This is a genomic window from Thalassoroseus sp. (genome assembly GCF_984380535.1).
In genome coordinates this window covers 346,029-390,382 of the sequence record NZ_CFHRBF010000006.1, presented here as the reverse complement: position 1 = coordinate 390,382, position 44,354 = coordinate 346,029, and the positions used below count along the sequence as shown (strand labels likewise).

The following is a 44,354-nucleotide window of genomic DNA, read 5'->3' as shown; positions in this document are numbered from 1 at the left end:
CATGACCCAATCCCAAAAGTAATCACACGTGACCATGAACCGTCCAGGTTCATGGACGGTATCCCGAATCGATGATCAGAGAGACGATTTCCCGAAGAACGTCATCGGGCAGCGACGGCAACGCGTCGGCGATTAGTTTGAGCAGATCCCCGGGCGTTTGCTGCGCTTTTTGCTGCAACGGTTCACCCGTATCGTATAGCGATTGATCAGGTGTTTTGCCGTAAGTGCTTTCACAGTCTACGTCTGTCGGGGGCGGCGTTCCAGATGACACGCCGACTTTTAATCCGTAGGTCCAGGGTTCAAGTCCCTGCGCCTTCACTTATATTGAAGAACGGGTTGCGTCATTTTGACGTGACCCGTTTTTCTTTTTGGTATCGTGCATTCGCCGATCTCACGTAGGCTGGATTTCATCCGTACGATTCGCCACGATGGTGACATGTGTGGACGATTCAACCTTCGGACGAACCTTTCTACGGTCGCAGACGTCTTCGATGTTGCGCCGCGACAGGTGGAGTTGCCGTTCCGTTACAACATTGCCCCGACGCAGACGCTGGTGGCCATTCGCCAGGATGAGGACGAGCGTGAGCTTTTTGAGCCCCGCTGGGGTTTGATCCCGTCCTGGGCGAAGGACATGTCGATCGGCAATCGGATGATTAACGCCCGATGCGAAACTGTGGCCGAAAAGCCTGCGTTTCGAGCTGCGTTCAAACGCCGACGCTGCATCATCCCGGCCTCCGGTTTCTACGAATGGAAGGGCAAGAAATCGCCAAAGCAACCGGTTCACATTCACATGATGACCGATTCCGTCTTCGGTTTCGCCGGCTTATGGGAGACTTGGAAAGGCCCTGATGGACCGATCGAGTCGTGCACAATTATTACGACGGAACCGAACGAGTTGACCGCCGAGGTCCACGATCGAATGCCGGTCATCCTGCACTCGGAAGACTATCTTGCGTGGTTGGCGAGTGATGACTCAGAAGAACTTCGAGGCTTATTGATCCCATATCCTGCCGACGAAATGACGATGGAACCCGTGAGTCGCTACGTCTCTAACGCACGAAACGAGGGCCCCGAGTGTCTTAACCCTGTGTGACACAACCGCTTTCAGATGCGAACGTTGTCGACGAAAGACCGTTATTTTTCGTAGTCTGCACCCGTCACACTATTCAGAACGGATTCTTGCCAGTTGCGAAGTTCCTTAGACAACCTCTGCGTGAGTTCTGGCTGCTGGTCTGCGATGTTTTCGGTCTCGGCGGGATCTTTCACCAGGTCGTAAAGTTCGGGTGTTTCATTGCCCGTGGCATCACCATCGACGACGAGTTTGTATCGGTTGTGCACGAACGAGCGTGGTCCGGTGAAGTCTTTTGGTTCGATCGGTGGTTGGCGGAAGTTGCGAAAACTGCGTGTCAGCTTGCCTTCGAGGTATTTGACCAGCGGAGTGGTTCCCTCTTGGAGTGCCGCTTCGATATACGGCTCGGGCAGCGGTTTGCGGCCGGTTAGGTTGGTCGTGTCGTATTGCCAGAACCCGATTGGGTGCGGACGCTCGCTCAGTTGCCCATCCAGAACCGGCACCAGGGAAGTCCCATCAAGTGGACGATCCGGCAGATCGATGTCAAGCAACTCACAAAGTGTCGGCAGCAGATCACTCGTGACGGCGGGGACATCGGTCGTGCGAGGTTGTTTGATCCGGCTTGGCCACTCGATGATTCCGGGAACGCGAATGCCGCCTTCGTAGACAGACGCTTTGTCTTCCCGAAATGGCGTCGTCACGCGGTCGGTGCTCGGTGGACTCCCATTGTCGCCGCAATAGAACACCAACGTGTTTTTTTGTAAGCCGGACTTCTTCAAGTGCTCGCGCAGGGTGCCGATGGATCGGTCCATTGCGGTAATCTCGGCATACCGTTCCTGCAGGACCTCACGCAACGGGCGTGTGGTCGGCCGACCGGTTTTCATCGATGTGAGTGTTACCATCCGCTGTGAGTACGCTTCTGGTAAGTCGGCATACAGCTCCAAATCTTTGTCGAGACCGCTATACGGTTCGTGTGGCGATCCGAACCAAACGACCGCCATGAATGGTTTGTCGTTCGCCTCGGCCGCGTCGATGAATTTGATTGTTTCTTCAATCGTGACTTCCGATCCCTCGCCGGGAAACTCTTCGGGGGCATTTCCGTTCCGGGAAAAAATCGGATTCATTTCGTAGAAGTTGTCGTGCGACAGATATTCGTCCAACCCCATTTTGCGTGGGTTCGTGGGTGAGTCCGCTTTCACAGGGCCAAGATGCCATTTGCCGAAATGAGCACAGGTGTAGCCGGCCGATGAAAGCAGATGGGCGATCGTGATTTCTTCAGGACGGATGGAATACCCCGGCTCGAATGTGCCGTACCGATTGGGATGCCGACCGGTCAAAAAACTTCCTCGCGTCGGTGAACACGTCGGATGGCCAGCGTAAAACCGGTCAAACCGCAAACCGGTGCGAGCCATCTCATCAAGCACGGGGGTTTTGACATGCGGGTGCCCGTTGTAGCCGGTTTCACTCCAGCCGTGATCGTCCCCCATCAACAACACGAAGTTTGGCGTGTCAGCGGCCTCGATGGGCGAAACACTGCACAACCCGAAAGTCACGACGATGAGAGAATACGCGAAGACTCGCGGAGGAAGTTGCATGAGACGCCCGTTCTCAGAAGTGGATTTGGATGCGTTCGAAGAATCCCACGATACCGCAACTGGGGCTGATCGCAAGTCGAGGTCACTTTAGCGTTCAGATTCCGGGATATACACGGCCGAAAGCCCGCAAACATCCCAAGCACGAGTTCCGCGGCTCACATTCCAGGTCACAAATACGAGACTGCCATCCTCCGACAACGCGGTGCTATAGGTTCCCTTCGGAATGAAGCCGTACTTCTTCTCGTAAAACGGGTGCAAAAACGCGATGACTTTTTTTCGCCCGGTTTTAATGTCGAACTGCACGATGGGGGTGCCATCGCGGTAACCGCCACCGTGTGCACCGGGTGAGTAATAGAGAAATCGACCTGTGGGATCGACGTCGATCGAAGCCACGTACGCATTCTCACCGACGCGAGCCGTACCAATCTCCCGAGTTGATTCCGTTTTGACATTGAACTCCCAAACCGTTGCGTCTCCATTGCGCTGTCCGGTCGAAACGGTGTAAATCAACCCGTCCGCAGTTTCCGAAGTGGCGGCACGGTTCCCCATTGTGACCCCGACCTTGCGGGGTGGTTTGCCGGTTGCGGGATCGAAGCACATCAACTCGCCGTCTTGATTGCCAGGTACGTAGAAAAGTTTCCCGGTCGATTTCGAGAGCATCATCGACCGTGCGGGTCCGTCCGGGCCGGAATATAACAGCTTCTTGCCTAGCAAATCGTACGCAAAGAAGCGGATATCTTGATCTTTCGCATCGGGACCGGCAGCGGTTCCGCCGTAGAAAATCATCCGCTCTGGATCGAGCACACTATTCGGAATGCTGTGTTTCGGTACGGGAATCGCGATGATTTCGCTTTGCTTGGTTTTCGGATTGGTGCGGAAAATCCAATCGCCTTGGTAATGATTGGCATCGTTAGCAGCCCGTGGCGACCCACGATGAGTTGCGTAGTACAACCAACCGTCTTTCCCAAGATCCACGCGGCTATGAATTTTCCCAGGCGTATAATGCCCGTCGGGGAGATTCAAGAGTTGCGCGACATCAACCAACGAACGTAATGACTTCGTTTCCGGGTTGTACTCGTAGACATGAGCCGTCCCGGTGCCGTGCTTCATAATTCCACGACCAATGGCGTAGTGATCGCCAATCGCCGAATAGTATTTGCCATTCGCGACCGATCCGTTGCCCCAGTTCGACCATGGTTTGCCGGGGTAGTTTTGGTTGGGATAAAACAAGAAATCGATTGTCGGTACTTCGCTCGCAATCACCACATCATCATTCAGACTTGCGGGCGGTTTGAGAAAGTCCGCTGAGCGATCTGTCACGACTTCCTTCCCGTCCGGGAGCGTCGGCGGATAAGGCAGATCCTCGTCGCGTATCACTTTGGGTTTGGCCGACTTCTTGGCTTGAGCGGAAGCAAGCTTGGCTTCGCTCAACGAGAGTGTCAGAACAACGCAAATCGACAGAACAGTTCGGCTCGTCATGGAAGCGGCCTCGGTTGAACGCGGAGAACAAGCGGGCGGAATCGGACATCCTCAGGGAGCCGACGCTGATGGTGGCTCCTGTTTGATAGACGCTCGAAGTTTGATCGCCCTTTCACTGTTGGGATACCGTGAAATGATCTCCCGTTCAAGCGTGTCGGCGTCGGCGACTCGTCCGGTCGCCCGCAACGAATCCGCTGCATGGGTCATCGCGATTGCCGCTAAATGGACATTCTCGCCGTAGACCAACGGCACCCACAAATATGCGGCCGCCGCTTGCCCGTGTTGCTGTTTCAATCGGTAGGCGTCTCCCAGTGTGTACCACGGTCCGCCACGAAGTTCGTCCGGCAAAAAGCGAATATCCGCCGCCCATAGATCCAAATCGGCGGAACTCACTTGATTCCGTTGAATCTCCGTTCTCCAAAGTTGCATCTTCGCCAGTTGTCGCCAGGGTTGTTCCGCGAAATCGGCCAGACGGAGCATTTGATTTCGTGCGGCGGCCCCGTGTTCGGCGTCCATCAGCAACGCACTTGCCGACAACAACCCAGCGACTTCTTCGTTGCGAAGTTTCCAAGCGAGGGCTTCGTTGCGGTGTTCCTTCGTTGGCGTTGACTGTGTCCATAATAGTGGAGCGAGTGCCAAGTGACGGGAATTCGAATCACTCCGCAAGATCGCCAAAAAGTTGTTCCCGGCAGCTGCATAATCACCCCGATGAAACGCACAACGCACGAGCATTGCCAACAGGTCTCGCCGAACCCATGCGCGTGGTTCGGACGTAAGAGCCGCTCGAAATTGCTCGTTCGCTTCTTGGATCTTCTGTTCTGCGAACAGCCGTAAACCCTTGATATGCGATTCGGAAAGCGGTGTTTCGACCTCTGAGACTTGGTCGGCGGACTGCGTCAGGGTTGGCCCGTCGTCTTTCAATCGGTAGCGGATGACGGAAGCATTGTAATCGGAAATGAAGCAGCTCACGACAATCTCGCCACCGCTGTCTTGTCGCAAGCGAAACCGATCGGTCGGTTCGGCGGCGAAAAGTTGCTGTGCGATACCGGCAACGAGCAGTCCGCAAATCCCCATCGCGCGAAGACCGACCGGACGCTGAATGGATCGCGTCCGCTCTTTGAGCTGATTAGCGGAGTTGTTCGGTGTTCCGGTAGGTGTACGTTCCACGATTTTGGCTGGCGAGTATGCGGAGAAAGTTGGATTCTTCGGGTTGTAGATCAGGACCTTGCCCGAACTTGATGCAATGAATGGCAGCCCGACGGCCCCGATTGAGTTTGGTCCGAATGGTATAGAGTTCCGCCGGCTCGAGTTTCGGATCGTCGGCATCGGTGAGGAAGAATACCACGTCTGGATCAAGCGAAAATGCTCGTTCCATGGCCGGCATATGCTTGGTTCCGCCCTCGGCCAGAATCGTGCGAATGAACCGATTTGCCAAAACTTGGTTGTGCTCGCTCGCTCGATAAAGTTTTGCTCGGATGTCGTTGTGGAACTTCATCGGGAACACGACGTCATTGTAAGCGACGATTTGAAACTGCTGCGTGCGATCCAAACGATTGACGCTTTCAATGAGCTTGGCTTTCGCGTACTCGATTGCGTCATGCGTATTCATGCTGGCAGAGGTGTCGATGATGTAGACAATACGCTCCGCCGTCGAGGTTTGCCCCATGAAACTGACTTGCCCCACGCCTGCGCCACCCGAAGGTGGGGGAGCTTGTTCGTTGGGCGTGAGTTGCGACGGTTTGACCTCCGTTTCGGGTACTCCGCCGGAGGGGGCGGTCTTCGTTCCCATGCCGATCAAAGGCGTTGGTTTCGGCTCGGGCAGTTTCGTCAAATTGTTGAGAACTTGTTCATCGATTTTCTCGGCATCCGTGGTCGTTTCGAGCGGATCGACGGTCGGTTCCACGATCGTTTCCGGCTGTGGAACCTCTTCGGCAACAGGTTGCTCGATTGGTTTTTCTGGCTTGAGATAGATGCCGACTTCGCGGAGACCGTCGTCTTGCGCGGGACCGATGCCGGGTGAGCTATCGCCGCAACTTGGCAGCCCGGATGTGATCAAAACACCTAATACGATTCCGTGAATCAGCGCGGAAATGATCCACCCCGGACCTGCCGCCGAGTGCGTTGGTTGCTGGGGTGGTGAAGGAGCGGTCGATGGCATGGAGTCTCCCCATGTGCGGGAACGTTCACGGTTCGTCCACCGACCATTCTATCTACAATGACACGAAACCCGAAGACCGACTTCTAACGAGGCGGAACGGGCCCGGTTCGCAGGATGGGTTCTAGCTCCTCGACGAAGTCGTTGACGTCTTCATAGTCGCGATACACCGAGGCAAACCGCACAAATGCGACTTGATCCAGTTCGCGTAGCGACTCAATCACACGTTCGCCAATGAAGCGGGAATTCACTTCCCGTTCAAAGCTTTCGTGAATTTCTGACTCTACGCTAGCGATGATTGCATCGACCTGATCTTCTGAAACCGGGCGTTTCCAACACGCTTTCTCGATCCCAGCTCGCAACCGTTCGCGGCAGAATGGAACACGATTGCCATTTTTCTTGACGACTTTGATTGTCGATTGCTCAATCTTTTCGTACGTGGTAAACCGACGTCGACAGTCCGCGTGTAAACACTCACGACGACGACGGATGACGAAATCGTGACTCGACCGCGAATCGATGACTCGCGTTTCGCCTTGCCGACAAAATGGACAGTGCATTAGGTCAAGCTCTCCGCAACGTTGGGACAGGGGCACCATTCCCTGTGTGTTGGACTCACACTGTCACTCACTCGATAATAACCCACATGTAGAATACTCATGTCAACGCCCAATGACCAGTCATTCTCAAACAAATCCGTGGAAACGGAGAATACCGACGAACAGTCGCGAATTGAACTCTCGCAACTGACCCGACTGGTTGTGATCAATCAACTCTTGTGGAGTGCCGGCTACTCGCTGACTTCCGGCGGATTTCTCCTCTATTTCGCCAAAGGGTTGGGGGCGGATGATTGGTCGATTCGAATTCTTATTGTAATGCCTGAATTACTAGGGCTATCGGGACTGTTGAGTCGCAAGCTGTTGCAGCATTTCGGCAGTTCCAAACGGTTGTTTATGACGTTCTCGCTGCTTGCCCGTGTCACTATGCTGGCGGTACCGCTCTACGGGTTTCGACTATTCCGTGGCGAGGCCGATGTCACGTTCGCCTCGATGATTGCGGTTCTGGCGATTTCCTACATTCTGCAGGAAATTGCGTTCGTGGTTTATATCTCGTGGATTAGCGAACTCGCACCCAAGAATAACTGGGGCCGATTCTTCGCATGGCGGAACGTTGCGAAACTGTTGCCGTTGCTCATCATTGCTGTGCCTGCGGGATTTCTGCGGGACTGGTGGCGGCGAGCCGGTCCGCCGGAAGAGGCGTTGCTGGCGTATGAGGTGGCGTTCTCGTTGGGGATCTTTTTGTTGATCCTCTCACTTTGGCCGATGCTCAAGTTGCCCGATGTGAAACTGCCGCCGATCGCGGATGCCATCCCAAACCGACGAAGGATTCGCGAAGCATGGAAAGACCCGTCGACGCGGTATCTTCTTCTCTATGCGTGGTCTCTGGCGTTTGCGAACGGTTTGACTCAACAAGCCCTGTTTTCACTGGTCTACAGTTACTTGGGACTTCAGTTGGGCATGTTCTATGCGCTCAAAAGCTTGATGAACGTCGCCAAACTTCCTGTGAGCTGGTACACAGGGCATCACTGTGACCGGTCCGGAAACCTTCGCCCACTTGTTGTCGGTCTGCTGATTGCGACCAGCGGACTCGTCTTTTGGTTGTTCGCCACGAAAGAGCAGTGGTGGTGGGTGGTTCCGTCTTATATTTGCTGGGGGTTTTATGCGATGGCCAATATCGCGGGACGAAACCTCGCACTCGGTTTGGCACCCGACGAGGATCGGGCTGCGCACTTCGCGTTGTTTCGGCAAGTCAGCGGATTGATTGCGGGGCTTTCCGGTCTGCTTGGCGGTTGGTGGTTGGGTCAGATGTTTCAAGCGGGCGTGGAATGGAGTCTTCTCGGGCGTTCGTTGGGAGCCGCCCATGTGGTCATTGTGGTCTCGCTATTTGCTCGCTACGCGTCGATGCTGTGGCTGATCCCCGTTCGCGAACCCCGCTAGCCACAACGGACTTACCGACGTTTCCTCTTCGCCGTTTTGGTGCGTATGCGGGCGGTGGGTTTCCGACGGCGGATCCAGCGAATCCAACTCTGAAATTGCTCGGCGGCCAGCAGTTGTTCCATCGTGCCGAATTGTCGTTCCAGTTCCTTTTCCGTGAACACAGCATGGATTTGCCGATGACAGGTCGTGCACAATAGCACCGTCTCCCGGCCCTTACGGCTTTTGGGAACAATGTGATGTTTGTTCATCTGCCCGCGATCGTATTGGTGTTCGCAAATCGGGCAAGTCGTCGGTTCGGTAATTTTCATAACAGAAACCGATTTCTCGGACGGTGATACTCGTTGTGATGGGATTGGGTTCACGGTTTATCCTAGCGCATTTCGTGAAGTCGGCCAACGATTGAATTGCGTCTGCTTGCATCCGTCCGCCCAACTGTTTCTACTAAGAGCACGTTGAGTGATTGAGGTTCGCCGCCGGAAATCGCTCATCACCGTTGTGACTTCCAACCGTGAGCAACCTCCCGCCATGTCGGATGACCTCATCTTCGCGATGGGGAAATACGAAGCCCGTATTCCCACCGATCGACACTACTCGAAAAATCATATGTGGGTGCAGAAATCGTCCACAGGCGACACGCGAGTGGGGCTGACCGCTTATTCCGTGCGATTGTTGCAAGATGTGTACTTTTTGGAGTGGTCGATTGATCCCGATTCGACGGTGACGAATCGTCAGGAAATCGGTGAAATCGAAAGTTCCAAGGCCGTGTCCTCGTTACACACACCCTGCGATGGAAGAATCCTCGAGTTCAACGAGGATTTGCTAAACGATCCATCGCATATCAACGCGGACACTTACGGAGCCGGTTGGCTTTACACAATGCAAACCGATGCCGATTTGCTCTCAGCACAGGAGTATCTTGAGCATCTGGAGCAGGGCTGGGAGAAGGACCAACGATTGATTAAGGGGCAGGTCAACTAAACCAGTTGACCGCTCTCCAAGACGTTCTTCGACTTTGAATCGAAAGAAACCACTATGGCCGCGAAGAAACTGACCGTCGTCATTTCGCAGCATCAAGGCAAACACCCCGTTAAGCGAAACATGGAGGAGGAAATCGCGGCGGCCTTGATTATGGATTCCGACATTGACGTGTCGCTGGTGCCCCACGTCTACGACATGTCTGCCGACCATACGGGGATGCTGTTCCTGCGAGGCATTCCCGGTCCTGTCGTGGTGTTGTCGTGGATGTACCCGCGAGCGTGTCGCTGGATTCTCGATCGACAAGGCGTTCGTGGCCAAGAGGGCATGACGCTACTCAAGGCAGAGGGTGAAGACGAAGACGATCTTCCCGACGCTGAGGATGAAGATCGCAACGGCATCGGCTCACTTGATGTCCCCAAACGGAAACTTTGGTGCTTGGACTTACGAGCCTACGACGATCCGGAAGTCTATCTCGAGGAGATTCGCCGGATCGCCAAGGACTGCACGATGCAAACCGTCGATTTGCTCGGCTGGATTGGCGGGCAGCCCAAGGCCGATCAGATGCAGCGGTATCTCGCATCACCGGCCACTAACGGAACCGCCCCGACCAACGGAAGCACACCGGCGAAACCCACACCGTTACCCACGTCCGCGGATCAAGAACCGACGAAACGCCGGTGGTATCCGGTGATCGATTACAGCCTGTGCACCAACTGTATGGAGTGCATCGACTTCTGCCTATTCGGTGTGTACGGCGTGGATCAACTCGACCGCATTCTGGTCGAAGAACAAGATAACTGCAAAAAAGGCTGTCCCGCGTGTAGTCGGGTCTGTCCTGAAAATGCGATCATCTTCCCGCAACACAAAACGCCCGCGATCGCTGGGGCCGAAGGTGAAGTGGCCGGGCTAAAAATCGATCTCTCGAAACTCTTTGGTGGCGACGACACCGGGAAAACGCCACTTGAAATGGCCGTCTTGGAACGCGATCAAGAACTAGTCGCCGACGGACGCGACGCGGTCGGCATGAACGTCGGCATCCCCAAACGTCAACCCGCCAACGCAACCGCCCCCCGCGACGAACTTGACGACCTCATGGACGGCTTGGACGACCTCGATTTGTAACACGACCATACTCGGAAGCATCGTCTTGAATACCGACCGTCTTCATCTCAATTACGAAGTCGCTCGCGATCATTTGCTTGCCCAACGCAATTCGTCCGGGCATTGGGTGGGGGAGTTGTCAACGTCGGCATTGTCGACCGCGACGGCGGTGATGGCACTCGAAATGGTCTCACGGCATCGCAGCGGTGAATGGGAGCAAGATCGCTTACGCTCGTTTATCACGCGCGGTCTCGCATGGTTGGCAAGCTATCAAAACGAAGACGGCGGCTGGGGCGACACAACGAAAAGCCTCAGCAACATCTCCACATCCATGCTCGCGCGAGCGGTGTTTCGAGCGACGAACACGGAGGAACAATATTCCGATGTTGTCGAAAACGCTCAGTCATACATTGATCGCGTGGGCGGTGTGCCAGCGGTGATAGCTCGGTATGGGAAGGACAAAACGTTCTCTGTGCCGATTCTCACGCATTGCGCCCTTGCGGGGATGGTCGAATGGTCCACGATTCCCGCGTTGCCGTTCGAGTTGGCGTGCCTGCCGGCTCGGTTTTACAAGACGGTGCGATTGCCGGTCGTGAGTTATGCGTTGCCAGCGCTCATCGCCATCGGGCAGGTGCGGCATCACTTCGTGAAGTCGTGGAATCCCTATTTGTGGACGGTTCGCAACGCCGCCCGCAAACGCAGTCTCAAAGTCCTCGAACGCATCCAACCAACCAACGGCGGATTCCTCGAAGCGACGCCGCTGACGAGTTTCGTCACGATGAGTCTCGCCGGCATGGGGTTGGTCGATCATCCGGTGGTCGAAAAGGGTGTGCAATTCATTCTCGATTCGGTCCGTGAAGATGGCAGTTGGCCGATCGATACCAATCTCGCGACTTGGGTGACGACGCTGTCGGTCAACGCGCTCGGTGACGATCTTCCGGAAGCCGCCCGCGAACCGATTCGGCAATTTCTGCTCGATCAGCAATACAAAACCGTCCACCCCTACACCAACGCCGCCCCCGGCGGTTGGGCGTGGACCGATTTGCCCGGCGGCGTGCCGGATGCGGATGACACACCGGGAGCGATGTTCGCGTTGAGTGGAGAGTTGAGGGTTGAGAGTGGAGAGTCAGGGGATGCAATCGAACGCGGCGTGAATTGGTTGCTTGGTTTGCAGAATCGTGATGGTGGTTTTCCGACGTTCTGCCGAGGTTGGGGGACGTTGCCATTCGATCGCAGTTCCGCGGACATTACGGCTCATGCTTGGCGGGCCTTGCATCGGTATTCGATCAAAGTTGAATTAGAGTCTTTTTCGGACATCAATCTCGCTGATTCTGTAGAGAACATGACGATGCCACCTGGAGACGGTGTTGAACGTCATGTAATCATTCCTCGAATGATACAACATGCAGTCAAACAGGCGGAACGATTCTTAAAACGCGTTCAAAACTCCGACGGTTCTTGGTTCCCCCTCTGGTTCGGCAATCAACACCATCCGAACGAGGAAAACCCGACTTACGGCACCGCTCGGGTGTTGGCGGCTTATCGGGATGCGGAAAAACTGCAGTCCGAACCGGCGGTACGCGGTGTTCAATGGTTGGTCGACAATCAGAACGACGATGGCGGTTGGGGGGCGGCGAAGGGAATTGTTTCGAGTACCGAAGAGACGGCCCTGGCAACGGAAATTCTGCTTTCGGTGCCGAACGCTCGCGAATCGGCGGCACGGGGCGTAGAATGGTTGTTGGAAAAAATCGAGGACGGAAGTTGGACCGAACCGACGCCGATCGGTTTCTATTTCGCCAAGTTATGGTATTTTGAAGAGTTGTACCCGCAGATCTTCACGGTCGCCGCCCTGCGGAGAGCCTGCCAAGTGTTCCTACCCAAAACCGAGGCCAGCGAAACTTCCGCTTAGAAGTCCGTTGGCACCGACTATACATTGCAAGGAGATGTCCCGTGTCGATCGATGCGACGCCGTACTACGACGCCGACGGACCCACCGGCACGGCTACCACTTCCTCAACACCTCGGATGGACGACGATCCGAAACCCGTCAAACGCCAACGCCGCAAAAGCACCAGCCATCTCAAAGCCGTCCCGGAAACGCTGACGGAACGCGAGGAGATTAAATCCGCCGCGGAGCAGTTCGCCAAACGGCTGGACGCGTCCAACCCCTTCGCCAAAAAGACCTTGGAACAATGGGGACGGGAACTACTCGAAGAAACGGGCAAGCCCGAAAAATTCCTGGGCTTCGCGATGGTGCTCATTGGCAACTTCTTCTGGAAGCGACAATTCCTGGCGATTCCGTTCGAACGACGGATGCTGTTGTTGCCACACTGTCTGAAACACGCGGAAGGTTGCCCGGCTGATTACGACGAGTTCGGTCTCGACTGTGAGAAATGCGGTGCCTGCTCGATCGCCGACTACAAAGTGAAAGCCGAGAAACTCGGTTACAAGGTGCTCGTCGCTGAAGGTTCGCCGGTCGTTTTGAAGATCATCGTGTCCGGGCATATCGACGGCATCCTGGGCGTTGCCTGTCTCAATGTGCTGGAAAAGGCGATCGACAAGGTCCTGATTGCAGGCGTGCCAAGTTACGCGATTCCGCTGCATTCGGGCGACTGCAAGAACACCACGCTTGACGAAAGCTGGGTGTGGGACGTGCTCGAAGAATACCAACCGCTGCCAGAACCGCAGACGAATAGTTACGTTCCGCTACTGCGTTCCGCGAATCGACTGTTCGACACTGAACGGTTTGAAACGCTTCTTCCACGGGTGCGAACCAAAACCACCGAGGCAGCAAATAGTCCAATCGGCCAGACCGAACGCATTGCTTACGACTGGTTGGCGAATGGCGGAAAACGGTTCCGGCCGTTCATGACGCTTGCGGCTTACGACGCCCTCACCGGCGCGAAAACACTTAAGACAATGGGTGAGGAACCGATCGACTTCTCGGATGGCGTCGGTCGGGTTGCGATGGCTATTGAAGCATTCCATAAGGCATCGCTCGTCCATGACGACATCGAAGACGACGACCAATACCGTTACGGCCAACAAACGCTGCACCGGCAATTCGACACCGGTACCGCGATTAATGTCGGAGACTATTTGATTGGCGTTGGATATCGTCTAGTGACTTCGGCGTGTGCAGACATCGGGCCCGAGGCAGCGGCGGATATTCTCGACCGCATGGCGGCTGCTCACATCAAGTTGTGTGACGGGCAGGGGGCCGAAATGGCTTGGCAGAATTCCGATCTGTCACTCACGCCTCTCGACGCACTCCAGATCTACGCCCTGAAGACATCGCCGGCGTTCGAAGCTGCTTTGTATGCGGGTGTGCGAATGGCAGGCTCGGTCGAAGCGTATGAGGAGACAATCACGCAGTTTGCTCGGCAGGTGGGGATTGGTTTCCAGATTCTCAACGACTTGAAAGATTGGCGAGGCGACGTCGATAATAAACTCGTAGCTGGTCAGGATGCGTTGGCACTCAGACCGACGGTGCTGCTCGCGTTGGCATTGCAGTCCGCGAGTGAAGACGAGCAAGCCGAGATTCGCCGACTCCTGCGAAGTGAAGAACCGCCGGCGATGCGGATGGGACGTCTGCGTCGCATCTTTGAACGCTACGATGTCTTCACGAAAGCGGAATCGCTTGTGGAGAAATCACGGGCCCGAGCCGAGGCACTCGCGGATGCAGTAGAGCCTGACGAGTTTCGTCAGTTGCTTTACTTCCTGACCGATACCGTATTGGCGGACGAGGACACATCCGACTTGCCGCCGCAAGCCAGCGACATCCTTGTTCCGTTACCAATCGCATCCGGCGTGTAGTTTTCCGCTTGTTGCGAACTGTTTCAGTCGGAAATCGCAGCGATCACAGTGCTGGTCGGCAGCACTCGCGATGCGTCAGCGGTAGGCGAACAGTTTAGCTTAGCCAGTGATCAATTGGGGGGTGCGGCTGCCGGTGTGTCGTCGAACTCCTCACAGCGTTTTTCCCAATCGATTTGTTCTTGATGCTTCGCATGCAGAACACGTTCGGGTCGTAGCCCGATTTGAAAGAAGCCGTAGCCTAGTCGGGTGCAGTGTTCAACTTCGCATCGCAGGAACGTCGGCCCGTTGGTACCTGGCAGGATAGCAATCACATGATCCGAAGTGAGCGGCCGGTTGTGCACCAGCGACAAACCACCGACGGAAATGTCCTTGCTGACAGCCGGCAACGCTTTTGAGTAGTCACCGCGTTTGTTGAGTTCCGTCGGCACCAGCCAAACGACTTCCGAGAATGGCGACCGTTGGTTTTTCCGGTCCGCGTGACGAATCCCATCCATGCATACCGTATTGACGCGGTTGGTCAACGCGGTTTGAACTTCCTTACGACGGTTGAAATACTCGAAATCCAACATGTCAGTCTCCAGCGACGGAAGAAACCGGATCGCGGTGTTCTGCTTGGCGGCCGTAGCGTTCACCCCGTGATGAACAAGATTCCGCACGATAGCGAATGCTTCGGCGAAAGGTGACCTGCGGTCGCAGTATCAATATCAAAAACCTTAGTTCACAGAACGGCCGCTGCGGTGGAATCTTGGGTCAATTCGTTTCGCATTGCCGAAAAAACGTTCTTGGCCACAAGGTCGTCGACGTCCACACTGTGCAGAAACTTGCCACCACTCTCGTAAATCCCACGCTGTAAAAATCGACACCAAGTCAATTTCAACGCTCGATGGATCTTGGTCGTCGTCTCCATCGGGAAGGAAATTACGACATACCGCTCAATAATCGGCTCAAGATGCCGAAACGAGAACCCGCCGACAGAGATGTCGCGGCCATCGACAACAATCGAGGAGCCAGTTTGCGTGGTGAATGCTTCGTCGAATGGCGTCAGTAGGACCGAATGAGGATACTGCACCCGTTGCCAACGTCTTTGCGGAAGCGTCTGCCCGTGCGGCTGCCAACACAAATGAGAAGATTGGGGCAATACCGAAATCGTCGTCGCAAAGTAATAGGACGGATCGGTAACGTCGGGCATCACAAGGTTTTGCACGGAATCCCTACGCTTTTCTGAACGTATTGCTATCGCATGAAACGACCAACGACCGTGGAGAGAACAGGTCGTCACATCGGAGAATTGAATTGCCAGCTCATTCCGGCCGGCAAGCGTAGCTTACGTACGTAGGAAGTCAAAACCTTGTGTACATCACTGTAGCAGAAGAGGCGAGAACCTTGCGATTCTCGCCTCGATTCCGGTTATTTCGTGATGATGTCTTGCACGGTGTGATTGCTCGGAATCATCGGCAGAACGTGTTCTTGATAGCTACAAAGAACATCGAGCAGATAAGGACCATCGTGATCGATCATCTCACGGACGGCGGCTTCGTAATCCGCGCGACGCCGGACTTGCTTCGCCTTAACTCCATATCCTTCAGCAATTTGCACAAAGTTCGGGTAGGTAGCATTCGCATATGCCGAACCGTCGCCGTCACCAAGCCACTCGGGGTGATCGATCGGTCCGAGATACGTATGTGCCCGCCGACCTTCCATGAACCGATCTTCCCACTGCACAACCATACCCAAGTGCTGGTTGTTCAACAGCAAAATCTTGACAGGAAGTTTTTCACAATACAGCGTCGCCAGTTCTTGAATGTTCATTTGGAATGAACCGTCGCCATCGATGTCGACCACTAAATCATTCGGATAGGCGGCTTGAACGCCCATCGCAGCCGGCAAACCGAAGCCCATTGTTCCCAAACCGGAACTACTCAGCCAATGTCGTGGCTCATCGAACTTATAGAATTGAGCCGCCCACATTTGGTGTTGGCCGACACCCACAGCGATATACGGGTTTCGCTCGTGAGCAATTCGCCAGAACTCTTCGATCGCGTATTGCTGAATGAGTCCTTCACCCGGATCGTTGTAGGACAGCGGATGCTCTTTTTTCCAACGAGCAATTTTCGTCTTCCACTCTTCGATTTCCGGAAGATCGTCGTCGGTCAGGTGCTTGTTCAAGTCTTGAAGCACCAACTTCAGATCGGCAACGATCGGAATATGGGCTTCTTTGTTCTTATGGATTTCCGAGGCGTCGATGTCGACGTGAATAATCTTTCCGTGTCGGGCGAATTCATCGAGTTTCCCGGTCACGCGGTCATCGAAACGCACACCGAACGCCAGCAACAGATCCGCTTCGTTGACGGCATAATTGGAATAAACCGTGCCATGCATCCCAAGCATGTGCAGGCTTTGCTCGTGAGTGCCGGGAAATGCCCCAAGCCCCATCACGGTCATGGTGACCGGGATTCCCGTCTTGAGAGCGAATTCCTTCAACTCCTCGGCGGCTCCCGATGTGATCGCTCCACCACCGACATACAGAACCGGGCGTTTCGAGCGTTTCACGGCAGCGATGATTTGCTTAATTTGCTCCGGACGGGCGGCATTTTGGACCGGCCGATAACCTGGCAAGTGCATTGGCGGGTCGTAATCGACTTCGTCGAGCGATGCCAACTGCACGTCTTTCGGGAAGTCGATCAAAACCGGTCCCGGTCGTCCCGTACTGGCAACATGGAACGCTTCTTTGACCACGCGGGCAACATCGTTGATGTCGGTGATCATGTAGTGATGCTTGGTAATGGCCCGACAAACTTCGACCATCGGAGTTTCTTGGAAGGCATCGCTACCAATGACGGCTTGCGGAACTTGGCCGGTAATGCACACCATCGGCACGCTATCAAGTTTGGCATCCGCAATAGCCGTGACGAGATTCGTGGCACCAGGACCGCTGGTGGCCATACACACACCGACTTTCCCAGTCGTGCGGGCAACCCCTTGAGCTGCAAACGCCCCACCTTGTTCATGACGAGGAAGAATCGTGCGAATTCGATCGCGGTGCTTCCGCAATGCCTGGTGCAGTGGCATGCTCGCTCCACCCGGGTAGGCGAACACGTGCTCTACACCTTGCCGAATCAGTGCTTCCACAAGAATTTCCGCACCGACTACGGGCGTGGTAATAGGAAGATCGGTTTCGGTGGTAGCGGTCGCTGTGCGAGTGTCTTCGGCAGATGCCACGGCTGGTTTCCTCATGTGTTCCGGGTTTGTGGGACCCAATTTCGACAGTTTTTCCAGGCTCATATCTTAGTCAACCACCCCCTTCGTTGGCGAGCAGGGATGGCAAAACGCTTCAAAATTTTGCGTAAATTCCTCCACGGACGTCACCATACGAACTTTTTCTCGATTCGACGGGCTTTTTTGAACGTGGAATAACCCCAGTTCTGCCCATCAGCCATCAATCGCCAAGGCGAAGCGGCCTCGCAGTTCGCCCGGGACGGACAATTCCCACCCGAAAAGGTTCGCGAATCCACCGAGGAGAACGCAATTTCCGCGGCCGAATCCGCGAGTCTCGACCGTTACGCGTTCTTTACTCAGTGCATGCGATCCGGCAGAATACCGCAGTCACTGCTCCTCACGAAAGGATTCTGTACGGATGCCACGCAACGCAAAGCGACGGTTCCTCGAAAGCGTCACGGACTCTGCCGACGAGTTCCGCAATCTCGAGTGGAGAATGTGGGCCTTCGTGGCGTTGCTCACGATCGCAGGGTTCGCGGTGGCTTGGCATTTTGTCGAGCCGGCACCCCCGTCGCAATTTGTAATCGCAGCCGGTCCCAAGGACGGTGCCTACTATCAAGTGGCTCAGAAGTATGCAGCGATCTTCGCTCAGAGTGGAATCGAGTTGACCGTCCGCGAGACGGCCGGTTCGATCGAGAACTACGAGCTATTGCTGGCGGAAAATGACGTCAATCTTGCCTTTGCTCAAGGCGGCACCAGTCCTCCTGCCGAGCCGGACCAACGGCGATTGGAAGGTTTGGCGAGTATCTATCTGGAACCGTTTTGGGTCTTTACGTTGGGCAATGAGGTTCAGACCGATTTGCGAAGTCTTGCAGGGAAACGAATCGCGATTGGCCCGGAAGGTAGTGGCACGGCACCACTTGCACGGTTGATGCTTCGTGAGAATGGGATCTCTGAGGAAAAGCCCACCGAGTTCGTTCCGATTGGCGGTAGCGAAGCTGCGGAAGAACTGCGAAATGGGCAGATCGATGCCGCGATTTTCGTGGGATCGCCTCAGTCCGCGGTGATCAGCGATTTGTTGGCGGACCCGGAGGTCCGCTTATTGAGTCTGGCGCGACATGAGGCGTATGCCTTTCGATATCCGTTTCTGGCGAACGTGAAGATTTCGCGGGGCGTGATCGACTTGGCACATGATATCCCCGACCGAGACGCACACCTCGTCGCACCGGCGGCCATGCTGGTGTGTACCGAGGAATTTCACGATGCGTTCGTGCCATTACTGTTGCAAGCCGCTCGCAAGGTGAATGCGTCAGCCGGTGTGACCGTCTCGCGTGAGGAGTTCCCATCGCGATTGTATCTCGAACACGAACTCAACGATTCCGCCAGGCAATTCTTAGACACGGGCCCACCGTTTCTCCAGCGTTTTTTGCCGTTCTGGGTCGCATCCGCTGTCGAACGTGGAAAGTTGTTTCTGCTACCGTTCGTCGCGTTGTTTTTGCCGTTGCTCAAGCTCACGCCCCCGATCTACCGCTGGCGGATTCGGTCGCGAATCTATGGTTGGTACGAGGTCCTGCGAAAGATCGATCAGTATGCCGAGCCCAATGCCGATCCGAATACGCTTAAGTCGCACTTGGTGACACTGAATGAAATGGAAAAGGAATTGGAGTCTGCCCGGTCGGTTCCCCTTTCTTATATGCAAGAGTTCTACAATCTGCGTTTGCACATTGAGTTCGTGGAACGCCGAATTCAAATGCAGTTGAACGCCATGAAATCGAATCAGTGAACTCCTTCCAGTCGTGCGACGATGACAGTCGGGAATGTTATGCTGGGCGAAGTCCGAATGAGCCTCGCATAGGAACCTGAATCATGACGTTCCCGCTGACCCGATTACGAGTCGTCTTATTATTCTTCGCTGTCTATGGTTGGTTGCAACTGACGGATTCCGATCGCGTTGCCGCCCAATCTCACTCGTTGAACTTTCGGGATGTCACCCAAGAATCGGGTTTGGGTTCCTACATCAAAGGCATTCAAGGACACGGTGCAGCGTGGGGCGATGTCGATGCCGACGGTCGGCCCGAGCTTTACATCGGAACGTTTCATTACGCGGATACGCCACCGAACTTGCTGCTTCGTAATCGGAATGGTCAGTTTGTCGTCGACGAGAACTCCGCACTACGAATTTCGACCCGAGCGACAGGCGTTCTGTTCGCGGATTTCGACAATGATGGCGATCTCGATTTGTACGTCGCCAGCATGCCGGGACCGAAAGGAAGCCGGCTGGCAGAACGAGTCGGTCATCCGATCGCCGGTTGCTCGTTATTCCAGAACTCTGGCGAAGGCAACTTTGAGAACATTTCCCAAAACAACGGTGCCTGTCCGCTCGCGTTCGGTGGCCGGAGTGCGTGCGTATTGGACTATAACGGCGACGGTCTGCTCGATTTGCTCGTCGGCGAAGATCCTTTGAAAGGGTACAACGGATCGCCAACTCATAGTTCTCGACTGTTCCGAAATGACGGCGATCTGCAATTCACGGATGTTTCCGCAGAAGCCGGATTGCCCCCAGGGACCGCGGGTTTGGGTGTGGCGTCGGCGGATCTCAATCACGATGGTTGGCCGGATATTTTCTTGGCATCGACCCTGGCGAATGTGCTGCTGATCAACGACGGTCGTGGCCGCTTCCATGAACCGCCAGCCTTGCGAAAACAGTTTGCATGGCCCCAGGCGAAGGGTGATAACATGGTGTGTGGCGTTGCGATCGGCGACGTCAACAACGATCGCTTGCCAGACATCGTAATCGGTCAACATTTTGATTCGCCGTGGAAATCGCCAGTTGCGAATCGCCTGTATCTGAATCGAGGCCTCGACGCAAACAAGCATCCGCAATTCGAGGACGTCACCGAAGCAGCAGGATTGAAGCCGTTGCCGTTAAAAGCACCGCATGTGGAAATTCAGGACTTCGACAATGACGGTCGACCGGATATCTATACAAGTCTCGTCAAGTTCGCGGATCAAAAACCACATCCGCTGATCTTTCGCAATGTCGGGAATTCCGACGGTGTCCCTCGGTTCGAGGAGTCCGCTTTAGCGAGCAACGATTTCCCGACCGAATCTGATCGGAACACCAAGGGCTCGGGCAGATTCTTTGAGAAGATGATCGCAGAGAAGAAAATCATCTATACCGCTCCTGGGCCAAGTGGCGACTACGACCGCGATGGCCGGTTGGACTTGTTCCTGGCAAGTTGGTGGCCGGAGGCCTCGTCAATGTTGCTTCGCAACGAAACGGACGGCGGCAACTGGTTAGATGTGGGAGTGACCGGCCCCATCGGAGTGAATCGCATGGGGATCGGTTCGCGGATTGACCTCTATGAGAGCGGCCAAGTCGGTGATGAGGAGTCCCTAATTGGTTCGCGACAGATTCAAGTCGGTTTTGGATACGCATCCGGGCAGGAAGCGTTCGCCCATTTTGGCCTTGGATCACGAGAACAATGCGATGTCCTGGTCACATACCCCAGTCGTGACGCAGGTTCCAAGCCACTGAAGACACGAATGCTGAGAAACGTCGCCGCGAACCAACGATTGCTCGTGAAACCCGGCGATCAATAAAAGTGAAACCGAACCCGATCCGATGCATACCCTGAAACCGGCAAAGCCCAGTGACGGACGAGATCGCCACTCGGCGAAAATTCGAGCAAGCCGCGATTGTCACTTACCAAGGTGTTACCGTCGGGGAGTCGTTGGGATTGAGCCGGGCTTTGCAGATCTTCCAATAGCCAAACCCTTTTCCCGGAAGCATCGAACTCACTGATCCGATTGCGTGCCGTCTCGGTCACGAGAATGTTCCCATTGTCGAGCATTTCAGCGGTGTAGGGGCCGTGGAGATCTTTGAGCAAGACATGAACAGCCCCCGCCGGGTCGATCATGACGACTTGTTGAGCTTTCTGCAGATTGACCAATGTGTTTCCATCGGGGAGTCGTTGGGCCGTTGTGGGTCGGCCATTGATCGGGAATTCCCAGACTAATCTTCCGTGGGGATCGTATTCGGCCACAAGATGCGGGTCAGTCATCGCGACTAGCGTATTCCCATTCGGTAGTCGCTGAACACAGGTGGGATCGCCCGGCAAGTTGTCGCGTTTCCAAATCATGTTGCCGGCGGAATCATATTCGAGGACGGCCTTCCACGTCGTGTCGAATTTGGAATCGTAATCACAAACCAGGCGATGCCCCTGTGGCGTCCCCCAACATCCCCAGACATATTTGAATCCCGGAATGGAAAAATCCGAACGCTGATGACGATCGAACTCTTCGAGTGTATCCGCCCGCCAACGACAAACCAGACGTTGACCAAGCCAATTGCGTGATCGCCAAGATACTGGTAACGGTTTCAAAGGTTGTTCCGAAGTAGAATTCGCCAACCAATCCGACCATTTCCTGACGCCCTCTGCACGTCGATCGGGCGTAGCATAGGCCCAATAGCCAAACTTCTGGCCAGTCAGGTCTCGCAATAATCTCGCGGCATCGCTACGAATCCACGCGTCATCCGCAGCCAACAACCGCAGCCCGGTCGCGAGACTGTCCTGTGGCGTTTGCCGTGCAATTGCAATGGCGGCGGAAAGTTGAATAGCGGGATCGTCGTGGTTCAGGAACTCGGACACATCGCGGGATGCATCAGGCGAATGCCGACCGAGGGCATGAATCGCGAGAATCTGCTTGGTCCGTTGGGGAGACTTTAACCAGTCCCGTAGAATGTCAATGTCCGATGTCGTCGTCGTTGCGACTGCGGCATCGATAGCGGCACGGAACAAATCTGTGGACTGCGAATGATCGAGAACGCGTTCGATGGGCTCGAGTAACCCGGTATAGCGCCGCCGAACAATTGTTTCCAACGCCGCGATGAATAGCGTGTCTTGGAGATCGGGATAATGGTCGTGCAACAATCGCGAACATCGCAGAGCAATTTCCGAGTTCGGGTCTGTCTGACCGGCCATCAGTTCCGGTGCGAGCGCGATCCGCCGTTGTTTCAGCTCTTGCATCGCGAGCATACGGACGTTGTAAGACGGGCTACCGAGTTGGCGAATCCAATTCTTCGCAACACGACGTTGCTCGGGTGTGGCGGTGACGTTGGACAAAAAGTTCCGCAAACCGGACGCGGTGGGAGTGATTCCCGCCGATCGCAAACGAGCGATGAACACATCGTCTGGTCTCTCCGCAAACGCAGGTCGTTCGCTCGCACGTACCTCGTTCGCATAGCCAATGATCCCGAATGCCAGGGATTGAACAAATGCCAAAAGAGATGCGTGGAACACTGGCCCAGTCATGCGATGTCTTTCTTGCGGTTCGCTTACGATCCCGATGCCTGTTCTCCGAGCACCAATCGGAGTTTCCGCAGCGCGCGTAAATACCGCATACCGGCGGCGGCGGGACTGAGACCCAACGCGGTGGCGACATCGCTGTTCGACAAATGCTCGTAATGTCGCATCATGACGATCTCTCGGTCGTCCTCGTTCAGCTCGCCGAGTGCCCGCAAGAATCGGCTTTCTAATTCTCGGCGAATGGATGCTGCGGCCGGCGTGAGTTCGCGATCTTCCAGACCGGCTACACGGTCGAATTCCGAGCGATCTGCGTTACCACCGGCAACCATCGCTTCCTCGCGATCCACCGAACGGCGTTGTGCACCACGATGACGACGATGCATATCGATAATGCGGTCTTTCGCCAGCTGTCGCAACCATAGGTGAAAGGGCATTCCACCATCGTTGATGAAATCGTTGAGCCGCGTGTTCGCTTCGAGTAACACGTCTTGGACGACATCACTCGCATCGACACGTCCGGCGAGTGCTCGATCAAGGCGAAGCTGAACCATGCGTCGCAAGGATTGCCGGTGTCGCTCCATCAAGTGGTTGACGGCCTGCGGATCACCGGCACTGGCACGCTGGAGGAGATGTTGAGTTTCTTCGGAATCGGGCCACATCAAATCACGAACCCTACGGGTCTGGCAAGTTGCGGTATGTCGTCAGTCTAATACCTGACCGAGGGGACTTCCAACGTGCTCTCATCGGACTTGTCTTTCCAGAACACCAGAACGCCCGCGATCACCAGAATGACCAGGCCGATGTAACTCCACCGAAAACATGCCCACCAAACTAACCCGAGCAAAACCAACATGAGTTTTGACGGTAAAATCCATTGTCGCCGAGCCATCAAACCCAATCCACACGCCGCTGCCAACACGAGAAACAGCAGGCTTCCAAGAACAAGCCGCTCTGTGGTTTTCTGAAGGACCCAAACACGCGGCAGTGGTCGTTCAGGAGCAATCACCCAGCTAGCGACTAGGCCCCGCTCTGCAGATGACGATTCGGTTTGCATGTCCTCGCGGAACATCAGAAGCTGGTGGATTCTCCGAACCGTTTTGCCATCGGCTTGCGGAGCATCGCTTAGCAGTTCGCCGAACGACTCCGATAATTCGCTCATCTCGGCTTCGTCGAGTGATGTCGGTCGTGCGGGAATGAGCCGGACCGCGTCTCCTGCAAACAAGGTAACTCCTTGAGACTCCGCGGATGACGAAACGAGTCGTGGAATCGACCAGTTGGCTTCTCCCAGTGAGTCCGAAATGGAACCCACTCGTTGTGGAATCGTCTGATGCCACACGATTTCAAGGATGCGTGTCGTGGAACTTGATGGCAAGTCGATTGAAAGCTGGTTCTCTTGGATTTCCGCCGGTAACGCGATGAGGTCGTCGAACAGCACCCCGACAGGTTCCGCGTGTTCGGGCCAACTGAAATCGAGAGTCGTCGAAGGCCCACTTGGCACAACGACAAGTGTTTTTGCCGAAATGGTGCGGTTGCCCAGCCAATGGATTTCGGTTTCAACAATGGGTGGGATGCCTCGACGAAGATCGACCGATGCAACAGCGACCGTCGGCTTTTGCCCGCCGGACAATTCAAGAAGCTCACGATCGGCGGGAAACTCCAAGTCGGGCAATGTTTCGAGCCAGTTTGGCGACGTGAGACGGTCAATCTCCGTCTCTGCCATCAACAATGGAGAGGCAATGGCGACAACCCGTGAGAAAAACTCACCTCCGACAAGTTGCGGCTGAGGAAGTTCTACGGTGGTTTGCGACGGCTTCGGTATCGTGCCTTCGAGGAGCACGTAGGCCATTTCACCGGGGGACAACGAGTCAGCCAAGTGAAAAGTTTTGCTCCCAACCTCGTGATCTTCTTGTTCCAACTCGGCTACCATTTCACCATCGGATGAGAATGCGTTCTCCAACATCACATCTGGTGGGAGAGTAAACGCAAATGGACGAGCGGCACAGTCATTGTTGACGAGTCGCATGAGCCATTGCACGGCCAAACGGTCGGTACTATCTGCGACGGCTGCCGATGTCGCCAAATCCACTTGGACCTCCAACGGCCGATCCGAGTAACGAAACTTCGGCACTGACGGCCCCTCGTCTCCCATGTTCGGTTCAATCGGCTGATGGGTCCATGTCAGCTCGGCGAGAAATCTCAAGCCGTTTTCCGATTCGCCGCCGGTCAGCGTTTTCGTCTCTCCGGAATGAGCGGAATCGTTGATTCGCACATCGAGACTTGGGTCACTGAACAATCGGATTGTCGTATCCTCGTGCCGAGCGTTTAATACGGACACCACCGGAAACGCGTGTTCGGTGTCTGGGTAGATCGTTTGATGGCCGCGAATCTGCAACCGTTGTTTTCCGGTCGATCCGTTACTGAGATATAATGTGATGGATTCGCCCGAACGCGACCACCGGGCCAAACGTTCGGTCTCGTCTTCAAGAACCGAGATGCTATCGATTCGCAATTCACGGGGCACGTGAAGCATGTGACGATAGGCCGCTGCATTCGTCAGGGAAATCTCACCGCTGACGTCCCATAACAATTCGCGATCTCGAAGCCGACCGGCTTGTTCAAGGCGGACCTGTCGGCGGGGCTGTTTCGGTACGAGTTGAAACTCCACTCGCGAGTTCGGGTCCATGTGATAAATCGCTTCGGGTGGAACCCGCTTACCCGTCGGCGCAGACTCTGCATTGAACTCCGAGAGAAAACGTTCCGGCAGAAGTTTCGTCGGAGGCGCGGATTCCATCGGCCGGGGCACAAAATCATACCCCGTTACCGGAGCAACACCAATGGCATAATCGGTCTCCGAAGTGTCCGGCGAATCCGGTCGCAGCAACGGAAAATCATCCCGCAAGATTGTCCGGTATTTCTCGTCAACTTTCGCGGGCAACGAGTACTTCAGACCGATCGACGCTTTCGTTTTCGGCGGTGAAGTGAATTCCAATCGAATTCGCCGTCGCTGCTTGATAACTTCATCCGACACACTCGCCAAACCTGCTTCCGTGATACTTTCGACCTTGGCCTGCTGAGGCAACCAGACCACACATGAGGATTCGGCCTCGTTTTCCCATTGAATCGCGAGGTTCCAATCATGCTGAGTCCGCAACGGATGAGCAGTCACGATTCCACGGGCGGTCAGTTTCCGACGGTTTTGAATTCCCGTAATCGCTGAGGAGGAATTCCAACTCAGCTCGACCGATTCTGCCGGTCCGAGATTCCAGTTCACGGTGTCGGTTGAAGACTGGCTCATCCATGTGCCGCCGGCGGTATCCATTGCAATTGAAGCAACAGGCTTCGTGAACGCGATCGAAACGTTCGTTTCCGGGATTCGCAACAGCTTAAGTTCGAGACTTCCTTGCGTTGCATCGATAAGGTTCGGAGCTCGCAGCCGAAGTCGGATTTCGTGAGGGGCAGTCCCTAACCGAGTCGACGCATTGAACCGGCTCGATTCTGCAATCGCCGGTCCAGACGAAATTCGCCGGGGGATTTCAACTTCCAAGGCACCAGTTTTGGGGTTCGTGGTTGGAAAACATGGCTCTCCATCAAGCAAGCAATCGGCACGTGCCGCGAGTCGCGTTCGGGGCAAAGGGATCGTTACGAGACAGCCGTCGTTATCAAACGGAACCACCGTGAGTTTCGCCACGATGTTCAACACCGCTTCATTCGTGCTCTCGATTGCGAAGTCGGATCGTGTGAGAAGATAACGTGGCGGTTCGTCAATCGGACGGGGTTTGACCCAATCGGCCCAAAGCGATTTGCGGACATACACATAGTCTAACGGGTCGCCCTGTTCACTTTGGGGGAACAACACATCCCATTCTTGCGGAAGAATCTGAACGTCTTGGGGTCCTGGTTTCTGGGGTTCGGCAGCGGTGATCGTGGTAGCTTCGAATGCCTGCACAAGACCGTAAGCGGTTGCGACGAGAATCAACCGCAGGATCAGTGAGGATCGCTGTATCGTCGCCGTGCTTCCGACCTCGACGTCAAACTCCGATGAATCGGTACGCCGTGAACTTCGAAGCAGCCAGCCAATGGGTAGCAATGTTGCCAGGATTAATCCCGACGTGATTGCTCCACAACACGGCGCATAAACTGCGGGCAGAATCCAACTTCCCGAAATGCCGAAGGAGAAACAGATCACGAACAGCCACGACATTCCCGACCGCCGAAAGGCCCGTATTGTCAGCCCAGTGAGACAGAAGAAAATGAGCAACCACCATTGCAATAAAACCAACGCCGGTCGCTGGACAAATTCCAACGGTTCGGGAGACTCCGTGTGAATGGAAGTAAACTGTCGCGTGATCCAGTCTGGTGGTGAGGCAGGGTCCAGCGAACGCGACCGCCGTGCGTCTCCGTCGTTTTCCCCCTGTCCATCACGGAGCGATTGCCAATCCGTCCAAGAGAACGGATTAAAGATCGTCTCGTTTTGTCGCAGTCCTAATGGTCCGAAGAATTGTTGGCTGATCGTCGGAAGGTTTCTCGTCTCGAACTTACTCGGCGTGCCCCCTCCGCTGAGTTCCCAATCGGAGGGCGTGGTTACGTCCCATGTCGACCGCATTACTTTTACGTCGATCGTCGGCAATGTCGCCATCACCTTTGCACGAAATCGCGAGGCGTGGGACGGGATGAGATAACGAATCTCAAGCGATCGCATTCCCTGAATATTCGAAAATGGCAACTCGTAGTCCTGCCCGATCTTCGTGACCGCTTGGTTCGTATCGTCGACCAGGACTGTCTCGAGACGTGCGTCATCTGGCAGTCGGAATCGTTGTGGCTCGCCTCCACGGGGATTGTAGAATTGATAAACCGCGCGATGTCGATCCCAACCGGTCGCTCCCAAACTGCAGACCGAAGCGACATTCAATTCCGCCAGCGACGAACGATTTCCCGCAGCGGACTTCGGCGGAAAATGAATCGTAAGACGAGACGCACTCTCGTCGTACGCCCATAACCTTCGGACAACATGGTCTTGAGTTTCATCTTGTGTGTCGATCGCGGGGATTTCTCGCACCTGCTCTGCAACAACTCGGCCCCCTTTGCTTGGCCATTGCAGTTCGACATTGCCCGAAAATTCGCGAGCGTTGGGGAGGAGCGGTAGTTCGACCGTCGCATCTTCCGCAAACGTTGATGAGCCAGTACCGATAATTTGGAACTCACCAGAAACTGGCGGATCAAAACGGAAATGATAGCGGTCTCGGCCGTGGGCACTTGGAATGTGGGCGTGGCGTGTTGGATCGAGGGTTCGGATGACTTGGTCGTTTTGCAGCAACTGCCAAGACCAATCACTAGCAGGGGACCTCAACGCAAGGTCGATTCCTGTCATCAGACTTTGCGCTGGATCAACCGCGATCAACATTTGCTCGCGGAGTTCTCGTCCGTGGATATCGGCCTGAACTTTCGCAGTGGCTGTAAAGGCTGCATCCGTATGTTCCCACAACAGGTCGGCATGGTCGGTTGGGGTTCGAAAGTGGAACAGTTGGATATCCGCCGCGGACTTGTACGCATCTTCGAACAACGGTGTGTTTGCGTAGGTCGGAAGTTGCGGTTTCGTGATCCGCACGTTCGCAGGTTCGGAACTGACCAATCGCGGTTCCTGATCCATTTCGGAGGTCACGCCCACAACGCTGCTCCACGCGGCGGCATCTTCCGCACGCAACAATGGCAGGCGAATTTGCCTTGTGATTGAAGTCGGCAAGCGACGGGCTTGGATCAGCAACTCCATCGGGCTATCCGGCGTCACTGCTTCCCGAAATTCAATGTGGATTCGTCGTTCCCCGCCGGTCATGTCGCCGAGTTCCCAGTGCGCGACTTTCGCTCCGGACAAGCTACGAATGTCTGTCGGTTCCCACTCGTTCGACAATCGACAAACAACCGCAAATGTTTGTCCCGCGTGAGTCGAAATCGTAGCCTGCGATTTCAGCCGCCAATGACTCGACCGCGTATCCAACCAACTCACCACACGCACGGATGGCTTGGGTTCCGGACTGGAAAGTTGCACGCGAATTTCGGCGTTCTGTTGCATTTGCTCGAACGCGAACGTCGACTGGCCACTCGGGGTGTTAGCGGTCTTGGTTTGCCGGAATCCGTCGGCTTCCAGTCGTTCGATTTCCAATTGATTCGAAATCGCCAAATTGGTTCGCGATGCCAGCAACGCGGAATTCTCCAGTTCGATTGTCGGCATCGGTCGATCGGTCATCGCAGAGAGCGTGGTCAGACCGGACAATCGCAAGGGACGGCCAGTTCCAATCAACGGTTCGGGTAATTCGACAGAAACACGTTGGCCCCTCTGATTCGCCATCGACGCAACCCGCCATGACAAGACAGATTCGCCACCGTAAGTCACGGCGTAGAGTTGCACGGAATCCGGAACGAGAAATTCGAGCGACGTCACAGAGCGATCACTAACCGACACGTCGAAGCGGGCCTGAATTTGAGCTTCCGTCGGCTGTAAAACCCAACTCATTTCACGTTCGGCGACGATATACGATCGAGCAACCTCCTGCGATATTCGTTGAATCCGAAGCTCCAACCGATTCGCGTGACTCAAATCGATCCGCCAACGTGATGTCCCAGCGTCCGCGTTCGGCTGACTGATTCTGGTAACGACTCCTGTCGAAGCGATCGGCTTGTGATCGCTCGGCAACGTCAATGTCAAAGAATTCGTGATCGCCGGCAGCAATCGGACCTCGAAACTTACCGAATCCTCACTCACGTGACCGGCGAGTGACCACGATCCTACCAATGTCCGGCTTTGAACTCCTTCTTCTGCCCGGGGAACGATCAAACGCAGCCCGCCGGTCCGGATTCGCCCGAGGATTGCCTCTTGTTCTTTCGGCGATTTGACCGAGGTTTCCGGCGAAACCAGGACGCTGTTCTGCCAAAACAGATTCGTCGTCGCCAAGCCAAATGAATCCATCGGCAACAGTGAATCAGAAGCCGAACTGGTGATCACTTCCGCGTGAAACCGTCCGCCTTGAAGCATGTTATCGACAAAACTCGCTTCGTACTGGGCCGCGGTAATTCGTGCGGAATCGTCTTGCGTTTTTTCGGCCGTATTCGCTCGAAGTACGCGATCGAATTCGTCTCGTTCAACGATTTCCCACTCAGCTTGCGGCCAACTCTGCGGTTGATCGGCTGGGACGATCAAGGTTCGCAAGCCGGCCATGGGAACCGCATCCGCTGCCTGCAGTGCCGGGCACCATGCGACAACAAGACAGGCCAACATCAGCCGAGCAAAACGGTGGCGAAGATTCTGGCCGTGATCTACAAAAAAGTCCATTTCAGCACTCAATGTGATCCGGAAGATTCGGCAGACGCAACGATGCCACTTTCGGGCTTCGGTGCCGGGGCAATGCGTTGAGGCGGAGACGCCTTTTGAGGTGCGTCTTCCAACGGACCTTGCTGCGGGACCGGACCCACACGGATTGCCGTCGGGTCTTCGGAACCCAATGCGGGTATCGGCCGGTTCGGCGAGACACCGCTCACAGGTGAATATCCGCTCGGGGACTGCAACGTCAACACGGCAGGTTGCCGACGTTGACGCGACCAAAAATCAATAATTCCAGCCAGCCCCGCGAGTAGCAATCCGAGAATCGCAGGTTGCAGAAATAATGCCACCGGTCCCGGATACCAAACGGATGCAACAGCGACAAGCACGAGAACTACAAGCATGGTCAGCATATTGCGAATCGCTCGAACCTGCATGAAAAGGAAACCAATCACCAACGCCACACCCGCGCCGATAAGCACAACCAGTGATTGGCTCAAAATGGTGATTTGCAAAGGTTCGACAACTCCAATTCGTGTCAGCACGAAACGGTTCTTCGGAGCCGGTTCGGAATTCGCCGCCTGCCCGGTAATCCAACTCTGAGGTGATTCCCACTCTGGTCGGCTCTCCCGAGACCAAAGAAAACCGCGGCGTGTCCACGAATAGCCGGCGTTGTAATGTTCCGGCGGACCGAGCAACGATGTCGTCGGTGGCAAATCGACGACCCAGGCCGTCTGTCCCACCCAAACCGATTCCGGAAACAGCGGGGAAATCAATTCGGAATCGGCGCCCCAACGCTGGAACGTGCTCGATCGCGATTCGTACTCCACGGTCAACATATACCCGCCGGTGGCGCCAGTTTGATCGGCGGCACTCAATGCACTCGTATCGATGAGGATTCCCGCGTCTTTGGCCACATCGAAGTTCTGGTTATAGCTAGGTACGGTTTTCCCATTCCACAGGATTCGCCCCACACGGACATCGCCGGAGAATTTCAACTGCCAATCGATCTGGGGTTCTTCGATCAACAGTGCCGTCATCTTCGAAAGGACTGTGCCGTCAGCGGATACTTGCGACTCCATTAACAACCGTTCGATCCGCAATGCATGACTTTGCACAGTATTGCCGGTTGCGAAATCTAGCAGAATCTCTTTCGGCTGTGTCGAAAGTTGCCAAATGCGATTCGTATTCGCAGCCAGTTGCTCGACGTTAATCGATTCGGCAACCTTCAAATCCAACGGCAATGGTGAATTTGTTTCGATGGAAACGCCCATGACTTCGACGTTGACGAACCGGGGCAGGGGCACCCTGACTTCTCGCGTGGACAACCGGGCCGAATCTGAAAGTAAGTTCTGCCGATACCGAATCGTGACGTTGAACTCTTCGACCTGCAACGGGAACTGCAACCGTCCGATTCGCTCCCCAAGTGTAATGTCTTCATCCCAATCAGCCGTCACCTCAGCACCACCGACAGAGAAGCGAAATGAGTCGATTGGGTATTCGAGCGGCAATCGGAATTCCAAAGAACTTACGCGCTTATACGGTATGTCGAATTCGCTCCGCTGTGTCACCTGCAGCGTTTCGCGGTCGACATTGATCATGACATCTTGCTCAACGGTCGTGACGGCTGCATGCTGCACGACCTGAAGATTGAACTCTGCAATGTCTGAGCGAATATGAAAAAACCGATGTCGCATCGACTCGTAGATCAATTCGAGTCTCTTGGATTGAGACGACTGAGCCGGCAACATCGACACCGACTGTAGCGACGTCTCCGCGGTTGGCTTCAAACTTGCTTCGACCAAGTCACGTTCCGCCAAGATCAACAGCGGTCGCCCTTGGTATCGGGCGGCAAATCTCGGCAAGGTCAGCGGTGTGCCACTCGTTTGCTCGTCTGTCAGGGAACGAACTGCCGAGATCGGCAAATTCAAACGGTTCCCTGCCACCAACGTCTTTGCGAGTTTGAGGATCACTCGATCGTTCTCGGCATCCACTTGGAACTGTTCGACTTCGCCAGGTAAATCTGTCGGGTCGATCTGCCACTTCTGCTCGGCAAGCCGAGGCCAAGACATCGTCAATTCATCGACCACACCTCGGAACACTTCGACTTCAAAATCGGCGTAAAAGCGAACCTTCTTGGCGGACACATCGAGCAACATCAACGGACGCACCGAGTACGCCGGTTCGATCTGTTGAAGCTCCAACTCCAGACGAAACGGTTGCTTCCAAAAACGATAGGCACTGACGAGTTCCACACCGTCACTCGCAGGACTGACACTCACACGGTGCACGTCGAGTCCGCTTTTTTTCACCACACGATAACCGCCATACGCAGCGATCGCGATTTCCCCAGTCTGACGCAGAGCATCACGGACCTTGAAGTCCGAAATCGTAATCTCGCTTTTACCGTTAAGCGGTGACTGTAGGATCCAGTCGAGTTGGACTGGCGCTGTGGTCGCTTCGGCGAGATTGACGGTCACCAGTCCCGATTCCGAAGGGGCAGCTTGATATCGCTCTCCATTGACTTTGAGTAGCGACAACTCAAAACCCTGGGGCAACGTGACATCGAAGGTCTGAAAACTCCCTTGCAGCGGTTCGATGAATTGCCGACCACGCAGCAAAACGGCTTCTTCACTCGGCTCCACCCGCAACGTGGTCTCGGCTTGGAGAACGGTACGGACTTGTTTCGGGTTTGGCAGAATCTGCCAGCTGAAATCTAACGACTTTTCTAAACCAAAGATCTCAACCACTGTCGACTTGGCATCAATCGCTTTCGTCTCGATCACACGCCCGGCTGCCTCGGGGATTGCGATCCGGTTACTCGACACCGGAAGCGAAAGACTCAGGCGACTCGCGGCGACTGCCGGCAACGCGAGCTTGAGTTGTCGTGTATTGCCTTGCCGACGAATCGGAACAAACAATTTCAGTTCCAGGGTGTGCAAACCGTGCCCGTGTAGCCACCAGTGGTAACCGTGCTGAGCATCATAACCGGAAAAACCGGTCATTTTCTCCGTGGAACTGACCTTTGCAGTTTCGCCGGCAGCATTTTCGGTCTCACCGAAGCGGTGTTCGCCGGAACGAATCACGGCTTCCCCAAGTTCTAACGGAACTTGAACCCAGCGATCGTCCGGAAAAACTTTGATCGTCATTTTCGCGGTGAGAGTCGCTCGGTCGTCATCCGCGGTGCCCTCCAGAATCATATCGACGATGGAGAATTCCGGCTCGGTACTTTTCGCGGGCCGATGCCGTTTCCATTCGAGGAATTCTCGCAACTCCGCGTCAGCCGGCACAGGAACCAATTGCCCGTTCGGCCCTTGCATCAGGATGAAGTGCTCACCCTGTGACTCGGACTTCCGCGGGTCACTCGCTGTCGGAACCGCTGATGACTTCGGTTTGGACGACGTGACTGGACTAGCGTCGTCGGCCCAGACCAGGGACGGACCCAGAGCCAACCAAACCAGCGTAAGTAGGCAACGAAAATTCGGCACGATCAAACTCGTGACTATCAGTCCATTGAGGGCAAGATCTTGCGGATCTTCCACGGAAATTTGACGGGGTTTCGAACTTGGCTCACACGCTTGTTGGCGTACTCGTCGAAGCTTGTCGACATGTCATTTCACAATGGAAGCAACGCTTGGAACCAACACACAGATCGGGCCTCAAGCCCATACCCCGCGTGTCTCAGACGGGTTTCGAGAAGACTCGCCCACCGAATGAGCCGTACGATGAGCGATGGACAGAGTGCTCGACTCTCCTTTTGATCTTACCCTATGAATGCCGAACGAGAAAGCAAGAATTGCCTATCCGTCCAACCTTTCCAAATCGTTCTGTACCCGATGATCGCTTTTGCGGAATTGTCACTAGTCTTTTGACGACGATTTCGTGGCTGGGGTTCGCATGCTCGGTGTCATGACACATCGAAACCCGGTGTGAAAAGCTCCTGTGTCCGCCTCGCCTTTCATCCGCGCTGAGTTCCGATAGCCGATGCAGTATTGATCACTACACATAAAGGAACCACCACGCTGAACCCGTTTGATAATATCGGGTTCCTGCGGATCATAACTGGCCGTCGGCCCCATCGGATTGCGACGGGGAGACTTCGCGTAGTAGTTCGGTGTGTAAAAATCAGCACACCATTCCCAGACGTTGCCCGACATATCGTACAGTCCGTAGGCGTTCGGCGGAAAAGTTCCAACCGGTGCAGTGGTCTCGAATCCATCGTCCGCGGAGTTCGTGATTGGAAAATCGCCTTGCCAAATATTGTGCAGCCATTTTCCATCGGGATTGCGTTCGTTGCCCCACGGGTAGACATTCTTGGAAAGATTCCCCCGGGCGGCGTATTCCCATTCCGCTTCCGTTGGCAGCCGTTTGCCGGCCCATTCACAATAAGCGACCGCATCCGGCCAGGAAACGTGCACAACCGGATGATCCATACGATCCTCAATCGATGAATCCGGCCCACTCGGATGACGCCAATTTGCCCCGGGAATATACGACCACCAACTGTAGGCGCCCTTGGACGGATCATAATCGCCCGCTTGAAACTTCGTGTTCAAGCAAATCGAGCCTGGAAGGTTCATATCCGGGCGGATTTCCAAGTTCTTCAAAGGCGAGTCTGCTTTGATACTGAGTAACTCGGGTTCCCGTTCCGAAGTGGTGAGATAACCGGTCGCGTCGACGAATGCTGCAAATTCGCGGTTCGTCACTTCGTGTTGGTCCATCCAAAACCCGTCGAGTTCCACGAGATGAACTGGACCTTCGTCGGGCTTGCCTTCATTGGTCCCCATCATGAATTGTCCGCCAGGAATCCAGACCATTCCGTCCGGCGTTTTGGCGGGTTCTTCAACGATCAATTTGGTGGATCGTTCACGAGTCTCGCTTTCCACCGGGGCTTGGGGTTCCGGGGAAATTTCTTTCGAATCCGCATCCGCAAACCTTGTCGGCCCGAAGGCTGCAAACAGCAGGAATCCGAACGAAAACGTCAGCACGAAAGCCAGGACAATGTGACGAATGGACATGGCGAGCCTGATTACTTCTCAATCGAAACAAACGATGAATCTCGGAGTCTTCGCATTTTACGGAGACACTTCGTCCATGATAACCGATGGACTGGCGTCCTGTCGCGATTCCAACGGAAATCTCCAAAATGCCCATCAGTGTTCTCGTATCTTTGCAGAACGCGACAAGGTTTTGCTACTCTGGGACGAGTTTTCCGATCGATGAAACCGATTCGAGCCAACAAAGGATTTTGGATATGCATCGGCTCTCCCGCGTTTATGGTTCGCTGGCAGCGGTACTCTGGGCAACACTGCTGCCCGCGATAGGGTGGGCTGCGTCCGCCAACCGGATCATGGATATCGCTGCCGATGGCCGTTGGCTAGCATGTTCGAATCGCGACAACGGAACCGTCTCCATCGTCGATCTGCAAACCCGCAAAACCGTTCGCGAAATCTCGGTTGGACCAAAACCGGAAGGCGTTTCGTTTGTCGGCGACACACATCAACTTGCCGTCGCATGCTACGCGACCGATGAGGTTGTTCTCGTCGACACCGACTCGGGCACCATCCAAAAACGCATTGAAGTCTTCGACGAACCCTACGGAATCGTCACCAGCTCAAACGGCGAACGCATCTATGTGACGCTTGAGTACCCTGGCCAAGTCATCGCCATCTCCCCAGTGTCGGCGAAGATCACACGGACGTATCACGTCGGGAAATTTCCTCGTGGGATTGCGATCGACGAGTCTGCCAATCGGATCTTTGTCACTGAGTATCTCACCGGAACGGTGCGTGCAATCGACTTGGCAACCGGCGAAGCCATCGATGAATGGCCAGGAGCGAGTACCGACAATCTGGCACGACAACTCGTAGTGCACCCGACGCGACCGAAAGTCTTTGTGCCGCACATTCGTTCGAAAGTTTCCGCCAATCACGGGAACGGCTCGATTTTTCCGTACATTACCGTCTTGGACACACGAACCGACCGCGACCGGCGAAAAGCCCGGGTGCCGATGGATTCGTTTCGCGGCGTCCTTGTGACCGCGAACCCTTGGGCAGGTGCAGTGACACCGGACGGGTCACGGTACTATGTCGTGTTTTCCGGTACGGACGACATCTTCTCTTGTGAGGTCGTCGACGACGACTACCGTGAACTCGGGTATCACGACTACTTCCAAACCGGTCGCAACCCCCGTGATGTCCAGGTCTCGCCTGACGGTCAAGAGTTGTACGTTTACAATGCTCTCGATTTCAACATCACCGTGTATTCCACCGCGAATCACAAGCTTCTCGCGAGAATCCCGGTATGCGAAAACCCGCTCGATGAAGAAATCTGGCGAGGGAAAGTCTTGTTCTACTCGGCGTTGCAGCCGATGGCATCACGTCGTTGGATTGCCTGTGCGAGTTGTCACCCGGATGGCGATGCGGACGGTCGCACCTGGCAAAACCCCGAAGGATTGCGAAACACGCAGTCTTTGGCGGGGATGGCGTGGACGCATCCGATTCACTGGTCCGCCGACCGGGATGAGGTCCAAGACTTCGAACACACGATTCGTGGACAACTCATGCAAGGTCAAGGCTTACTACGCGGTCGCTTGAACGATGCCTTGGGAACTTCGAACCGCGGTCTTTCCAAGGATCTCGACGCACTCTCTGCCTACGCCAACACGCACAAGTTCCCGCTCAGCCCGCACGCGAAGGGTGGTCTTAGCGATGCCGCAAAGCGTGGGCGTGAGTTATTCTTTTCGAAAGAAACGCAGTGTGCGACATGCCATTCCGGGCCATTGCTGACCGACTCACGATGGGATCCGAATTCCAGCGGTGAATTCGTTCGACATGATGTCGGCACCGGTTTAGACGACCCGACTGAAACCATGGGACCGGCGTACGACACCCCCACGCTACTTGGTGTCTATCGCACCGCGCCGTACCTGCACCATGGCACTGCGGAAACATTGCAGGATGTGCTCACCACAGCGAATCCTGACGACAAACACGGACGCACAAGCCATCTCGATCCCACAGAAATCTCAGATCTTGTCGAGTTTCTGAAATCACTACCGTATGAAGATCCCGAACCCGCTGCCGAAGCCGCCGGTTTGCATCGTGTGACGCGTTAACTCTGTTGACATTGCAACATAATCAGACCGTCACGGGGCAGCCCAATACTTCGCTCGTTTCGGAAACGGGAAACTGTCAAACGATCTCGAACACATGACGGCAACGCAGTCTCGCTCCGAAACCTATTCGTTCGGTTGGTCGTCGTGTCCTATCACTGTCTCGGTGATCGTGGTCGCGGTGGGTTTACACCTCGCGACATTGGCCGTCCATCTTGGCCAAGACTTGCCAATGACTGCATCACTGCGTTCATGTGGAGCACTCGTCTGGCAGGTGGATGCAAGCTATCCGGAGTTGCAAGGACCATTCGATTTATGGCGTGGCGATTGGTGGCGAATTCCGTTGACGTCGCTGCACCACATGTCGATCTGGCAACTTCTGCCGACCATATTGGGATTCGCATACTTGGGGCGAATTGTTGAGCCGCAGATTGATCGAAAAACCTTCGGATTGTTGATTCTGTTCGGCATCTTCGCGTTACCGTTGCCGCGGCTGTTGTTGCAATCATTTTGGCCGACCTGGTTGTTAACACGAAACACTTTCGGTCTAGCGGGTGTCGTCTTCCTGCTATTTGGTTTCGCCACCGCGTTACGATCCACGCAAGTCGCCGATCCCAAGCGACTCTCAGCGACGATGACGACTGTCTTCCTAACTGCGTTACTCGCGGGGCTGTTTTTTGAGTCATTGCCAAACTGGCCAGTGGACAACTTGGCCAATTTGTGCGGCATCTTGCTGGGGTGGACCGCGGGGTTCCTTCTCGTTGGTAGATCAGCACGTCGGACGTGGCGAGGGTTCGCCGTCATCATGACAATCGCTGCCATTTGGCTAGGAATTGGAGCTGTATCCAATCCCGTTTGGAGCGGTCGCTACCACTGGTGGAAGGCAACCAGTGCAGACAATGCTGAGGTCAAAATCGAACACCTCGTATCCGCCACCAAACGTGATCCGCAACTTGCGTGGCCTTGGTATTCGATCGCCCAACACGAAATGCAGAACGGGCATTTTGAGCAGGCATGGACGACCATTCTTCGCGGATATCGCCACAACAAAAACTTTGCCGACGCAACGAAACTGGCCCGGCAGATCTGGCAAGAATTCCAAACGGCAGCTGCTCGAAACCGCGCGTTGTCAGAACTCAAAAACGTGTTGCCCGCGATGGACCTTTCGCGTCAACAACTTATTCCCGCGTTGAGTTTGGCGAAACATTTCATCGAGACCGCTCAGCCAAACGATGCTTGGCAATCGTTGGTCGGGTATGCTGGCGAAACGCCATTCTCTACCGAACGCACCGGCGAAGTGGAGAGGTTAGCCCAAGACGTTTGGTCTCAACTTGCCGAACCGGAAGACCGCAAGACGGCGTTACAGACAATGGCCGAGCGTCTCCCGCTGACCCAACGGGCGTGGTATCGCACACTCGTGCCGAGCCGAGAATTGATCGAACACTACCGCAATATGGGTGAGTTGCTGTGGGCGTGGGAAGCGATCATCGACGAATTGCACCGAAACCCTGATTCACCGGAACTGTTTCGAATTTCTCGCGAAGTCTGGCAGCGGTTGCCTTCCGACACACGACGACATCGTGCCCGTCGAATCGTCGATCAACAATTCGGCGTGGAAAGTATGCGATGGCAGTGGCGATTGGGCATTCTTGACGAAGACGTCGTGAATGCAATGAGGCTCGATCAATCGCTGAAGTTGCCTTTGGAGTTCCTTGGAGAAAACCGACTCGACCCCGATGGCCAAATCCGTCTGCAAGAACTTTCCGCACCGCCGGTCGATGCCGACTCTGTCGACAGCGCGGTAATTGGCGAACGACTTTGAGCCGATTTCCGGTTATGGGAGCGGGATATCCATCTTCCGCATCAGCAGTTGCATGTCTTCCCACACGTCCTTCTTCGCCGCGGGGTTCCGCAGCAAATACGAGGGATGGTAGGTGCACATTACCTGTGCTTCACCGTAGGTAAAGAACTGTTGTCGTAGTCTGCCCACCGAATTTTTCGTGTTCAACAGATTCCGTGCAGCTACCGACCCCCAACACACGATAAACTCCGGCGCGACAATGCGGATTTGCCCTTCGAGGTACTCTCGACAGTTCGCAGCTTCCTGGTCGGTCGGGTTTCGATTCATCGGCGGACGACACCGGAGAATATTGCAGATATAGATTTCCTCACGGGTCAGGGTGCAGGCTTTGATGATCCGATTCAACAACTGCCCGGCGGCCCCCACAAATGGTTCGCCTTGTTCGTCTTCGTCACGCCCGGGGGCTTCGCCGATGAACATCAACCGGGCCGATGGATTCCCCACACCGAACACCGTCTGCGTACGGGTTTCCGCCAACTCCTGACACCGGACACACGCAGCGACGCGGTCGGCAAGTTTCGCCAGTGCAGCGGGGCGGTCTGGCTCAGGCACTTCACCCCAATTCGCCAAACTCGTTTCGCCGACTGGCGTCACATCACCGAACAGCGATGTCGTTGTGGCAGGCTCGGCAACTGGTGTCACTGGAGCCGACGCTGACTGTGTTACACCCACATGCGGTTGCACTTTCGCTGGGGTTTGCAGTTCCGGGGGCGTTTCCACATCCGGTTCGTGTGGGTCGATCTCTGGAAACGACAACGCCCGATCCGCACTGGGCAGATGCGTAACACCGGCCCGTCGCAAACTCTCCAATTGCTGGCGTAAAGCTTGCCTAAGCTCCGAAGTCGTTATTGTTCTCTCATCCATCCCAAACTCATGTCTGCCAGATATCGTCTCAGATGACAGTTTGTAGATCAAGCTGGGTGATCGCCTGCCAGTTTGGCCGCTCCAAAACTTTCGAATTCTCCGCAGTTTCCCCAAATTGTTGACAACAAGTAAAAAACGAGTTGGCACACCACTTGCAAACGTAGCATTTCAACGGAATCGAGCACACGCTCGTCACTTATCACGGATGAAAGGAGACACCCATGTTTTTTGACTTTGAGATGTTGACGATTTACGCGACAGCAGTCACCAGCGGTTTCATGTTTCTGTATATTGCCTGGCAAGAACCAACTGTTTGAGCAAACCGAGCAAACGGATGAATTGCAGAAAGAATCACTATCGTCACTGATTAACTCGCGGTTCACGCGATGAATCAGTGCCTGAGACAAGAGACATCTTTTGAAGTTCTCAGTCAGCACCGCGGCATGGAGGCCGCAGCGTCTGACCTCATAGAATTCCGAGACCGTTACGACTCGAGCGACCAGGGGCTTCGATAAGCCCGGATCAATTCGCCATTGGCTTGCTCGTCGTTCAAGAACTGCTCTGCCTCCGGATCCCATTGCAGCTTACGTCCAAGTTGCACTGCCAGATTTCCGAGATGGCAAATTGTCGCACTACGATGACCAATCTCGACGTCACAAATCGGTTTCTCACGTGATTTGATGCAATCCAGGAAGTTCTGCGTGTGATTGTCACTCACGTACAGCTTCACGTCTCCTTCGTTGCGGCCGTTTTTCACAATCTCACCCGGTTCGCTACTTAGCTTCCCACGACTGACGTAGATCTTGCCTTCGCTGCCGATGAAGGTTGTTCCATTTGGAATGTCCTTTTGGCGTTGGCCCACGATCATCTCCACGCCATTTGCGTAGCGGTGAGTGATTCGGCAAGTTTCGGTTACCTCGTGCCAACCCTGAGGGTGATAGGTGCCTTCCCCGGTAATTTCGATTGGGCCGGTATCGTCAGTGCCCATACCCCATTGAGCAATATCGATGTGGTGAGCGCCCCAGTTGGTCATTTGCCCGCCAGAGTAGTCGCGGAAGAACCGGAAGTTGTAGTGCACTCGCTTTTTGTTGTAGGGGTGATATTTCGCTGGTCCCAGCCAAAATTCGTAATCGAGTTCGGCAGGCGGTTCGCTGTTCGGAACCGGTTCGCCAGGGTGGTTCGGTCCGGGAATTCCCACAAGCACAGTTTTAAGTTTGCCGATGTGGCCCGATCGCACTAACTCACATGCAGTACGAAAGTTGTCGGCGGATCGCTGTTGCGAACCGGTTTGCACGACACGACTGTGAGCACGAGCCGCTTCCACCATTGCCCGACCTTCGCCAATCGTCAAGGAAAGTGGTTTCTCGCAATACACATCTTTCCCAGCTTGGCATGCATGGATCGTCGGAAGAGCATGCCAATGATCGGGCGTGGAAATGACGACAGCATCAATATCCGGCTGGTCGAGCAGTTCTCGGTAATCGGTGAATGTTTTGCACTTTCCGCCTTTGTCGGTGACCATCTTCGCAGCTTTGGCGAGATGATTCTGGTCGACGTCGCACACCGCACCGGCATTTTTGATGAACCGGCCGAGATTTCCGCGTCCTTGTCCACCAACACCAATGTGCCCGGTCACAATGCGTTCATTAGCTCCGAAGACGGTCGCCGGAACGAACATTGGCATCGCAATCGCGCCGGCAGTGGCAACACTGGCTTTGAGAAAGCGACGACGATCGACCCCACAAGAGGAGGTGGTTTGAGACATTCACTTTTCCTTTCGGACGCTTTTTCTGAACGATTCCACTCAGTGTGGCGGGTCCGTGAGTTGATTGCAAACGTGTCTCCGTTCGATTTCCGCAGAGAAAACTCTTTCCGCGAAGCGAAAGGTTCGGCGTCGCAAAATGGTTTGGAATCGGTGTTTGGGTCCCTTGAATCCCGCAGACGGTTTTGGCATAGTTCACCCGATTGTTGTCGTCAATCCAGATTTCTATGGGTTGCCGAGCGGTTTTCGCACGTTAGAACCACTCCTCGCCAAGACGGCTGATCGTAATGGATTATTTAGCGTTCTTCGCAGCCAAAACGCCATCGTCAATCGCGGAGATGGATCGGCTGCCGATATGCGGTTGCGAAGTGAGCCCCACAGTTGCGGCTGTGATTGCCGCGTTGTTTCACGCTGGCGCACTGTTCGCAATCTTTGGTTTGGCCCCGTTTGGTTTTATTTGGGCCGAACGCAAAGTTTCCGGTCGGATTCAAGACCGACTCGGCCCGACCCGCGTCGGCGGTAAGTTCGGTTGGCTGCAAAGCCTCGCCGACGGCGTAAAGCTCATTCAGAAAGAAGACCTGATTCCCAGTGCCGCGGATTCCATGTTGTTCCGCATGGCACCATACTTGGTCTGCATCGCTTCGTTCTGTGCTTTTATGGTGCTGCCGTTTAGCGATGGTTGGATTGCAGTTTCGTCGGACATCGGGCTGTTCGTACTCGTCGCGATTCTCTCGCTGGAAGTTTTCGGCGTGATCATGGCGGGATATTCGAGCGGTTCGAAATGGTCGCTTTTCGGCGGGATGCGGGAAGCCGCCCAAATGGTGAGCTACGAAATTCCGCTCGCGATCTGTGCTTTGATTCCCATCATCGCCGTCGGCACACTCGACTTGAACCATATTGGTAACTACCAAGACGGCTGGTTTACGAACTGGCTCATCTTCCACGACCCGTTCACATTCATTGGCTTCTTCGTGTACTTCACCGTGGCGACCGCCGGTTGTAAACGAGCCCCGTTCGACTTGGCCGAAGCGGAAAGCGAATTGGTTGGTGGCTTCCACACCGAATACAGTGGCATGCGGTGGTCGTTCTTCTTCATGGGCGAATACGCGAGCATGTTCCTCGTGAGTGGAGTCGCCGCGGTACTCTTCCTCGGCGGTTGGAACAGCGGGCTAGCTCCGTTGGAATCAGCTCTGGACGGGTTCGTCGCATCCTACGGTGCCTCTTACGATACGCTAGCCGGTTTCAACCCGCTGTCTTACCTGGTGAATGTTGTTGGCTTGCTCATCTTGCTTGCCAAAGCCTCGATGTTAGTGGTCGTGCAGATTTGGGTGCGGTGGACGTTCCCTCGACTGCGAATCGACCAAGTGATGACAACCTGCTTGAAATACCTAGTGCCGATCAGTTGTTTTCTGTTTCTGGGGGCAACTGTGTGGCCGTTGGTCATTGGAAACCGCACGATGATGGGCCTGGGGTCGCCACAGGGTGAACATGCCCCGGTCAAATCGGTTTCTCATGTGGAAACAATTGGCGAAGCATCCTCGGTCGAAGTTGCCGAAGTGGCGACAGAAGGAGCAGCGGAATAATGACGATCGAAAGCTTCTTCTACTACTTCTTTGCACTTTGGGCTGTTGTCGGCGCGATGGCCGTCGTGGTCAATCAGAATGTGGCTCGGATGGCATTCTGGCTGATCGTTTCGCTCGGCTCGACGGCTGCATTGTTTTTCCTGATGCATGCGGATTTCGTCGGTGCAACACAATTGCTGATCTACGTGGGCGGCACTTTAGTGCTGCTGATCTTCGGGGTGATGCTCACGTCAAGCGAGCCACTCTTGCGAATTCGAATGTCGATGGGTGATCTCGTCATTGCGGCAGCCATCGGGTTTCTGTTCTTGGCCATGATCAACTTCACGGTGTCGGCCGTTCGCTGGGATCAACTCGCGTTACGCCAAATTCGCGTTGATCTCAGTGTCGTTGAAGACCACGCGAATGAGCGAATCGCGGCATTGAGTTCCGAAGATGATCAAGAAGCCGCTCGCGAACGTCTGGCAGAATTCAAGACGCTATTCGAGAAATCGTTCCAAAAAGCCGAGTCAGACTCAACGAAGTACGTGCTCGCAGAGGGTGCCGAGTTGGATGCCCGTGACGAGGCGTTTCTGTTGGGTTTCATGCGGACCGAGGGCGGACTGACATTCTCACCAGAGTCCGAAGACGGCGGCACGGGTCGACCGATCGGCTTGAGCTTGTTGGGCTCGCGACCGGATCAAGATTTGGACCGCTCCGACGATCATCGCGTCATCAGCCCGGGTTATTCAAGTCGCGTGAGTCAACGCACGTTAGATGCTTCTGAAACCAAGGAACCGGCGATTTCCACCGGCTACTTGTTGCCTTTTGAAATTGCTTCGGTTCACTTGTTGGTTGTTTTGATCGGTGCGTCTTACCTCGCCCGTGCCAAACGACGCGTCGAGACTTGAAGGACTTCTTTTCGATGGAACCAGCTATCGGACTCAATGGATATCTTTCGGTAGGAGCCGTTCTGTTTGTGGCGGGCGTCGTGTGTATGGCGACGAAACGCAACGGAATCGGCGTACTGATGGGTGTCGAATTGGTGCTCAATGGTGCCAACATCAACTTTGTGGCCTTTTCCAAGTTCACACCGTTGGGTTTGGACGGCCAGATTATTTCGCTGTTCGTGATCGTGTTGGCAGCGGCGGAGGCCGCGGTTGCATT

General features: G+C 54.9%; 30 protein-coding genes and 1 tRNA gene (1 of these 31 only partly in view). 14 read left to right on the top strand and 17 right to left on the bottom strand.

Translation table 11 applies throughout. The features are described 5' to 3' along the window. Positions 1–49: 49 nt before the first annotated feature. A complete protein-coding gene (locus AC5DDB_RS10675; RefSeq protein WP_491739703.1) occupies positions 50–271 on the bottom strand; it encodes a hypothetical protein in 222 nt (73 codons plus the stop codon). Between AC5DDB_RS10675 and AC5DDB_RS10670 the strand changes: the two genes are divergently transcribed. Further along, positions 249–318: transfer RNA gene (locus AC5DDB_RS10670), tRNA-OTHER, on the top strand. The two genes, AC5DDB_RS10675 and AC5DDB_RS10670, sit on opposite strands and share 23 nt — an antisense overlap. 118 nt (positions 319–436) lie before the next feature. Next, positions 437–1,093 carry an SOS response-associated peptidase gene (locus AC5DDB_RS10665; protein ID WP_491739702.1) on the top strand — a complete coding sequence of 219 codons (657 nt, stop codon included), beginning with the start codon at positions 437–439 and terminating at the stop codon, positions 1,091–1,093. 41 nt (positions 1,094–1,134) lie between these two features. Here AC5DDB_RS10665 and AC5DDB_RS10660 read toward each other — a convergent pair whose 3' ends face one another. The 5 genes from AC5DDB_RS10660 to nrdR form a co-directional block, all read right to left on the bottom strand. After that, complete coding sequence (locus AC5DDB_RS10660) at positions 1,135–2,664, bottom strand: sulfatase family protein (protein WP_491739701.1); 1,530 nt, start codon at positions 2,662–2,664, stop codon at positions 1,135–1,137. An 87-nt stretch (positions 2,665–2,751) separates the two neighbouring features. Next, complete coding sequence (locus tag AC5DDB_RS10655; RefSeq protein ID WP_491739700.1) at positions 2,752–4,143, bottom strand: YncE family protein; 1,392 nt, start codon at positions 4,141–4,143, stop codon at positions 2,752–2,754. 51 nt (positions 4,144–4,194) lie between these two features. After that, entirely contained in the window at positions 4,195–5,310 is a 1,116-nt protein-coding gene (locus AC5DDB_RS10650) for a tetratricopeptide repeat protein (RefSeq protein WP_491739699.1), read from the bottom strand. Further along, positions 5,270–6,301, bottom strand: a complete 1,032-nt coding sequence (locus AC5DDB_RS10645; protein ID WP_491739698.1) for a vWA domain-containing protein — start codon at positions 6,299–6,301, stop codon at positions 5,270–5,272. The genes AC5DDB_RS10650 and AC5DDB_RS10645 overlap by 41 nt, the downstream gene beginning before the upstream one ends. Positions 6,302–6,384: 83 nt before the next feature. Further along, complete coding sequence (nrdR, locus tag AC5DDB_RS10640) at positions 6,385–6,858, bottom strand: transcriptional regulator NrdR (protein ID WP_491739697.1); 474 nt, start codon at positions 6,856–6,858, stop codon at positions 6,385–6,387. A gap of 99 nt (positions 6,859–6,957) precedes the next feature. Here nrdR and AC5DDB_RS10635 point away from each other — a divergent pair, with 99 nt between their 5' ends. Beyond that, positions 6,958–8,295: an MFS transporter gene (locus tag AC5DDB_RS10635; protein ID WP_491739696.1), complete on the top strand. Its 1,338-nt coding sequence runs from the start codon at positions 6,958–6,960 to the stop codon at positions 8,293–8,295. A gap of 11 nt (positions 8,296–8,306) precedes the next feature. On the opposite strand, the gene AC5DDB_RS10630 is transcribed toward AC5DDB_RS10635, so the two are convergent. Beyond that, complete coding sequence (locus AC5DDB_RS10630; protein WP_491739695.1) at positions 8,307–8,603, bottom strand: HNH endonuclease signature motif containing protein; 297 nt, start codon at positions 8,601–8,603, stop codon at positions 8,307–8,309. Between the two features lie 148 nt (positions 8,604–8,751). Between AC5DDB_RS10630 and AC5DDB_RS10625 the strand changes: the two genes are divergently transcribed. From AC5DDB_RS10625 to AC5DDB_RS10610, 4 genes are read left to right on the top strand one after another with little or no spacing between them, the layout of a single operon-like run. Further along, positions 8,752–9,273: a glycine cleavage system protein H gene (locus AC5DDB_RS10625; RefSeq protein WP_491739694.1), complete on the top strand. Its 522-nt coding sequence runs from the start codon at positions 8,752–8,754 to the stop codon at positions 9,271–9,273. Positions 9,274–9,327: 54 nt separating this feature from the next. Beyond that, the gene (locus tag AC5DDB_RS10620; protein WP_491739693.1) at positions 9,328–10,395 is read left to right on the top strand and encodes an ATP-binding protein; all 1,068 of its coding nucleotides are present in this window, start codon (positions 9,328–9,330) and stop codon (positions 10,393–10,395) included. Between the two features lie 25 nt (positions 10,396–10,420). After that, entirely contained in the window at positions 10,421–12,283 is a 1,863-nt protein-coding gene (locus AC5DDB_RS10615; RefSeq protein WP_491739692.1) for a prenyltransferase/squalene oxidase repeat-containing protein, read from the top strand. A 41-nt stretch (positions 12,284–12,324) separates the two neighbouring features. Then, entirely contained in the window at positions 12,325–14,190 is a 1,866-nt protein-coding gene (locus AC5DDB_RS10610) for a polyprenyl synthetase family protein (protein WP_491739691.1), read from the top strand. 110 nt (positions 14,191–14,300) lie between these two features. Here the strand turns inward: AC5DDB_RS10610 and AC5DDB_RS10605 are convergent, their stop codons facing one another. The 3 genes from AC5DDB_RS10605 to ilvB form a co-directional block, all read right to left on the bottom strand. Further along, positions 14,301–14,846 carry a hypothetical protein gene (locus tag AC5DDB_RS10605; protein ID WP_491739690.1) on the bottom strand — a complete coding sequence of 182 codons (546 nt, stop codon included), beginning with the start codon at positions 14,844–14,846 and terminating at the stop codon, positions 14,301–14,303. A 62-nt stretch (positions 14,847–14,908) separates the two neighbouring features. Next, complete coding sequence (locus AC5DDB_RS10600) at positions 14,909–15,379, bottom strand: hypothetical protein (protein WP_491739689.1); 471 nt, start codon at positions 15,377–15,379, stop codon at positions 14,909–14,911. A gap of 218 nt (positions 15,380–15,597) precedes the next feature. Then, entirely contained in the window at positions 15,598–17,424 is a 1,827-nt protein-coding gene (gene ilvB, locus AC5DDB_RS10595) for a biosynthetic-type acetolactate synthase large subunit (RefSeq protein WP_491739688.1), read from the bottom strand. A 400-nt stretch (positions 17,425–17,824) separates the two neighbouring features. Here ilvB and AC5DDB_RS10590 point away from each other — a divergent pair, with 400 nt between their 5' ends. Both AC5DDB_RS10590 and AC5DDB_RS10585 read left to right on the top strand, forming a co-directional pair. Next, positions 17,825–19,189: a TAXI family TRAP transporter solute-binding subunit gene (locus AC5DDB_RS10590; protein ID WP_491739687.1), complete on the top strand. Its 1,365-nt coding sequence runs from the start codon at positions 17,825–17,827 to the stop codon at positions 19,187–19,189. An 83-nt stretch (positions 19,190–19,272) separates the two neighbouring features. Further along, on the top strand, positions 19,273–21,009 hold the full coding sequence (locus AC5DDB_RS10585) for a CRTAC1 family protein (RefSeq protein ID WP_491739686.1): 1,737 nt from the start codon (positions 19,273–19,275) through the stop codon (positions 21,007–21,009). Here the strand turns inward: AC5DDB_RS10585 and AC5DDB_RS10580 are convergent. The 5 genes from AC5DDB_RS10580 to AC5DDB_RS10560 all read right to left on the bottom strand — a co-directional run bounded on the left by AC5DDB_RS10580 (position 21,003) and on the right by AC5DDB_RS10560 (position 35,045). Next, the gene (locus tag AC5DDB_RS10580; RefSeq protein WP_491739685.1) at positions 21,003–22,721 is read right to left on the bottom strand and encodes an outer membrane protein assembly factor BamB family protein; all 1,719 of its coding nucleotides are present in this window, start codon (positions 22,719–22,721) and stop codon (positions 21,003–21,005) included. The two genes, AC5DDB_RS10585 and AC5DDB_RS10580, sit on opposite strands and share 7 nt — an antisense overlap. 23 nt (positions 22,722–22,744) lie before the next feature. Then, positions 22,745–23,374 (bottom strand): sigma-70 family RNA polymerase sigma factor, encoded by a 630-nt coding sequence (locus tag AC5DDB_RS10575; RefSeq protein ID WP_491739684.1) that lies wholly within the window; start codon positions 23,372–23,374, stop codon positions 22,745–22,747. A 47-nt stretch (positions 23,375–23,421) separates the two neighbouring features. Continuing rightward, positions 23,422–30,039, bottom strand: a complete 6,618-nt coding sequence (locus AC5DDB_RS10570; RefSeq protein WP_491739683.1) for a hypothetical protein — start codon at positions 30,037–30,039, stop codon at positions 23,422–23,424. A gap of 8 nt (positions 30,040–30,047) precedes the next feature. Next, positions 30,048–33,515: a hypothetical protein gene (locus AC5DDB_RS10565; RefSeq protein WP_491739682.1), complete on the bottom strand. Its 3,468-nt coding sequence runs from the start codon at positions 33,513–33,515 to the stop codon at positions 30,048–30,050. A gap of 372 nt (positions 33,516–33,887) precedes the next feature. After that, positions 33,888–35,045: a formylglycine-generating enzyme family protein gene (locus AC5DDB_RS10560; protein ID WP_491739681.1), complete on the bottom strand. Its 1,158-nt coding sequence runs from the start codon at positions 35,043–35,045 to the stop codon at positions 33,888–33,890. 236 nt (positions 35,046–35,281) lie between these two features. Here AC5DDB_RS10560 and AC5DDB_RS10555 point away from each other — a divergent pair, with 236 nt between their 5' ends. Together AC5DDB_RS10555 and AC5DDB_RS10550 are read left to right on the top strand one after the other, a co-directional pair. Further along, positions 35,282–37,144, top strand: a complete 1,863-nt coding sequence (locus tag AC5DDB_RS10555) for a hypothetical protein (protein WP_491739680.1) — start codon at positions 35,282–35,284, stop codon at positions 37,142–37,144. Positions 37,145–37,238: 94 nt separating this feature from the next. Further along, positions 37,239–38,963, top strand: a complete 1,725-nt coding sequence (locus tag AC5DDB_RS10550) for a rhomboid family intramembrane serine protease (protein WP_491739679.1) — start codon at positions 37,239–37,241, stop codon at positions 38,961–38,963. 12 nt (positions 38,964–38,975) lie between these two features. Here the strand turns inward: AC5DDB_RS10550 and AC5DDB_RS10545 are convergent, their stop codons facing one another. Then, positions 38,976–39,866: a uracil-DNA glycosylase gene (locus AC5DDB_RS10545; RefSeq protein ID WP_491739678.1), complete on the bottom strand. Its 891-nt coding sequence runs from the start codon at positions 39,864–39,866 to the stop codon at positions 38,976–38,978. 484 nt (positions 39,867–40,350) lie between these two features. After that, entirely contained in the window at positions 40,351–41,631 is a 1,281-nt protein-coding gene (locus AC5DDB_RS10540; protein WP_491739677.1) for a Gfo/Idh/MocA family oxidoreductase, read from the bottom strand. 284 nt (positions 41,632–41,915) lie between these two features. Between AC5DDB_RS10540 and AC5DDB_RS10535 the strand changes: the two genes are divergently transcribed. The 3 genes in view from AC5DDB_RS10535 to nuoK are tightly spaced (at most 14 nt apart) and all read left to right on the top strand, a layout consistent with a single transcriptional unit that may run on beyond the window. Beyond that, positions 41,916–43,211 (top strand): complex I subunit 1/NuoH family protein, encoded by a 1,296-nt coding sequence (locus AC5DDB_RS10535; protein WP_491739676.1) that lies wholly within the window; start codon positions 41,916–41,918, stop codon positions 43,209–43,211. After that, the gene (locus AC5DDB_RS10530; protein WP_491739675.1) at positions 43,211–44,098 is read left to right on the top strand and encodes an NADH-quinone oxidoreductase subunit J family protein; all 888 of its coding nucleotides are present in this window, start codon (positions 43,211–43,213) and stop codon (positions 44,096–44,098) included. Before AC5DDB_RS10535 ends, AC5DDB_RS10530 begins: the two co-directional genes overlap by 1 nt. A 14-nt stretch (positions 44,099–44,112) precedes the next feature. Continuing rightward, positions 44,113–44,354, top strand: the 5' portion of a protein-coding gene (nuoK, locus tag AC5DDB_RS10525; protein WP_491739674.1) for an NADH-quinone oxidoreductase subunit NuoK. 73 nt of this gene lie beyond the right edge of the window; only the first 242 of its 315 coding nucleotides appear in the window; it begins with the start codon at positions 44,113–44,115; the stop codon falls past the right edge of the window.

Bases quoted from the DNA above. Each gene is read 5' to 3' on its own strand.
- AC5DDB_RS10560 (WP_491739681.1), bottom strand. From the start codon at position 35,045: ATGTCCATTCGTCACATTGTCCTGGCTTTCGTGCTGACGTTTTCGTTC.
- AC5DDB_RS10620 (WP_491739693.1), top strand. From the start codon at position 9,328: ATGGCCGCGAAGAAACTGACCGTCGTCATTTCGCAGCATCAAGGCAAA.
- AC5DDB_RS10660 (WP_491739701.1), bottom strand. From the start codon at position 2,664: ATGCAACTTCCTCCGCGAGTCTTCGCGTATTCTCTCATCGTCGTGACT.
- nrdR (WP_491739697.1), bottom strand. From the start codon at position 6,858: ATGCACTGTCCATTTTGTCGGCAAGGCGAAACGCGAGTCATCGATTCG.
- AC5DDB_RS10550 (WP_491739679.1), top strand. From the start codon at position 37,239: ATGACGGCAACGCAGTCTCGCTCCGAAACCTATTCGTTCGGTTGGTCG.
- AC5DDB_RS10645 (WP_491739698.1), bottom strand. From the start codon at position 6,301: ATGCCATCGACCGCTCCTTCACCACCCCAGCAACCAACGCACTCGGCG.
- AC5DDB_RS10545 (WP_491739678.1), bottom strand. From the start codon at position 39,866: ATGGATGAGAGAACAATAACGACTTCGGAGCTTAGGCAAGCTTTACGC.
- ilvB (WP_491739688.1), bottom strand. From the start codon at position 17,424: ATGAGGAAACCAGCCGTGGCATCTGCCGAAGACACTCGCACAGCGACC.
- AC5DDB_RS10530 (WP_491739675.1), top strand. From the start codon at position 43,211: ATGACGATCGAAAGCTTCTTCTACTACTTCTTTGCACTTTGGGCTGTT.
- AC5DDB_RS10600 (WP_491739689.1), bottom strand. From the start codon at position 15,379: ATGCCCGACGTTACCGATCCGTCCTATTACTTTGCGACGACGATTTCG.
- AC5DDB_RS10555 (WP_491739680.1), top strand. From the start codon at position 35,282: ATGCATCGGCTCTCCCGCGTTTATGGTTCGCTGGCAGCGGTACTCTGG.
- AC5DDB_RS10630 (WP_491739695.1), bottom strand. From the start codon at position 8,603: ATGAAAATTACCGAACCGACGACTTGCCCGATTTGCGAACACCAATAC.
- AC5DDB_RS10655 (WP_491739700.1), bottom strand. From the start codon at position 4,143: ATGACGAGCCGAACTGTTCTGTCGATTTGCGTTGTTCTGACACTCTCG.
- AC5DDB_RS10580 (WP_491739685.1), bottom strand. From the start codon at position 22,721: ATGACTGGGCCAGTGTTCCACGCATCTCTTTTGGCATTTGTTCAATCC.
- AC5DDB_RS10570 (WP_491739683.1), bottom strand. From the start codon at position 30,039: ATGGACTTTTTTGTAGATCACGGCCAGAATCTTCGCCACCGTTTTGCT.
- AC5DDB_RS10635 (WP_491739696.1), top strand. From the start codon at position 6,958: ATGTCAACGCCCAATGACCAGTCATTCTCAAACAAATCCGTGGAAACG.
- AC5DDB_RS10585 (WP_491739686.1), top strand. From the start codon at position 19,273: ATGACGTTCCCGCTGACCCGATTACGAGTCGTCTTATTATTCTTCGCT.
- AC5DDB_RS10575 (WP_491739684.1), bottom strand. From the start codon at position 23,374: ATGTGGCCCGATTCCGAAGAAACTCAACATCTCCTCCAGCGTGCCAGT.
- AC5DDB_RS10590 (WP_491739687.1), top strand. From the start codon at position 17,825: ATGCCACGCAACGCAAAGCGACGGTTCCTCGAAAGCGTCACGGACTCT.
- AC5DDB_RS10535 (WP_491739676.1), top strand. From the start codon at position 41,916: ATGGATTATTTAGCGTTCTTCGCAGCCAAAACGCCATCGTCAATCGCG.
- AC5DDB_RS10540 (WP_491739677.1), bottom strand. From the start codon at position 41,631: ATGTCTCAAACCACCTCCTCTTGTGGGGTCGATCGTCGTCGCTTTCTC.
- AC5DDB_RS10665 (WP_491739702.1), top strand. From the start codon at position 437: ATGTGTGGACGATTCAACCTTCGGACGAACCTTTCTACGGTCGCAGAC.